The sequence below is a fragment of the Mesorhizobium newzealandense genome (assembly GCF_042682145.1).
GTDB classification, from domain to species: Bacteria; Pseudomonadota; Alphaproteobacteria; order Rhizobiales; family Rhizobiaceae; genus Mesorhizobium; species Mesorhizobium newzealandense.
Genome location: NZ_JBHUGZ010000001.1, coordinates 397,981 through 455,651, shown reverse-complemented (window position 1 = coordinate 455,651; position 57,671 = coordinate 397,981). Strand labels below are relative to the sequence as shown.

General features: G+C 61.8%; 47 protein-coding genes (2 of these 47 only partly in view). 21 read left to right on the top strand and 26 right to left on the bottom strand.

Annotated features, from left to right (window positions below):
• The 5 genes from ACFSOZ_RS01985 to ACFSOZ_RS01965 all read left to right on the top strand — a co-directional run.
• Positions 1–1,227, top strand: partial view of an ABC transporter ATP-binding protein gene (locus tag ACFSOZ_RS01985; protein ID WP_379092952.1) — the 3' portion only. It extends 669 nt beyond the left edge of the window; only the last 1,227 of its 1,896 coding nucleotides appear in the window; its start codon lies off the left edge, out of view; the stop codon is at positions 1,225–1,227.
• Positions 1,224–3,122, top strand: coding sequence for an ABC transporter substrate-binding protein (locus tag ACFSOZ_RS01980; RefSeq protein ID WP_379092949.1), 1,899 nt, complete (start codon positions 1,224–1,226; stop codon positions 3,120–3,122). Before ACFSOZ_RS01985 ends, ACFSOZ_RS01980 begins: the two co-directional genes overlap by 4 nt.
• Before the next feature lie 2 nt (positions 3,123–3,124).
• Entirely contained in the window at positions 3,125–4,123 is a 999-nt protein-coding gene (locus ACFSOZ_RS01975) for an ABC transporter permease (protein ID WP_379092946.1), read from the top strand.
• The gene (locus ACFSOZ_RS01970) at positions 4,120–5,301 is read left to right on the top strand and encodes an ABC transporter permease (RefSeq protein ID WP_379092943.1); all 1,182 of its coding nucleotides are present in this window, start codon (positions 4,120–4,122) and stop codon (positions 5,299–5,301) included. Before ACFSOZ_RS01975 ends, ACFSOZ_RS01970 begins: the two co-directional genes overlap by 4 nt.
• 128 nt (positions 5,302–5,429) lie before the next feature.
• A complete protein-coding gene (locus tag ACFSOZ_RS01965) occupies positions 5,430–5,909 on the top strand; it encodes a class I SAM-dependent methyltransferase (protein ID WP_379092940.1) in 480 nt (159 codons plus the stop codon).
• Between the two features lie 52 nt (positions 5,910–5,961).
• On the opposite strand, the gene ACFSOZ_RS01960 is transcribed toward ACFSOZ_RS01965, so the two are convergent.
• Positions 5,962–7,377 carry an adenylate/guanylate cyclase domain-containing protein gene (locus ACFSOZ_RS01960; protein WP_379092937.1) on the bottom strand — a complete coding sequence of 472 codons (1,416 nt, stop codon included), beginning with the start codon at positions 7,375–7,377 and terminating at the stop codon, positions 5,962–5,964.
• 189 nt (positions 7,378–7,566) lie between these two features.
• Between ACFSOZ_RS01960 and ACFSOZ_RS01955 the strand changes: the two genes are divergently transcribed.
• The 3 genes from ACFSOZ_RS01955 to ACFSOZ_RS01945 are packed head-to-tail and all read left to right on the top strand — an operon-like array spanning position 7,567 to position 10,419.
• Entirely contained in the window at positions 7,567–8,391 is an 825-nt protein-coding gene (locus ACFSOZ_RS01955) for a hypothetical protein (RefSeq protein WP_379092934.1), read from the top strand.
• Positions 8,392–8,426: 35 nt separating this feature from the next.
• The gene (locus ACFSOZ_RS01950; RefSeq protein WP_379092931.1) at positions 8,427–8,990 is read left to right on the top strand and encodes a GNAT family N-acetyltransferase; all 564 of its coding nucleotides are present in this window, start codon (positions 8,427–8,429) and stop codon (positions 8,988–8,990) included.
• 43 nt (positions 8,991–9,033) lie between these two features.
• Entirely contained in the window at positions 9,034–10,419 is a 1,386-nt protein-coding gene (locus ACFSOZ_RS01945) for a hypothetical protein (RefSeq protein ID WP_379092928.1), read from the top strand.
• 14 nt (positions 10,420–10,433) lie between these two features.
• On the opposite strand, the gene ACFSOZ_RS01940 is transcribed toward ACFSOZ_RS01945, so the two are convergent.
• Positions 10,434–12,203 carry an adenylate/guanylate cyclase domain-containing protein gene (locus tag ACFSOZ_RS01940; RefSeq protein WP_379092925.1) on the bottom strand — a complete coding sequence of 590 codons (1,770 nt, stop codon included), beginning with the start codon at positions 12,201–12,203 and terminating at the stop codon, positions 10,434–10,436.
• Between the two features lie 228 nt (positions 12,204–12,431).
• Between ACFSOZ_RS01940 and ACFSOZ_RS01935 the strand changes: the two genes are divergently transcribed.
• Positions 12,432–15,731 (top strand): ATP-binding protein, encoded by a 3,300-nt coding sequence (locus tag ACFSOZ_RS01935; protein ID WP_379092922.1) that lies wholly within the window; start codon positions 12,432–12,434, stop codon positions 15,729–15,731.
• Positions 15,732–15,750: 19 nt separating this feature from the next.
• On the top strand, positions 15,751–16,431 hold the full coding sequence (locus ACFSOZ_RS01930; RefSeq protein WP_379093831.1) for a peroxiredoxin-like family protein: 681 nt from the start codon (positions 15,751–15,753) through the stop codon (positions 16,429–16,431).
• Positions 16,432–16,580: 149 nt separating this feature from the next.
• Here ACFSOZ_RS01930 and ACFSOZ_RS01925 read toward each other — a convergent pair whose 3' ends face one another.
• Both ACFSOZ_RS01925 and ACFSOZ_RS01920 read right to left on the bottom strand, forming a co-directional pair.
• Positions 16,581–19,511: a glycosyltransferase gene (locus ACFSOZ_RS01925; RefSeq protein WP_379092919.1), complete on the bottom strand. Its 2,931-nt coding sequence runs from the start codon at positions 19,509–19,511 to the stop codon at positions 16,581–16,583.
• Between the two features lie 6 nt (positions 19,512–19,517).
• Complete coding sequence (locus ACFSOZ_RS01920) at positions 19,518–19,670, bottom strand: hypothetical protein (protein ID WP_379092916.1); 153 nt, start codon at positions 19,668–19,670, stop codon at positions 19,518–19,520.
• Between the two features lie 479 nt (positions 19,671–20,149).
• On the opposite strand from ACFSOZ_RS01920, the gene ACFSOZ_RS01915 reads away from it, so the two are divergent.
• Complete coding sequence (locus tag ACFSOZ_RS01915; protein ID WP_379092913.1) at positions 20,150–22,378, top strand: mechanosensitive ion channel family protein; 2,229 nt, start codon at positions 20,150–20,152, stop codon at positions 22,376–22,378.
• Positions 22,379–22,481: 103 nt separating this feature from the next.
• Here ACFSOZ_RS01915 and ACFSOZ_RS01910 read toward each other — a convergent pair whose 3' ends face one another.
• The 11 genes from ACFSOZ_RS01910 to ACFSOZ_RS01860 all read right to left on the bottom strand — a co-directional run bounded on the left by ACFSOZ_RS01910 (position 22,482) and on the right by ACFSOZ_RS01860 (position 36,586).
• The gene (locus ACFSOZ_RS01910) at positions 22,482–24,101 is read right to left on the bottom strand and encodes a GMC family oxidoreductase (RefSeq protein WP_379092910.1); all 1,620 of its coding nucleotides are present in this window, start codon (positions 24,099–24,101) and stop codon (positions 22,482–22,484) included.
• Positions 24,098–25,615, bottom strand: a complete 1,518-nt coding sequence (locus tag ACFSOZ_RS01905; protein WP_379092907.1) for an FGGY-family carbohydrate kinase — start codon at positions 25,613–25,615, stop codon at positions 24,098–24,100. The genes ACFSOZ_RS01910 and ACFSOZ_RS01905 overlap by 4 nt, the downstream gene beginning before the upstream one ends.
• Positions 25,616–25,637: 22 nt before the next feature.
• Positions 25,638–26,480 (bottom strand): class I fructose-bisphosphate aldolase, encoded by an 843-nt coding sequence (locus ACFSOZ_RS01900; RefSeq protein ID WP_465264448.1) that lies wholly within the window; start codon positions 26,478–26,480, stop codon positions 25,638–25,640.
• On the bottom strand, positions 26,471–28,183 hold the full coding sequence (locus ACFSOZ_RS01895) for a glycerol-3-phosphate dehydrogenase/oxidase (RefSeq protein ID WP_379092904.1): 1,713 nt from the start codon (positions 28,181–28,183) through the stop codon (positions 26,471–26,473). The genes ACFSOZ_RS01900 and ACFSOZ_RS01895 overlap by 10 nt, the downstream gene beginning before the upstream one ends.
• 20 nt (positions 28,184–28,203) lie before the next feature.
• Positions 28,204–29,187, bottom strand: a complete 984-nt coding sequence (locus ACFSOZ_RS01890) for an aldo/keto reductase (RefSeq protein ID WP_379092901.1) — start codon at positions 29,185–29,187, stop codon at positions 28,204–28,206.
• Entirely contained in the window at positions 29,184–30,164 is a 981-nt protein-coding gene (locus ACFSOZ_RS01885) for a sugar-binding transcriptional regulator (RefSeq protein ID WP_379092898.1), read from the bottom strand. The genes ACFSOZ_RS01890 and ACFSOZ_RS01885 overlap by 4 nt, the downstream gene beginning before the upstream one ends.
• Before the next feature lie 23 nt (positions 30,165–30,187).
• A complete protein-coding gene (locus ACFSOZ_RS01880) occupies positions 30,188–31,111 on the bottom strand; it encodes an ABC transporter permease (RefSeq protein WP_379093825.1) in 924 nt (307 codons plus the stop codon).
• 82 nt (positions 31,112–31,193) lie between these two features.
• On the bottom strand, positions 31,194–32,729 hold the full coding sequence (locus ACFSOZ_RS01875; protein ID WP_379092895.1) for a sugar ABC transporter ATP-binding protein: 1,536 nt from the start codon (positions 32,727–32,729) through the stop codon (positions 31,194–31,196).
• A 96-nt stretch (positions 32,730–32,825) separates the two neighbouring features.
• Positions 32,826–33,857, bottom strand: coding sequence for a substrate-binding domain-containing protein (locus tag ACFSOZ_RS01870; protein WP_379092892.1), 1,032 nt, complete (start codon positions 33,855–33,857; stop codon positions 32,826–32,828).
• A gap of 398 nt (positions 33,858–34,255) precedes the next feature.
• A complete protein-coding gene (locus ACFSOZ_RS01865; RefSeq protein ID WP_379092889.1) occupies positions 34,256–35,143 on the bottom strand; it encodes an ATP-dependent DNA ligase in 888 nt (295 codons plus the stop codon).
• A 300-nt stretch (positions 35,144–35,443) separates the two neighbouring features.
• The gene (locus ACFSOZ_RS01860) at positions 35,444–36,586 is read right to left on the bottom strand and encodes a helix-turn-helix domain-containing protein (RefSeq protein ID WP_379092886.1); all 1,143 of its coding nucleotides are present in this window, start codon (positions 36,584–36,586) and stop codon (positions 35,444–35,446) included.
• 305 nt (positions 36,587–36,891) lie between these two features.
• Here ACFSOZ_RS01860 and ACFSOZ_RS01855 point away from each other — a divergent pair, with 305 nt between their 5' ends.
• Positions 36,892–37,194 (top strand): hypothetical protein, encoded by a 303-nt coding sequence (locus ACFSOZ_RS01855; RefSeq protein ID WP_379092883.1) that lies wholly within the window; start codon positions 36,892–36,894, stop codon positions 37,192–37,194.
• Positions 37,195–37,637: 443 nt separating this feature from the next.
• On the opposite strand, the gene ACFSOZ_RS01850 is transcribed toward ACFSOZ_RS01855, so the two are convergent.
• From ACFSOZ_RS01850 to ACFSOZ_RS01820, 7 genes are all read right to left on the bottom strand, one after another.
• Positions 37,638–37,976 (bottom strand): slr1659 superfamily regulator, encoded by a 339-nt coding sequence (locus ACFSOZ_RS01850; RefSeq protein WP_379092880.1) that lies wholly within the window; start codon positions 37,974–37,976, stop codon positions 37,638–37,640.
• Positions 37,977–37,994: 18 nt separating this feature from the next.
• Complete coding sequence (locus ACFSOZ_RS01845; protein ID WP_379092877.1) at positions 37,995–38,555, bottom strand: slr1658 superfamily regulator; 561 nt, start codon at positions 38,553–38,555, stop codon at positions 37,995–37,997.
• A 3-nt stretch (positions 38,556–38,558) separates the two neighbouring features.
• Complete coding sequence (locus tag ACFSOZ_RS01840; RefSeq protein ID WP_379092874.1) at positions 38,559–40,925, bottom strand: SpoIIE family protein phosphatase; 2,367 nt, start codon at positions 40,923–40,925, stop codon at positions 38,559–38,561.
• On the bottom strand, positions 40,922–42,055 hold the full coding sequence (locus ACFSOZ_RS01835) for a methyltransferase domain-containing protein (RefSeq protein ID WP_379092871.1): 1,134 nt from the start codon (positions 42,053–42,055) through the stop codon (positions 40,922–40,924). Before ACFSOZ_RS01835 ends, ACFSOZ_RS01840 begins: the two co-directional genes overlap by 4 nt.
• Positions 42,056–42,096: 41 nt before the next feature.
• Positions 42,097–42,621, bottom strand: coding sequence for a ubiquinone biosynthesis methyltransferase UbiE (locus ACFSOZ_RS01830; RefSeq protein ID WP_379092868.1), 525 nt, complete (start codon positions 42,619–42,621; stop codon positions 42,097–42,099).
• A 57-nt stretch (positions 42,622–42,678) separates the two neighbouring features.
• On the bottom strand, positions 42,679–44,385 hold the full coding sequence (locus ACFSOZ_RS01825) for a putative bifunctional diguanylate cyclase/phosphodiesterase (protein ID WP_379093823.1): 1,707 nt from the start codon (positions 44,383–44,385) through the stop codon (positions 42,679–42,681).
• A 290-nt stretch (positions 44,386–44,675) separates the two neighbouring features.
• On the bottom strand, positions 44,676–45,476 hold the full coding sequence (locus ACFSOZ_RS01820; RefSeq protein WP_379092866.1) for an IclR family transcriptional regulator: 801 nt from the start codon (positions 45,474–45,476) through the stop codon (positions 44,676–44,678).
• Positions 45,477–45,718: 242 nt separating this feature from the next.
• Here ACFSOZ_RS01820 and ACFSOZ_RS01815 point away from each other — a divergent pair, with 242 nt between their 5' ends.
• Genes ACFSOZ_RS01815 through ACFSOZ_RS01800 form a run of 4 tightly spaced genes read left to right on the top strand, consistent with a single transcriptional unit; the run spans position 45,719 to position 50,228 of the window.
• Positions 45,719–46,771 carry an ABC transporter substrate-binding protein gene (locus ACFSOZ_RS01815; protein ID WP_379092863.1) on the top strand — a complete coding sequence of 351 codons (1,053 nt, stop codon included), beginning with the start codon at positions 45,719–45,721 and terminating at the stop codon, positions 46,769–46,771.
• Positions 46,772–46,798: 27 nt separating this feature from the next.
• Complete coding sequence (locus tag ACFSOZ_RS01810; RefSeq protein ID WP_379092860.1) at positions 46,799–48,298, top strand: sugar ABC transporter ATP-binding protein; 1,500 nt, start codon at positions 46,799–46,801, stop codon at positions 48,296–48,298.
• Positions 48,295–49,260, top strand: a complete 966-nt coding sequence (locus ACFSOZ_RS01805) for an ABC transporter permease (RefSeq protein ID WP_379092857.1) — start codon at positions 48,295–48,297, stop codon at positions 49,258–49,260. Before ACFSOZ_RS01810 ends, ACFSOZ_RS01805 begins: the two co-directional genes overlap by 4 nt.
• Entirely contained in the window at positions 49,257–50,228 is a 972-nt protein-coding gene (locus tag ACFSOZ_RS01800; RefSeq protein ID WP_379092854.1) for an ABC transporter permease, read from the top strand. Before ACFSOZ_RS01805 ends, ACFSOZ_RS01800 begins: the two co-directional genes overlap by 4 nt.
• Here the strand turns inward: ACFSOZ_RS01800 and ACFSOZ_RS01795 are convergent.
• Complete coding sequence (locus tag ACFSOZ_RS01795) at positions 50,202–51,143, bottom strand: amidohydrolase family protein (protein WP_379092851.1); 942 nt, start codon at positions 51,141–51,143, stop codon at positions 50,202–50,204. The two genes, ACFSOZ_RS01800 and ACFSOZ_RS01795, sit on opposite strands and share 27 nt — an antisense overlap.
• 77 nt (positions 51,144–51,220) lie before the next feature.
• Between ACFSOZ_RS01795 and ACFSOZ_RS01790 the strand changes: the two genes are divergently transcribed.
• Genes ACFSOZ_RS01790 through ACFSOZ_RS01775 form a run of 4 tightly spaced genes read left to right on the top strand, consistent with a single transcriptional unit; the run spans position 51,221 to position 55,186 of the window.
• Complete coding sequence (locus ACFSOZ_RS01790; RefSeq protein ID WP_379092848.1) at positions 51,221–52,546, top strand: alanine racemase; 1,326 nt, start codon at positions 51,221–51,223, stop codon at positions 52,544–52,546.
• A gap of 48 nt (positions 52,547–52,594) precedes the next feature.
• Complete coding sequence (locus ACFSOZ_RS01785; protein WP_379092845.1) at positions 52,595–52,939, top strand: RidA family protein; 345 nt, start codon at positions 52,595–52,597, stop codon at positions 52,937–52,939.
• Positions 52,940–52,942: 3 nt separating this feature from the next.
• Complete coding sequence (locus tag ACFSOZ_RS01780) at positions 52,943–53,953, top strand: succinylglutamate desuccinylase/aspartoacylase family protein (RefSeq protein WP_379092842.1); 1,011 nt, start codon at positions 52,943–52,945, stop codon at positions 53,951–53,953.
• A gap of 51 nt (positions 53,954–54,004) precedes the next feature.
• Positions 54,005–55,186 carry a hypothetical protein gene (locus ACFSOZ_RS01775; RefSeq protein WP_379092839.1) on the top strand — a complete coding sequence of 394 codons (1,182 nt, stop codon included), beginning with the start codon at positions 54,005–54,007 and terminating at the stop codon, positions 55,184–55,186.
• Positions 55,187–55,325: 139 nt separating this feature from the next.
• On the opposite strand, the gene ACFSOZ_RS01770 is transcribed toward ACFSOZ_RS01775, so the two are convergent.
• Together ACFSOZ_RS01770 and ACFSOZ_RS01765 are read right to left on the bottom strand one after the other, a co-directional pair.
• Positions 55,326–56,264 (bottom strand): hypothetical protein, encoded by a 939-nt coding sequence (locus ACFSOZ_RS01770; RefSeq protein WP_379092836.1) that lies wholly within the window; start codon positions 56,262–56,264, stop codon positions 55,326–55,328.
• A gap of 128 nt (positions 56,265–56,392) precedes the next feature.
• Positions 56,393–57,004 carry a class I SAM-dependent methyltransferase gene (locus ACFSOZ_RS01765; RefSeq protein ID WP_379092833.1) on the bottom strand — a complete coding sequence of 204 codons (612 nt, stop codon included), beginning with the start codon at positions 57,002–57,004 and terminating at the stop codon, positions 56,393–56,395.
• A gap of 3 nt (positions 57,005–57,007) precedes the next feature.
• Here ACFSOZ_RS01765 and ACFSOZ_RS01760 point away from each other — a divergent pair, with 3 nt between their 5' ends.
• On the top strand, positions 57,008–57,151 hold the full coding sequence (locus ACFSOZ_RS01760) for a hypothetical protein (protein ID WP_379092830.1): 144 nt from the start codon (positions 57,008–57,010) through the stop codon (positions 57,149–57,151).
• A gap of 218 nt (positions 57,152–57,369) precedes the next feature.
• Here the strand turns inward: ACFSOZ_RS01760 and ACFSOZ_RS01755 are convergent, their stop codons facing one another.
• Positions 57,370–57,671 carry the end of an FkbM family methyltransferase gene (locus tag ACFSOZ_RS01755; protein WP_379092827.1) on the bottom strand. Its footprint extends 1,648 nt past the window's final position, so only the last 302 of its 1,950 coding nucleotides appear in the window; its start codon lies off the right edge, out of view; it ends in the stop codon at positions 57,370–57,372.

Genomic DNA, 57,671 nt, shown 5'->3' with positions numbered 1-57,671 from the left:
CACGACCTCGGCGTGGTCGCCAATGTCGCCGACGAGGTGGTGGTCATCTACCATGGCGAGATCATGGAAGCGGGACCTGTCGAGGCGATATTCCGCCGGCCAGGTCACCCCTACCTGAAGGGCCTGATGGCAGCCGTTCCGCATTTCGACCTGAAACCTGGCGAAAGGCTAAAGGCGCTCCGCGAGGTGCCGGTGAATGTCGGGAACCTGCTCGGCAAGCAGACGGCGCCGGCATCGAAAGGGCCGGATGACATCCTGCTGTCGGTCAAGGATCTGGAAAAGACCTTCACCACCCGCAAGTCCGGATGGTTCGGCGGGGATCATCAAACCTCTGTTCGCGCCGTGGACGGCGTGAGCTTCGATATCAGGCGGGGTGAGTGCCTGGGTCTGGTCGGCGAAAGCGGCTCCGGCAAAACCACCGTCAGCAAGATCCTCATGCGGGCTGTCACCCCTAGCGGCGGCTCTGTGATCTTCAACGGCCGCGATGGACCGATCGACGTCTTGGGAGCCGAGGGACACGCCCTGCGCATGCTGCGTGCGAAAATCCAGATGGTCTTCCAGGATCCGGTTTCGTCGCTTTCACCTCGCATGACGGTGGAGAACATCTTGAGCGAGCCGCTGGAAATCCATCAACGTGGCAATGCCGCGTCCCGACTCGCCACGGTCAAGAGCCTGATGCAGGCGATCGGGCTCGATCCGCGCTTCATCAAGCGTTATCCGCACAGTTTCTCCGGCGGGCAGCGTCAGCGTATAGGCATCGCGCGCGCGTTGGCGCTGGGGCCTGAACTCCTGATCTGCGACGAGCCGGTTTCAGCGCTCGATGTCTCTGTCCAGGCGCAGATCCTGAACCTTCTGAAGGACCTGCAGAAGGAACTGGGCCTGACCTACCTGTTCATATCCCACAACCTGGCGGTGGTGGACTACATGGCAGACCGGATCGCGGTGATGTGCGGCGGGCGTATCGTCGAGCTTGCGCCGCGCGAAATTCTGCTTAGGAAACCGGTCCACCCCTACACGCGCTCACTGGTCGCCGCAGTACCTTTCCCCGATCTCGACAGGCCGATGGACTTCAAGACGCTGAACCTCAGCGGCGCTTCCGACACCAGCGCATGGGGACCGCAATTCCGCGACGAGGGCGACGAGGATATGCTGTCGCCGCTCGATCTTGGCGGCGGCCACCTCGTGCTGGCCCGACGTTCGGCAGATGTCAGCGAGCTACGCCATTGATCAGCCGGCGCACCGTCCTTGGCCTCATGGCTTCGGCATTTCTGCCGGGCACGTTGCACGCCGGCGATCTGGAGCCGGAATTTCTTCAACCGCAGCTGAAGGCCAGGGCGCTGCCGGCTCTCGCCGAACGCCTGCCCAAGAGCCCGCGCGCGGTGAATCTCGCTGCGATGGGCCGGCAGCCCGGCCAGTATGGCGGCACGCTGCGTACGATCATCGGCAGCCAGAAGGATATCCGGATGATGACGATCTATGGATATGCTCGCCTGGTCGGCTATGACGAAAAGCTCAACATGCAAGCCGACATTCTCGAAAGTTTCGATGTAGCGGATGATCGCGTCTTCACTTTCAAGATACGGGAAGGGCATAAATGGTCTGACGGTAGCCTGCTGACGCCGGAGGATTTTCGCTATTGCTGGGAAGATGTCTGGCTGAACGATGAACTTTCGCAAGGCGGGCTTGCCCCGACCCTGCTGGCGGACGGCAAGCCGCCGCGCTTCGAGATCGTCGATCCGTTGACGGTCCGCTATAGTTGGGATGCGCCCAATCCCGACTTCCTGCCCAAGCTCGCTGCTGCTTCGCCGCTATCGCTTGTTCTGCCAGCCGCCTATCTCAAGCAGTTCCACAAGAAATACCAGGATCCATTCCGGCTCGCCGGCCTAATGAAGGAGAACCGGGCCAAGAAATGGACGCTCCTGCATATCCGCATGTCGCGGCAGTATCGCCCGGAGAATCCTGAACTGCCGACGCTCGATCCCTGGCAGAACCGGACCAAGCCGCCGGCTGAGCAGTTCATCTTCGAGCGCAACCCGTTCTTTCATCGAATAGACGAGAATGGCCGGCAACTGCCCTATATTGACCGGATTGTCATGAATGTCAGCTCGTCGGCGATCATTTCCGCCAAGACCGGTGCAGGCGAGAGCGACCTGCAATGCATGGGAATTGACTTCACCGATTACTCCTTCCTGAAGGATGCGGAGAAGCGCTACCCGGTGAAGATGCATCTCTGGAAACGCACACAGGGTTCACGGCTGGCTCTGCTGCCCAATCTGAATTGTGCCGACCAGGTGTGGCGTGGCCTTTTTCGCGACGTGCGCGTGCGCCGCGCACTTTCGCTCGCTGTGGACAGGCGCGAGATCAATATGGCTGTGTTCTACGGATTGGCGCAGGAAAGTGCCGATACGGTCCTGCCGGAGAGCCCGCTCTACCGGCCGGAATTCGCGAAAGCCTGGGTCGCCCATGATCCCGACCAGGCCAATGCCCTGCTCGACGAGGTCGGGCTTCAGACGCGTGACGATGACGGCCTGCGGATACTTCCCGATGGACGCCCGGCGCAGATCATAGTGGAGACGGCCGGCGAGAGCACGCTGGAAACCGACGCGCTCGAACTCATCACCGATCACTGGCGCAAGATCGGCGTCGCCCTGTTCATCCGGACGTCGCAGCGCGACATCTTCCGCAGCCGTGCGGTTGGCGGCCAGATCATGATGTCGATGTGGTCGGGTATCGACAATGGCGTACCGACCGCCGACATGAACCCGAACCAGCTGGCCCCCACCATAGACGACCAGCTGCAATGGCCGCTCTGGGGTGCTCACTACTTGTCTCGTGGCAAGCTCGGTGAGGCGCCCGATCTCCCGCCTGTGGTCGAGTTGATGGCTTTGCTCAAGCGCTGGAACGCCTCGACCGAAGCCACGGAGCGCGCCGAAATCTGGAATTCGATGCTGTCGATCTACACCGATCAGGTGTTTTCGATCGGCACGGTGAACGGAACGCATCAGCCGGTTCTGGCGTCCTCGCGGCTGCGCAATCTGCCTGACAAGGCACTCTACGGCTACGACCCGACTGCCTATTTCGGCGTCTATATGCCGGATACATTCTGGCTTGGAGAGTCCTGAGCGTGCTTCGATATCTTGTCTGGCGCATCGCCGTGATGGTTCCAACGCTGCTGATCATTTCGGCGCTGGTGTTCACGATCATCGAACTTCCCCCAGGCGACTATTTCGACAGCTATGTTGCCGAGCTTCGGGCTCAGGGCGAAGCGGTGGATTCCGATCGCATCGAGATGATGCGCAAGGAATATGGTTTCGACAAGCCGCCGGTCGTTCGCTACTTCTACTGGGTCGGCGGGATGCTGCACGGCGATTTCGGCTATTCCTTCGAATATGAGCTGCCGGTTCGCGACGTCGTCGGGGACCGAATGTGGCTGACCGTTCTGGTTTCCTTCGTCACGATCATCTTCACCTGGCTCATCGCCTTTCCAATCGGCATGTACTCCGCAACGCATCAATACAGCTGGGGCGACTACGGCCTGACTTTCTTCGGCCTTCTCGGCCTTGCCATTCCGAACTTCATGCTGGCGCTGATCCTGATGTATTTCGCCAACATCTGGTTCGGCACGTCCATCGGCCATCTCATGGACCAGCAATATCTCGGCGAGGCGATGAGCTGGGCCAAGGCGAAGTCGATCCTCGCCCATCTCTGGATCCCGGTCTTGATCATCGGCACCGGGGGCACGGCAAGCATGATCCGGCGGCTGCGCGCCAATCTGCTCGATGAGCTACACAAGCAATATGTCGTGACCGCGCGCGCCAAGGGCCTTCATCCCTTCAAGGCGCTGGTCAAATATCCGATGCGCATGGCGCTCAATTTCTTCATTTCCGACATCGGCTCTATCCTGCCGGCCATCATCTCCGGCGCCGAAATCACGGCGATCGTGCTGTCTTTGGAAACGACCGGGCCGATGCTGATCAAGGCGCTGCAGAGCCAGGACATGTATCTGGCAGGGTCGTTCCTGATGTTCCTCGCCTTCCTGACGGTCATCGGCGTCCTGATTTCCGACCTGGCGCTGGCGCTGCTTGATCCACGAATTCGTTTGCAGGGCGGCAGCACCAAATGAACACGAATTCGCCGCTGCCCGCTCCGGGTGCTCCACTGCAACACTACGTTTCCAGCGCGCCCATTGACCTGCAGTCGGTCGAGGCGATGACGCCGGAGCAGTCGAAAGTCTATCAGGCGTCGCAATTGCGGCTGATGTGGTGGAAATTCCGGAAGCACCGGCTTGCCCTTGTATCCGGCATATTCCTGGCAGTGCTTTATTTCGGGATACTGATCTGCGAGTTCCTGGCGCCCTACAATCTGCACACGCGCAACATGGACTACATCTATTCGCCGCCGCAGCGGGTGCACCTGTTCCACAACGGCCAGTTCGTCGGGCCGTTCGTCTATGGCCGCCAGATGACGCTGGATATGGACACGCTCAAGCGGAACTACATCGAGAAACAGGATGATGTTCAGCGAATCCATTTCTTCTGCAAGGGCGACAGTTACCGGTTCTGGGGCCTGATCGAAGGTGACAGGCATTTTGTCTGCCCTGCCGAAAACGGCCAGCTCTTTCTGGCCGGCACTGACAGGTTGGGGCGCGATGTGCTCTCGCGCATCATCTATGGCGCACGCATTTCACTGACAATCGGCCTCGTCGGCATCAGTTTCAGCTTCTTGCTCGGCATTGTCATCGGCGGACTGGCCGGCTACCACGGCGGTATCTTCGACCTGATCGTTCAACGGATAATCGAAGTTCTGCAATCGATCCCCAGCATTCCGCTATGGCTGGCTCTGGCGGCTATCATGCCGATAACCTGGAGTCCGGCCCTGATCTATTTCGGCATCACCGTCATCCTCGGGCTGCTCGACTGGACCGGACTGGCGCGGGCCGTGCGTTCAAAGCTTCTGGCCTTGCGCGAGGAGGATTACGTTCTGGCCGCGCAATTGATGGGCGCCAGAAGCAGCCGCATCATCGGGCGGCACCTCATTCCCGGCTTCATGTCGCATCTGATCGCGACGGCGACGCTCTCCATACCCAGCATGATCCTGGGCGAGACGGCGCTGAGCTTCCTCGGGCTCGGCCTGAGGGCGCCGATAACCAGTTGGGGCATCCTGCTCACCGAGGCGCGCAGCGTCAACGTGATCGCGTTCTATCCATGGCTGCTCTTGCCGATGCTCCCCGTCATTCTCGTCATCATGGCGTTCAACTTCCTCGGCGACGGCTTGCGGGACGCCGCAGACCCCTACAAGTGAGATCGCTATTCCGCCACCCGCCGTGCCGCCGACTCCACCCGGTATGATTTGTCGGCAGCCTGTTCGGTTATTGCAATGTTCATTGTTCGCCTCTATCTGCGGGACTGGTTCAGGACGTCCAACCGCATATGACTCGCCTCGACAGTTTCATCCGCAGGATGACCGCACAGCGCGACATTCTCGATCATGTCTGCACCGAGGTGGCGAAGATGGAGGGGCCCGTGGTCGAACTCGGCCTCGGCAATGGCCGGACGTTCCACCATCTGCGCGAGCGCCTGCCCGGACGCCGGATCGTGGCCTTCGACCGCGCACTTGCCGCACACGCCAGCTCAATTCCCGAAGCTGAAAACCTCGTGCTCGGCGAAATACGCGAGACGGCGAGCAGGTTCATTGGCATCGATGCCGCTCTTGTTCATGCCGACATCGGCACCGGCTATGAAGATCGCGATGCAGTGACCTCTACCTGGCTTCCCGATCTGATTGCGCGCCTGCTTCGCGTCGGCGGCATCGCGGTCAGCGGCACGCCGCTCGACCACCCGCAGTTGCAACGCCTCCCGCCGCCGCCTTCGGTGCCCGCCGATCGTTATTTTATCTGTAGGCGCGTGTGAGGGGCCGAGACGACCCAAATCTTCAGGGGCCAAATCTTCAGGGGCCAAGTCTTCACGGGATCGTATAGACTGCTATCTCCCGCTCAATGCCGCGTAGCGAGACCTCGTGGGGCACGGGCGTCAGCGCGTTCCTGTGCAACAGATCGGCGGCGAGCTTGTCGTCGACCACCGCACGGGTGGCGAAGATCGCCTGTGCGGTGGCAAGGTTCTGGACCCGCGAAGCAATGTTGACCGTCTGGCCGAAATAGTCCTGTCGCTCGTTCATGGATACGGCGATGCAGGGGCCTGCGTGGACTCCGATCTTGAGCAGCAGATCCTCGCGCCCGCTCTTGTCGTTGAGCGCACGCATGGCATCGCGCATCCTGAGAGCCGCCGCAATCGCTCGATCAGGCGTCGCGAAGGTCGCCATCACCGCATCCCCGATCGTCTTCACCACCGCGCCTGCCTCCGCCGCGACGATCTCGTGCAGAACCTGGAAATGCTCGCGCACGAGATCGAAGGCCGAAAGGTCGCCCACCCGCTCGTAAAGCGCGGTCGATCCGCGCAGGTCGGTGAACAAGAAGGTCAGGCTGGTGATCTTCAGGCGCTGGTTGATGTCGAGCGTGTCCGTGCGATAGAGATTGCGGAACGTCTGGTTGGTGAGCAGGCGCTTGGCGGTCAGGAAGGGCCGGCGTTTGCCCAGCAAATCATGCAATGCCTGACCGGCGATGAAGACCGTCGGCAGCACGCGGGTATCGGTCCTGTTTTCCAGCGAAATGCGTATCGGGCCCGGTTGCATCTCCAGCGTCTGGCTCTGGACATGGTCGCGGTCGAAGACCAAAGAGAGGCTTCGGCGTTCCTTTGTTGGTTCGCCCTTCCCATCGATGAACTGTGCTGAATGGGTGACCGGCTCGAAGACGATGATGAATTCGGACGGAAGCTGTATGAGCAGAACCGCCTTTTCACCGGGCGCAAGCTCGATATCCTCCATCGAGAACGCTTCCATCTTTTTGGCGAAATCCTCTTCCGGCAGATCGACGCCGGACCCCCAGTAGATCTGGCGGAAATATTCCACCAACGGCAGTTCGTGTGGATTGTGGGCGGCAATCCTGCGCACGCGGGGACTGACGGTGAATGTCACCTCGACCATCTCGTCGAGGGTCGGCGAATAGCCCTCGGAGCACAGCGCGCAGGTGTATTCGTCCTTCTGCAGGGTTTTCAGCGTGGCGTTGGTGTCGAGCACGCCGCCACAGCCGGGGCACAGAACATTCCAGGAAATGTCGAAGATGCCCACCCGCGCCGCGTGGAGAAAGGCGCCTATGGTGCGTTCCTCGTCGAGGCCATGCTTGCTGGCGAAGGCTGGCGCATTGATGCGGCAAAGTTCGCGGTCCTGGCCTTCCGCGATGGTTCGCTTGATCGCGTCGATTGCCTGTGGATCGACATCGCTCGATTGCCGCAGAAGCGAGAACAGATCCTGAGCTTCGTTCATCGTGCAGGCTCCGGAAAATGCGCCCCCGGGGCGTTGACCGGACCGGTCTTTGGTCCGAGTGCTCGATCTTACTTCGAAACGGACCGTACGGCCATTCGAATAGATAAGCCTGGGGACAGTTCAATTTCCATTCGGCGGCAACCGGCACTATGATCGTCCATGGGGCATTCATCTTTGGGGCTTTCTCCCATGCCGGCATCCGACAACCCGCCATTTCCGGCGGTCCTGCGCCTTTTCTCTGTGGTGGTCATCATCGTCCTGATCGTAGGCGCCGGCCTGTTTTTCGCGCCTGTGCTGGTCAAGCCGGGCTGGCCTTGGGCCGTCACGCCGTTCAATGCCCGCTTCCTCGGCGGCTTCTACACCGCCGAAATGGTCGTGATGGCGGCGCTGCTGGTCTGGAATCGCTGGTCGCCCGGCAGGCTCGTGCTGGTCATGGCCTTCATCTTTACCGTCATCGTGTCGGTGGCTTCGTTCATCAATCTCGGCTATTTCAACTTCGGGCGCAAAGCGCCCTGGCTCTGGTTTTTGGTCTATCTTGCTTCGGTCGCGGTATCCGGGCTGTTCCTGTGGCGGGCCAGGGCCCGTCCTTCTGCAAAAGGCGTGACCTTAAACCCCGCATGGCGCGGCTACATGCCGGTGGAATCGGCGATCCTTGGGCTCTATGGCGTCGGCCTGCTGCTGTTTCCCCTGACATTCGGCAGCATCTGGCCATGGCCGGTCGACGCCTTCCACGCTCAGGTCTACAGCGCCATCTTCCTCGCCGGTGCGGGCGGCATATATCTCGTCTGGAGAAGCGCGCCGCGCGAGGAACTGCTGGTGCTCGGCTTGGCGCAGTTTCTGGTTGGCCTGCTTGCCATCCTTGGCCTCGTCATCACCGACGCTGCGGTGCACCGGATCGACTGGACGGCGACCGGGACATTGTGCTGGCTCGCCCTTTTCGGCTGGATCGGCATCAGCGGCGTCTTCAAACTCTACGCCGCCTCCCGGTATTTTAGCTCGCAATCGGCATCATAGGTTGCAGAGACGGCTGGATTTTCAGGAGACGTCCGGTGCATCGTGCCGGGCCGATTGCCTTCGCCGGGAACGCCATGACCAGCACGACCTCGCCATCCTCCGAGAAAATCCAGCCGCAGCTCCGGTCCGTCCGGCCAAGCGATGCGGAGGCGCTTTGCACCATCTTCAACATGCCGGGCTTCCGCTGGGGCACGCTCAGGATGCCCTTCGAGCGGGTAGAGCAGGTGGAGCGGCGCATCGCCAAGTCCGGCCAGGAAACCACCTGGATCGTTGCCGAGTTGGACGGCAGGGTCGTCGGCCATGGCAGCCTGGTCGTGCAGGGTTCGCCGCGCCGTTCGCATATCGGCGAGATCAATATCGGCCTTGACGATGCCTTTGTCGGCAAGGGCATCGGCTCTGCCATACTTGGCGCGCTGCTTGACGTGGCCGACAACTGGCGCGCCCTGAAGCGGGTCGAATTGACCGTCTATGCCGACAACGAACCGGCCGTCCGTCTCTACACAAGCCACGGTTTCGAGGTCGAAGGCCGGCATGTGAAGGCCGGCTTTACCGACGGGCAGTACCACGACCTCCTGAGCATGGCCCGGCTGCGGTTCTGAGGTCTCCCTTGGCGTTTACACCGCAAGCGGCTAGACGGGACCAATGACCGCCGTCTTTGATCCAACCCCTACGCCTCCGGCGGAAATTCTGGCTGTACTGTCACTGCTCTGCCCGGAAGTCGTGCGTGACATCGAGCGGAACTGGAATGCACCGGTTTCCGATTACGCCCGCCATCTGTGGCGGCCGGTGGCAAGGCCTGCATCGGACCCGGCGATCGCCAGCCGCTCGATCCTGCGCGAAGTCCTGCATCAGCGCCTTGCTGTGATCATGCAGCCCGAAGAGATCGGCAAGGCCCTCGAAGAGTTCGAGCACAGACCGGTGATTCAGTCGGGCCTGCACTGCCTGCTTCTTATGGACCGGATCACCTTCGATGCCGTCCTGCTTGCCTGGCTCGGCGCGGTCGAAAACGGGCTGTCGGCCTTCTTCGGCTTCATGGGAACGACGATGACCATGGAGACAATTGGCCGGGAGGGGCCGGGATGGCTCGATGTCGGCGACGACAAGGTCAACCTGTTTGGCATGGGGCGCCACAAACTGTGCCGCAAAAGCGCCTGCGTGGCCGGTCCCGTCTCCCTCAACAAGCGCGCGCTCGAAGCGGTGGGCGATGAAACGGATGCCAGCCGCTGGCTGGGCACCCTGCTTGCCAGCCAGGACAAGGTGTTTGGAACCGCCGCCGATGCGCTGACAGCCCTCAACCAGGATCTGGTCGCCGATTGGGATCGCTCCGGCATGGCCCTGCCGGTTTTCATCGATGATCGGCTCGCCGCGGCTGCCGTGGCGCGGCATCTAGAAGATGACGGCAGTCTTCTTTCCAGGCTGCTCATTGTGCCCGCAAGGCGCCAGCGTCTCGAACGTGCCTTGCAAGAGGCCGCATCGAGCCCGTTTGGCAGGTTCCTGCCCAATACCACGGCCTATTTCTGGGGCATCCGCGAGGAGCGCGTGCGCAAGCTCGTCCTCGAGAACGGGCACCTGATCGAGACTGACAGGCCGCATGGTCTTTCCATCCCGTTCGAGCGGCCGCATCTCAGGCAGGCGCTGCTGGACGGCGTGCTGCTGCCGAACCTGTTCCTGATGTTCCTCGTCCTTGCCATATTGCCACGCGTGCGGGTTGTGGGCGGCCTGAGACAGATTGGCTATGTAGCGCTTTTCCACTCGATCCTGCTGGCTGCGCTGGACGAAAACGCGCCGGAAGAGCGCGATCTGGCTGCCGAATTGCAGGTTCGGGAAAATGCCTGGGGCATGCGAGTCATCGATGAAAAGATCTCGGTCCGCGAGCAGCTTGCCGGCCTGCCGGAAGGGGCGCTCTTCCCGGACCTGCTCCGGCAATACCGATTGCGGACCTTTGCTGAGACGACCGACGACCTGAAACTGGTTCGCGAAAACGCCCGATGGCGCAAGATCGGCCAGGCAGGGATCAAGGCGCCCTGACATGGCCTCACCTGTCATTGCACGACACTGGCCTTGCGGAGCCCGTCCACCACGAGTTCGAAATCGGCTGGGTTCTTGTAGGGCAACACTTTGCGACGGTATTCTAGCGAATAGTCGGGATTGAGGCGAAGCACCTCCTGCCATGCCGCGCGGGCCTCGGCGAAACGGCCCAGATGGCCGTAGCAGGCGGCCAGAAGCGCGCGCGAGACATCGGTGACAGCGTTGCGAGCCAGCCGTTGCATCAAGAGGTCAACGGCCTCCTCGTACCTTCCCAGTTGGAACGCGGCCAAAGCCTGGAAGTGCAGAAGCACATCCGGAAAGTACGGATTCAAGGTCTTCCCCCGGGCGAAACTCTCGAGGGCCTCCTCGGGTCTGCCCGAATAGTACAGCGCCTCGCCGAGGATCACGTGCCCCTCGGCGAAGTTCGGATTGAGGGCAATCGCGTGCTCGGCCTCGCCGATGGCCCCATCGTGCCGTCGTGTGTACAGCTTGGCTATAGCCAGCGCCCAGTGCGCCCAGGGATCGCTGTCATCCAGCGCTACCGCGCGCGTTGCGACCTCTTCCGCTTGCGCCATCGATTCCGGCGGCGAGGCACTCCACCTGTTCAGGTAATCGAGTCCGTGCGTGAGGGCGATGAAAGCGTGGGCAGAGGCAAACTTCGGGTCCAGTTCGATGGCGCGTTGCAAGAGGTCGCGGGCTGCGACGTTAGTCTCCTTCGTCAGCCGATGCCACAGCTCCCGGCCCCGCAGGAAACAGTCATACGCCTCCGCGTTGCGCGGGTGCTCGGGCGCCAGCCGCTGACGGTCACCCTCGGTCAGATTGAGCGCCAGCGCAGCGACGATCTGCTGCGTCACGTCGTCCTGCACGGCGAATATGTCGGTCAGCTCGCGATCGAACCGCTCCGCCCAAAGATGGCCGCCCGAGGTTGCATCGATGAGCTGCGCGGTGATGCGCACCCTGTTCCCCGATTTGCGTACGCTGCCCTCAAGTACATGCCGCACGCCGAGCTTCGTGCCCACCTCCTGCACATGGACGTTCTGGCCCTTGAAGGTGAACGACGAATTGCGCGCGATGACGAAGAGCTGCGACAGTTTGGACAGCGCCGTGATGATGTCCTCAGAGATGCCGTCGGCGAAGTAGTCCTGTTCGACGTCACCGCTCATGTTGGCGAACGGCAGGACGGCGATCGACAGCTTCGGCGGCGCTGCCGTCGCCGGCCGGCTCGCGGTTTCCGAGGTTGCGGCAGCCTTGGTCCCGGCGCTGCCGACTTGCAGCGAATAGACCCGGATCGGCTCGGCGATGTTCTTGAGCTGTGTGCTGCCGAGATCGCTGACCGAGAGGTCGAGCCTCGCCTTGACCTGGCGATAGGCATCCTCGGACAGGCAGATGGCGCCGGGTGCCGCGACGCCCTCCAAACGCGAGGCGATGTTGACGCCGTCGCCCATCAGGTCGCCGTCGCTTTCTTCGACCACATCGCCCAGATGGATGCCGATCCTGAACTCGATGCGGCGGTCCTGCGGCACGCCGGCATTGCGCTCCACCATGCCATTCTGAACTTCAACGGCGCAGCGCACGGCATCCACCACGCTGCGGAACTCAACCAGCGCCCCATCCCCGGTGCGCTTGATCACCCGCCCGTTGTGTACGGCGATGATCGGATCGATCAGGTCGCTGCGCAGTGCCCGCAACCTCGCCAAAGTACGATCTTCGTCCGCGCTCGCGAGCCGGCTGTATCCGACCACATCTGCAGCCAGGATTGCGGCCAGCTTACGGTTCTCGCTCATCGGTCCGTCTCCTCGTCCCTACGATAGCAGGAAGGCGGAGGGTACGAGGGAACTTTCGCAAACGACGGCCACGCAGCCACCCGAACGACAGCACCCACACTGATCGCCCGATGCCCATTTGCGCTGCCGCTTGCTGGTCGACGGCTAACGGTTCATCCTTGTGAATACCCTGGTCGTGACGCGCGTAGGGAGATCACACGGTCACGGCCCCTAGTGAGGTCTTGTTCGATGGACTGCTCGGGCTGCGGTTTCGAGGTTGAGAGCGGATACGCTTTCTGTCCAAGGTGTGGCAGGCGCCAGCCCGTGCCATGCGCCAGTTGCGGCTACCCCTGCGCACCTGATTTCGAGTTCTGTCCGAAGTGTGGGGCAAGCGTCGGTGCGCCCGCAAAAGCCGTCGAACAGCCTGCTCCGACACCAAGCCGGACCATCGTGCCGCCTTCTCGAACTCCGTCGCTGCCTGCGAACAGCGAAAGCGAAGATGGGCTGCATCCCGTCTCCGACGCCGATCGCCGGACTGTGACGGTCCTGTTTGCCGACCTTTGCGGCTTCACGACACTCAGCGAGCAGCTCGACCCCGAGGTTATGCAAGCGCTGCAGAACGAACTGTTCAAGGAATTGACGGCGGCCGTGCGAAACTTTGGTGGTTTCGTCGACAAATTCATCGGCGATGCACTGCTCGCTTTGTTCGGTGCGCCGGTCGCGCATGAGGACGATCCGGAACGTGCCCTTCGCGCAGCTCTCGACATGATCGCCCGGACGGTGCGGCTCGGCGAAAGCGCCCCCCACTCCGGCTCGCCTCTGTTACTCCACATCGGCATAAACACTGGTCCGGTCGTCACTGGCGGATTGGGCATCGGCACCGCCAAATCCTATTCGGTGACCGGCGACACCGTGAATACGGCGCAACGCCTGCAATCGCTGGCCGCACCGGGTGAGGTGCTGGTGGGCGAGCTCACTCACAGGCTGACCCGGCATGCCTTCTCTTACGAGTCACTGGGTGATGTCGTGCTTCGCGGCAAGGCTGGCAGTGTGCTCGTCCATCGACTGGATGCACCGCTTGCGGCGCCGCGTGCAGCGCGTGGACTCGAGGCGCTCGGTCTCAGCGCGCCGATGATAGGTCGTGGTGCGGAGCTCCAAAGAATGCTGGCGAGCCTTGACCAGGCGTGCGGCGGCTCGGCCCAACTTGTCCGCCTCGTCGGAGAAGCCGGTATCGGGAAATCGCGGCTGGTGAAGGAGTTCGTCGCCCGCGTCGGCGACGAGGATCGTTTTCGCAACGTCGCCGTGCGGCAGGCCACGTGCTCACCGCTGGGCGAACAATCGTTTGGCACCTTGGGCGCAGTGGTGCGCAGCGCTGCCGGGATGATGCAAAACGACAATGGGGACGAAATGCGGGGGAAGCTCGCAGGCTTGCTTACCGATCTCGGCCTGCAGGGCGAGGAGGCGAAGCGGCTGATGCCTTTGCTCTACCATGTGCTTGGCCTTGGCGACCCCGATGCCACCTTGCAGCATGTCGAGCCCGAGCAGCTGCGGCGGCAAATTCTCTACGCAGTCCGCACAATCATCGAACGGCGGCTTGCGTTGTCGCCGCTGTTGATTGTCGTCGAAGACCTGCACTGGGCCGACGCCGTGTCACTCGAGGCACTACGTTTCGTGATGGACAGGTTGGAACGCACGCGGTTGATGTTGCTGGTCACGCATCGTCCGGCGCCGGACAACGACCAGCTCGACTCAAGTCGGGTCAGTCACACAGCGCTCAGGCTTTCGCCGCTCAACAGTGACGACGGACGCAGCCTGCTGGCGGCGCTTTTCGGCGAGAGTTGGGTAAACTCCGCAGGAAGGCTTCCCGACCAGATCCTCGAGCGCGCGGGCGGCAACCCCCTTTTTGTAGAGGAGATCGTTCGCGGCCTTATCGATCGCGGTGTACTGATGCGCGAGGGCCAGCGATGGCGGACTGTGGCAGGCGAAGTCGCAAACGGCATTCCCGCCACTATCCAGGCAATGTTGCTTGCTCGCGTCGACCGGCTGCCCCCAGAGGTGCGCCGGTTGGCCCAGGAAGCCGCGGTAATCGGCCCGCGCTTCGATGCGACACTTCTGAAAACCGTGACAGCCGACCCCGGCCGGCTAGAAGCCGGCTGCGAACTGCTTTGCGATGCGGAAATCATCGAGGAAGTTGCCGGATCAGGCTCGGTCTCGTCGCAAAGCTACCGCTTTACGCAAACATTGCTGCAGGACGTGATCTACCAGAATCTGCTCCTGCAACGCCGGACCGACATCCATGGGCGGGTCGGTGCTGCCTTGGAGCAACTGTGCGGCGACAAGCCGGAACGGCTCGAGGATTTGACCGTGCTCGGTCATCATTTCGCACAGAGCGCCGAGCGGGAGAGGGGCGCGCAGTACCTGCAGGCGGCGGGCGATCGCGCTCGCATGATATACGCCAACGACGACGCCCTTCGTTTCTACGAGCGAGCACTGACTGCGTTGGACGCAATCGGGCAGACACCGCTCAAACTGGCAATTGCAGAGCGCATTGCCGATTTGAGCGGCCCGGTAGGCCGCCGCGAGATCGCGCACCGCCACTACGAGACGGTGTTGCAGGCATACCGCGAGTCAGCCGATCGCGTCGCTTCGGCGCGGGTTTTGCGTAAGATCGGTCGGCTGCTCTGGGACGTCGGCAAGCGGGACAACGCAGAATCCCGCTATGCTGAAGCGGCAGCGCTCCTCGATGGAGCGGATGCCCCAATCGAGCAGGCGCATCTCTGGCAAGAACGTGGCCGACAGGCGTTCCGTAGCGGAGACCACGCCCTCGCGGCAAAATGGGCAGACGCGGCGCTGGATTGCGTAGGCACTCTGACAGCGGAGCATGTCTCCGAGGTAGGGCGTGATGCCACTCTTGTGACCGCCGAGGCACTGAATACCAAGGCTGTTGCGCTGGCTCGCCTTGGGCGAAACCGTGAAGCCGTGCGTGAGGTCGAGCGTAGCATTGAATTGGCCGAAGCCGCCGGTCTACTGGGCGCCGCCTGCCGCGGCTACACCAATCTCGGCGTGCTTTACACGACCATCGATCCGGCACGGGCGATGGAGGTCTGTCGGCGCGGTCTTGAAGTGGCGCGCCATATTGGTGATTTGGGTTTCCAGGCGCGCCTTCTCGCCAATCTGGCGGTCGCTTGTTGTACTTTCACGGATCGCTGTCCAACGGAGGGCGTGCCTGCTGCCGAGAAGGCCATCGAGATCGACCGGGCGCTCGACCAGCGCGAGCACCTGCCGGTGCCGTTGATCGTGCTTGGGCAGATCCATCAGTGCAACGGCCGTCCGGAACTGGCGGTCGGCTTGTTCCACGAAGCACTGGACGTGGCCCGCGAAACAGGCGAACCCCAACTGCTGTTTCCGTGCTATGATGGTCTTGCAACGCTTAATCTCGACCTCGACAATCTGGCCGAGGCCGAACGCTACTTTTCCCTGGCGCAGGGTATATGCGCCCAGCACGGGCTCGACCCGGAAGCGCTTGTGGTGCTGCCTTTTCTCGACTAGCCGGGGTGGGAGGTTGGCAATGTCCGCGCATAGTGACTTGGTACCGCTTCAACCGGGCGACCGTGCGCCGAACTTGGTACTCGACGCAATTACCCAGGAAGGCAAGATCGCGCTTGACGACTTTCGCGGACAAAAACCGGTGCTGGTCGGCCTGTTTCGAGGTCTGCATTGTGCTTTTTGCCGGCGCCATATCGCCGCCCAGGCGCGGCTTGATCCGGAGCTGCGCGAAAAGGGCGTGGAGAGCCTGACGGTAGTCAACACGCCGATCGAACGGGCGCGTCTCTATTTCCGCTACCACCCGATGCCGAATCTGCTTGCGGCCTCCGACCCTGAACGCGCTTCACATCGTGCTTTCGGACTGCCCAATCTCGAATTCACCCAAGACGAGACGAACTGGCCGTACAAGGTCTCGATGGCAGCGGCAAAGAATATGCGGGTCGACATACCAGGCGAGTTGCCCGGTCCTATGGATCCTATTGCGGCCAGCGAAATCCTCGACAAGAGGGACCATTACGAACTGACCGAAGCCGACGAGCAGATGCTGGCAACGGGACATGGACAACTGGTCGGTCAGTTCCTACTGGACCGGCAGGGCATCGTCCGCTGGAGCTTCACCGAGGTTCCAGAGGGTGGGCGATACATGTTTGGGGCGCCAAACCCGCAGGAGCTGATGTCAGCCGTGTCCCAAGTCGCCCAATAGACTTGCGAACGAGGTAACGGGCGGGACACTGAACAAAAAGCGGAACCAATTTGTTACAAAACTAGACGTTAGCGCCCGCTGCGGAGCGTCTCGTCGAGAGTAACTTGCGCATTGTGAGCGGGAATAGTGACACTAACAAGTTTCACCGTTCATTCGAGCACGGCCTCGACAATGGCCACAAAGTGATCGAGCGAGCGATCCCCGCGAATCTCGATGCGCGGAAGGTCGATGGGATCGCTATCGAGGTCCGCTGGCCCGTGTTTGCGGCCGAAGCCGATTCGATAGCCGCACTCCTTGGCCAGCCGGCCAAGCCGTCGGTCGGTGACTGAGAAGGGTGCCGCGAACGCCTTGGTTGGCCGACCGGTCCACCGTTCGATGAACATACGAGAGCGCAGAAGCTCGGCGGCCAAGTCAGAGCTCGACAGACCATCGATCGCGCAATGCGTCGCCAGATGGCTTCCGAAGAACGCACCTTCGCCCGAGAGGCGTCGGACCGTCCCGGCGTCCATAAGCTGCGTCGGCGGACCGCTGTCGGCGTCCCACCGTGCACTTTCACCGACCAGGTCCGTCACCAGGAACACTTCCGCGGTCAGGTCGTTCGCGCGCAAGGTCGGCCAGGCATGGTCGGCAAAGTTCTGGAAGCCGTCATCGAAGGTGATGAGCACTGGGCGGCCAACGAAAGGGCGACGATTGGCGATGAACCATTCCAGCTGCTCTGAATTAATCGCGTGAAAGCCATTGGCGCGCAGCCATGCCATCTGGCTGCCAAACGCGGCCGGGGTGAGCCGAAAACGGGCGAGCGCGGCCGGACCATCATCGGAGACGCTGTGATACATGAGGACAGGGATACGCTGTCGCCGCTCGCTACGTGCGACGTCGCGGCGTAAGGCCCGCGCCCCGCCCCAGACGATATTTCGCGCGACCCCGATTTCGACGGGCGCGCGGATTGGCACATGATCTATCATCGGTTCCGTCGCCACGTCGTCTGGTGACAGGCGGCGGAAGCGGTCTATGCGATAGAGCTCGGTCTGGATCGATTGCTCGAGGACGAGGCCTTCGGTCCCTGCCAGCGTCTCCGAGATCACTTGTGCACCGAATGTGTTCCAGTCGAAGCCCGTCCTTTCAACATTGTCACCCAGCACGAATGCGTGTGCGCTGATGAAACTGCCGCCAGGCGCCAACGCCTCAACGAATTTTTTGGCGATGCGCCGCAACTCGGCGAGATCATCCAGATAGTAGAGCACTTCCGAACAGACGATCAGATCCATCTCACCGGGCAACGTGTCCGCAGAGAAATCCAGTACGCCGAACTCAACATTCGGCTGATCGCTGCATCGCGCGCGCGCCCGCCCGACGGCTACGGCGGAGATGTCAGTTGCGGTCAAATGGCCCACACGCGGCGCCAGCTGCCGCGTGAAGTGGCCCTCCGCGCAGGCCAGCTCAAGCGCCCGTCCGATGGGACCGGGAGGCAGAATTTCGAGCTGCCGCTCATATTTTTCCTGCTCATAGGGCGCACCGTATTTCCAGGGATCCTCAGTCGCGAAATGGCGATTCCAGAACGACGTGCGATCATTATCGTGCCCACCCGCGGCCCGTGCACGGCGCGGCGCTGCAAGAGGCTCTGCAGGTTCGGCGCTCGACCGAACCAGCCCCCGCGCTTCCGCGGCCAATCTTGCGAGTTTGCCGAAGTGGCTGTCCCGATCAGACCGGCGTCCCGCTATGGACAACAATGCCTCGGCTGCAAACATGTTTGACTTGTCGGCACCGGCGGCCTTTCGCGGTGCAAGCCGCTCAGGGGGTACGAAATCCAGGGTCAATTCAATCCAATGACGCCTTGTGACTTTCCCGAGTACGCCGAACTGCACGCGAGCTTCGATCTGGCCATCCATCATCAGATAGGCATAAATTTGATCGATTCCTTCCGGAACTTCGATCGCGGTCGGATTTCGAGCGTCGGCGCGAATTCCAAGGGTCCGAGCCAGCCTGCGCGGCGCGGCAAGATCGTCGACGTCGAGAAGCATTTGCTCAAGGTGATACTGGACGCGGCGACCCGCGGCGGGATTGTCCCAGATCTTGCCGAGTTCGATGATCAACTCGGTGAGGGAGCCGCCGAACCTGTCCCACCTGGCAGCCAGTTGCGCCGGCACCGATAGGCTTCCTACCATAAGGCCATCGAAGGCCACCTTGGCGATCTCACGCGCCCACTTACGTCCTGCCGGGAGCGCGCGCAGGGACTGCGGGTTGATCGAGCGCGAGCCGCGGCCGCAATCCGACGCGGCGTTCCACAACGCAAACCACGCGAATGCTTCGGAAGCGGTGCGGCCGTTCGCCTCGGTCGCTCCATTGGCGTGTGCCGATGCTGGGTGTTTGACCCTGGGATCAGGAGAAAAGCCGCGGGCGATCACGATTTCCGCATCAACCAGCATCTGCGCCGAATTGCGGGAGAGCGCGTTCGGGCTGGCCCGATAGAAAGCGAGCGGCTCGTCGACCATCACCCAACGTTTGCCTAGACGTGCGAGGCGCTGCCACAGATCCCAGGCCTCGCAGGTGCGCAGCGACACATCGAAACCGCCCAACTCGACAATTGTCTCTCGGTCGACTAGCAGCGCGTGAGTGCGAACAGCACACTGGCGGGCGAATGTTTCGAAGGGCTGGATCGCAACCTCCGTTGAGATGCTCGACGGGGTGAGTGCACCATCGGGCATCACGCGCCGAGAACCGCAATAGGCGGCCACTGCATCGGGAGCGGTTTTCAGTGCGGCCAGCATTTTCGTAATGAAGCTGGCATCCACCCAATCGTCCGCATCCAGAAACATGAGCCAGTGGCCGCGGGCTGTCGAAATCCCGCTATTGCGCGCGCCGGCAGCGCCATACGCGCAAGATCTCAACATTCGAAATCGGGCATCGTGCTCCACATAACTGGCGATGATCGCGGGGGTGCGGTCCGTGGAGGCGTCGTCGACGATGATCGCCTCCCAATCCACTATTTCCTGATCGAGAAGGCAATCGAGTGCGCGCGCCAGCGTCGCCTCTGCGTTGTGCGCAGGAACCACGATTGAAACCAAGGGATTGTGCGCCACGCCGTCTTACCCGCGCATGGTTCGAAGGTAGAACAAGCCGGCGATTTCCTGCCAAAGGAGACGGTCCTGCCGGCGGATGCTGGCAAGCGTTGCGCCGATGGTTTGCTCGGCATCGAACATCGGTACCACACCGCCTACGGTAGCATCGTCCTGGACCATCGAGCTTTCGCTTTCTTCGGCAAGAGTTGGCGAATGTCAAAGATGGATGACGGCATCGGATGGCAGCGCCGCTCTGTCAAGATCGGGGTGAATTAGAGGCAGGCAAAAAGACTTGAAGACAGGCTGAATGGCGCAAGCGCTCATGCCCTCGTAGTATGGGCCTGGGATCCTGGTGCCGGGCGTTCTACGCCCAGCATCACGGATGCCCAGTTCATAGAACGGCCGGAGGCCTGGACCGAAGTCGGAATGCCCTGCCCCCGGCGGCTAAATACCGCCAAGTACCGGCGCAACGCTCTGGTTTGGAACGATGACGTCTTGCACCGCAACATCGGTTTCTTCAAGGTGGGGCAACGACGGACATAGATGTCGTTGCTTGCCGATTTGACCTGAAAGTTAACAGCACGATGCCACTCATGATTCGACGATTGGGAGCCAGGAACCTGGCGCGCCCGGCACGACGTCTCGGAGATCTGACGGCGATGTTTGTCCTGATTGCCAGGTCGTTCGTCTTTGGGATCGCTCTCCTGTTGGCCGGTCAGGCACAGGCGCAGGCGCCGGCGACCGTCCCGCCTGAAAGGGTGAAACAGTTGTTCGAGCTTCTCGACGATCCGTCCGTGAAGGCCTGGGTGGCCGAACAACGAAATCAGGACGCCGGATCAACGGGTGCGCCTGCCGAGGCAGGAGCTTCGCCGACCGACGCATCGTCCGGCGCCGTGGCCGCGCCAGGCCAGATGAACACGATGGCATCCTCCACGCTCGATCGGATCAGGCATCATATCGAAAGAATCGTGCGAACTTTGCCCCTGCTGCCTGGCCAGTTTGCGCGCGTTCGGGCAGAGACCATGGACGATATGTCCAGCAAGGGGGCTGCCGGCGTATTTATCCTGATTGCGATGTTCATCGCTGCCGGCCTGGCGCTCACTTGGGCAACGTACAGGCTCACCCGTTCATTTCGCCTTTGGATTATCGCGCAATCGAAGGATACGCCAATCGGGCGAGCCAAGAAGATTGGTGGTCGTGCGCTTTATTCCAGCATGCTGATCGTCTCATTCGCACTGGGCAGCGCCGGCGCGTTCATGTTGTTCGACTGGCCAATGCTTATCCGCGAGATTGTACTGACATTTCTGATGGCGGCAGTCGTCACACGGGGTGTGCGCATGTACGTCATGGCCATGCTCGTCCCTTCTTTCATGAAGGTCGAGAACGCCGTCGAGGTTCGTGCTTTGCCGATCACCAACGAAACGGCTGACCATTGGTCTTATTGGCTACCCTGGATCGTCGGCGTCTTCGCCTTCTTCGCAGCCGCTTTTATCCTCTTGCCCGGTCTCGGCATCGATCAGGACGGAATGATGGTCCTGTCACTGGGCGCCGATTTCGTGCTGCTGTTGCTCTTGCTGCTTGCCATTTGGCGTCGGCCAGGAACGCAGCGAGACGGTGCGCGCCAAAGCGGTCACACGGAAGCGACATGGCTATTGACGGCTTATTTCGTGGTCCTGTTCCTGCAGCGCATCGCCGGCCTCTATACCTACTTCTGGTTTACCTTCGCCGCATTCTTCCTGCCTTTGGCAATCGTGCTGACGCGGCGCGGGGTTAATTTCGTCCTGCGGCCTGGTTCGGAAGATGTCGGTCGGCCTACGATCCCGGCAGTGACGATCGCTGTCGTCGATCGCGGAATCCGGATGATTTTGATCCTGGCGGCGGCTTACTTTCTCGCGCGTGTCTGGGGTCTGAACATGCAATCCATGCGGGACAGCGATACGACGACGGCGTTCATATTGCGCGGCTTGATCAATGTCGTGGTCATTGCCCTCGCAGCCGATTTCGGCTGGTCGATCATCAAGGCTTTGATCGAACGAAAGCTGGGCATCGAAATGCCGCACCCTGTGACCAGCGACGAGGACGTCCCGATCCTCGATTCGCAGCAGGCGCGGCTGCACACGCTCTTGCCGATCCTCCAGAACATGCTGCTCGCATTGATCGTCGTGATGGCGGTGCTGATGATGCTCGCCTCTATGGGTATCCAAATCGGCCCACTGATCGCCGGCGCTGGCGTCGTCGGCGTCGCGGTGGGCTTTGGCGCACAAACCGTCGTCAAGGATGTCATTTCAGGCGTGTTTTTTCTGCTCGATGATGCGTTTCGTGTCGGCGAATATATTTCCTCGGGCAATTACAAGGGTACCGTGGAAAGCTTTTCGCTGCGCTCTGTGAAGTTGCGCCACCATCGTGGCCCGCTGTTCACAATACCTTTCGGTGAACTCGGGGCCGTCCAGAACCAGAGCCGTGACTGGGTTATCGACAAATTCAACATCACCGTTGGCTATGACACCGATATCGACTTCGCGCGCAAGCTGATCAAGCGGATCGGCCTCGAACTGGCGGAAGATCCCGAGTTCAAAAACTGGGTGCTCGACCCGATCAAGATGCAGGGCGTACAGGAGTTCGGTGAGTACGGCATCGTATTGAGGGTCAAGGCGACAACCAGACCGGGAGGCGCCTTCGGCATGAAACGCAAATTCTATGTACGCCTGCGCCAAGTCTTCAAGGAGCAGGGCATCGAACTCCCATTCCCGACCGTCCACGTTCAGGGGCTACAGAACCCACATGGGGCAGAGAATGCGCCATTGGAGGAGATCACACCCGAGTTGAAAATGGCCGTCGCGCAGTCGCACACCAATCGGCGCAGAAAAAAAGCGAGCACAACGGAGTAGACACCTGCCGGGTACAGCGCGGCTTTCAGGCTCGCAGTGATTTCCGAGCGCCACCGGGGGCGGGATGACACGACGTGCTCTGGACGCGGCACGTCCCCGAGCATCATTGGCGTGGGTCCAGCAGGATCATCTCCGCCGCCTTCTCGGCGATCATGATGACCGGCGAGTTGGTGTTGCCCGAGACGATAGTTGGCATGACCGAAGCATCGACCACACGCAAGCCGTCAAGGCCATGCACGCGCAGGCGATCGTCGACAACGGCCATGGTGTCGGAGCCCATCTTGCAGGTGCCGACGGGATGGAAGATCGTCGTGCCGATGTCGCCGGCCTTGCGGATAAGGTCTTCGTCGCTGTCATATTGCGTGCCGGGCAGCATCTCTTCCGGCGCAAAATGCGCCACCGCCCGAGCCTTCATCAAGCTGCGGACATGGCGCAGTGAAGCGACGGCGACGCTGCGATCCCCCTCGGTGGAGAGATAGTTCGGCCGGATCTTCGTTGCCTCACGCGGATCCGACGATCCCACATGCACCGTACCGCGGCTTTCCGGACGCAGATTGCAGACCGACACGGTGACCGCCGGAAAGCGATGCAGCGGCTCTCCCAGCCGGTCGGTACTCAACGGCTGCACATGGTACTCAAGATCCGGTGTTGCCAGACGCGGGTCGCTCCTGGCAAAGATGCCGAGTTGGCTCGGCGCCATCGACAACGGCCCGCTGCGCCTGAGTGCGTATTCAAGCCCCATCGATGCGCGGCTGAGCAGATTGTGGTAGCGCTGGTTGAGCGTGGCGGCGTTTGAGACCTTGAAGACTGTGCGGATCTGCAGATGGTCCTGCAGGTTTTCGCCAACGCCCGGCAAGGCATGGCGGATATCCACGCCAATGCCCGAGAGCAGGTCCGGCCGGCCAACCCCGGAGAGTTCGAGGATCTTCGGCGAGTTTATGGCCCCGGCTGCAAGGATCGTTTGTCCGGCGCGGACACGATGCAGGTGGCCGTCGTGGCGGAACAAAAGCCCGGTGACGCTCCGGCCTTCGAACTCAAGGCGTTCCGTCTCCGCGCCGAGTACGATGCGCAGGTTCTTGCGCGGCGCAATGCCGCGCAAGAACGCTTTCGATGTGTTCCAGCGCACGCCCTTCCTCTGGTTGACCTCGAAATAGCCCGAGCCTTCATTGGTACCGGTGTTGAAATCGTCGGTGCGGGGAATGCCGAGTTCCTCGGCCGCGTCCCGGAATGCATCAAGGATCGGCCATGACAGGCGTTGCCGTTCGACCCGCCATTCCCCGCCGCTGCCGTGCATGGCGCCCTTGCCGCCGTGATAGTCTTCCGATTTCAGGAAGTAGGGCAGAACGTCGTCCCACGCCCAGCCGACATTGCCTGCTTGGCGCCAGCCATCGTAGTCGGCGGCCTGGCCGCGCATGTAGATCATGCCGTTGATCGACGAACAGCCGCCAAGCACCTTGCCGCGCGGATAGTTGAGGCTGCGGCCGTTGAGACCGGCATCCGGCTCGGTCTTCATCATCCAGTCGGTGCGTGGGTTGCCCATGCAGAAGAGGTAGCCGATCGGGATATCGACCCAGTGATAGCGGTCGCTGCCGCCGGCCTCGAGCAGCAGCACCTTGTTGCGCGGGTCGGTCGAAAGCCGGTTGGCGAGCACGCAGCCGGCCGAGCCGGCACCGACGATGACATAGTCGTAGTCGCCGAACGAAGACGGTGAAGCTTCGGTCACGTGCGTGCCTGCTGCTGTCCGGCGATGCGCTCCCACATCGGGGTCATCGCCTGGTTGATCTCGCCATACAGGCAATACCGCCGCCCGTATGCGCCGGCAACCGCCGCGTTCGGCACAAAGTGCCGTGCAGCCGCCGTCATGGCCGCGGCGCCGGCGCTGTAGTCAGCGAAGATGCCGATCCCGGTGCCCGCCGCGATCGCCGCTCCCAGGGCTCCGGTCTCGCGGCTGCGCGCGACGGTGACCGGCATGCCGAGCACATCGGCGAAGATCTGCGGCCAGACGCTGCTGCGCGAACCGCCGCCCGAAAGCACCACATGGTCGAAATCGGCGCCCGCTTTGTGCAATGTCTCGACATGGCGCCTGTGCTCGAAGGCGACGCCCTCGAACAGCGCACGCAACAGATGCGCCCGGCCATGCCAGCCGGCGATGCCGTAGAAGCCGGCGCGCGCGTGGCCATTCTGCTGCGAGCCGTAGAGGAAAGGATGGTAGATCGGGACGTCGCCTTCGGGATCGACGGACTCGACGAGCTCACTGCACAATTCGAACGGCGACTTGTCGGCGTCGCCGCCGTGCTCGAGGAATTCGCGCACGATCCACTCGAGATTGGCGGTCGAGGTCGCGCTGGATTCGATGGCCAGATATCGCTTGCGATCGAAAGTCGACAGCATGAAGATCGAAGGGTCTCGGATCGGCTCGTCGGTGATGACTTGGTTGATGCTCCAGGTTCCGGCAATGACTGAGGCAGCACCCGTTTTGGTAACGCCAGAGCCGACCGCGCTGGCGACGACATCGAACAGCCCGGCCACCACGGGCGTGCCGGCGCTCAATCCTGTCAGGGCCGCCACCTTGTCGCTGACATGCCCGGCGATATCGGCCGATTCCAACACCGGTGGCAGCAGGTCCATGCAGTCGTCGAGCCCGTAGGCGGCAAGCAGGTCCGGCTCGTAGCGCCGGTCACGCATCTGCAGCAGCCCGCAGCCCGACATGTCCGAGGTGTCGCTGCTGCGCGCATCCGTCAGGCGGTTGACGATGAAATCCTTGCACAGGAAAACCGTGCCGATCCGGGCGAACAGCGCCGGCGAAAAGCGCTTGAGCCAGGCAAGCAGCGTCGGTGTCTGCGCCGCCCATGGCCGTTGCAGGCAGTGAGTGTAGGTGCGGTCGCCGACATTCCGCTCGGCCCATTCGGCAACGATGCCGACCGCGCGCGTGTCGAGCGACTGGATGCCGATCAGCGGTGCGCCTTGGCGATCGAGCGCATAGAGCCCGTTGCCATGGCCAGCACAGCCGATGGCGACGATCTCGCCGGCGTCGATGCTCGCCTGGGCGATGCACTGGCCGATGACCGAAACCGCATTGAGCCACAGTTCGTCGAGGTCGCGCTCGACATGTCCGGGCTTTGGCATGCATGAATGGCCGTCGCGGACAGCAAGCGCCAGCTCGCGTCCCGACAGGTCGAAGAGAATGGCCTTGATGACGGTGTTGCCGGCATCGAGGCCGAGAATGTACTTACCCATTGGCTCCTCCCGATGCTGCGACCTATGCCTGCTTGTACAGGTCCCAGGCGACGGCACCATCGGCATCGTCGTGAATGATCGCCATCAGCCCGCGCACGACAGCGCTCGGATTGGCATGCTGATAGATGTTGCGGCCATAGACCATGCCGAGCGCGCCTTGCGCCATCAAGGCAGCTGACTTGTCGAACACCGCGCGCAGATCCTCCTTGCCGCCGCCACGCACCAGCACCGGGCAGCGCGCGGCCTCGACGACGCGGTGGAAGTCGTTGGGATCGGTTGTCGGATCAGCCTTGATGATATCGGCGCCCATCTCACGTGCCAGCCGGGTCAAGGTGACGATCTTTTCGGCGTCGCCGTCGACCATGTAGCCTCCATGTTCAGCGACCGGCAGCATGGCCAGCGGCTCGATCATCAGCGGCAGGCCATATTTCTCGCAATCGGCGCGGACCCGGGCGATGTTCTGCACGCATTGACGGAACAGGTCCGGTTCGTCAGGCAGCATGAACAGATTGACCACGACGCAGGCCGCGTCCATTTCTATGGCGCCGAGCAAGGGCTCGGCTTCGTTCTGCAGCACCGCCCACATCGCCCGGTGACGTGTCCTGTTGTAGGGGTTACCCATGTCGATGCGCATGACCAGTGCCGGCTTGTCCTTGCCAGGCACGGATTGCAGCAGGTCGGCCTGGCCGTAGTTCATCTGGATGGCGTCGGGGCCGGCCTTGACCAGTTGGGCGACGACGCCAGCCATGTCTTCGAGCCCGGCAAGAAAGCTCGGTTCGTTGCAGACGCCGTGATCGATGGCGACGTCGAGGCAGCGGCCACCGCCGAACAGCCGGTTCATGCGGACTTTCTTGTTCACGCGCATAGGGCGCTCCTTTTGTCGTTCGAATGGGAGAGGGTTGAAAGGTCGATGCCGTGCTTGTGGGCGAGCAAGGCGAGGAAGGCCGAACGCTCGATGGCGGCTTGTGCTGCGTCCCAGCCCTTGCTGGCGGCGAGGATGTCGAGCACAGCGTTGATGAGATCGAGGTTGAGGCCGCCCGAGATGGCAATGGTGGTGCGGCGCAGGAATAAATCGGCCAGGCACTCGACCTGTTCGCGCTCGACAATCAGGTGGATTTCGTCAGCGGAGTAATCCGACTGCGCCAGCATCGGGTCAGAGGCGAGGTTCGTTGCGAAATCTTCGGCCGATGTGCCGTACCGCTCGAGCAAAGCATGCGCGCGTTCGATGGTAAGACCATGCTTCGCCGCCAGCTCGGCGCACCATTTTTCCGGATCGGCGGGGAAGTCGCGACCGCCGCCAATGGCAAGGTTTTCCGTGCCTAAGCTGCGCGTGAGGTCAAGGCGTTCCAGCGCCATGTCGGCCGCCATTTCGCCGAAGGAGCGGAAAGTCGTCCACTTGCCGCCGATCATGCACAGCGTCGCTGGCAGATGGCCGCCCGCTTCGACGAATTCGCAGAAATGATCACGTGGGATGCGCCCGGTGAAGCTGTCGTCGCTGGCGGGCAGGGGGCGTACACCGGCAAAGCGGAAGACGATCTCGTTGTCGGCAATGGCGATCGAGGGGAAGACGAAGGCGAGCGACTGGAGGATGTAACTCCGCTCGTCGTCCTCGCAGCGCACCTGGTCGGGATCGTCGATGCGGATGTCGGTCGAGCCGATCAGCACCTTGCCGAGATAAGGAAACAGGATGCAGATGCGTCCATCCTCGTTTTCGTAATAGACCATGTGTCCGCCAATCGCGTCGTAAAGCTCGGCGTTGTCAACGATTAGGTGCGAACCCTTGGTGCCGCCCATCATGCGTGGCGCGACCGCACCGATGGCCTTGTTGGTCAGGTCGATCCAGCCGCCGGTGGCGTTGATGATCAGCCTGGGGCGGATCGGCAACGTCTCGCCTGTCGAGATGTCGGTGAGGATGAGGCCTGCCTCTGTCGAATTGACTGCTGCATAGTTCAGCGCACATGCAGACGATCCTGCTGATATGGCGTCGAACAGCATCTCCAGGCCAAGGCGCTCGGGTCGGCTGACCCATGCGTCATAGTAGGTGGCGGAGTTGCGGATCGATGGATTGATCGCCGGCCATGCCTTCAGGGTCTCGGCTCGTCCCCTGAACCGGTGCGTTGGCATCAGGCGCCTGGCCTTGGCGAACAGGTCGTACATGGTGAGCCCGGCCTTGATCACCAGCGCGCCTCGCCGGCTTGGCCGCCGTGTCAGCCCAAGGAAGCGGACGGCACCATTGGCGATGCCCGAGAAGGTGTCGAATATCGGCACCGTCGTTGGTAGCGGCGCGACATAATGCGGTGCATTCTTCAGCAGCCGGTCGCGCTCGATGAGCGACTCGCGCACCAGTTTGAACTCGCCGTTTTCGAGGTAGCGCAGGCCGCCATGCACCATGCGCGACAATGCGGCACTCGCACCGCTGCAATAATCGCCCTTTTCCGCCAGCACGACATCGACGCCCTGCAAGGCCAGTTCGCGAAAGACGCTGATGCCGTTGATGCCGCCACCGATGACGAGCACGGCAATGTCCGGCCGGTCGCGCAGACCGGCGATTGTATGGCTACGGTTCATCGGGGCTGTTGCCTTTTTGCTCAGGCATCCATTGCGGTGAGATGCGCGGCAGCCGCGGCATCGATTGCCGCACGCTCACTCGCCTCGAGCGTGATCGCGCCGGCTCGCGCATTGTCGAGCGCCTGTTCAGGGGTGCGCGCGCCACACAGGGCAAAAGTGATGCCGGGCTGCGCAAGCGTCCAGGCGATGACGATCTGCGCCATTGATGCCTGGTGGCGTTCGGCAATCGGGGCGATGGCCTGCTTGAGCCGCGCCACCTTCTGCCGGTTGGCCATCGAGAAGCGCGGATTGTCCTTGCGCTGGTCGTCGCCACCGAATGTGCGTTCAGGGTCGATCATGCCGGTGAGCAGGCCCAGAGCCAGCGACGAGTAGCTAAGGGTGGCGATATCATGCCGGCGGGTGACCGGCAGCAGGCTGCCTTCGATCTCGCGATCGATCATCGAATAGCGTTCCTGGGTCGCATCGAGCTGGCCGGCGTCGATATAGTGGCCGAGGTCGTCGGCACTGACATTGCTGGCGCCAATAGCCCGGATCTTGCCTGCTGCCTTGAGCTTCTCCAGTACCGCCACCGTCTCGGCGATGGGGGTGGTCGGATCCTGCCAATGGGTGATGTAGAGATCGATATGATCGGTGCCGAGACGGCGCAGGCTCTGCTCGACCTCATAGGCGATGCCGTCGGCGCCGAGATAACGATGCACCGGCTTGCCGTCCTGGTCGAAGAAATAGCCACCCTTGCCGGAATGCCAGTTCAGTCCGCATTTGGTTGCGATCACGACTTTGTCGCGTTTGCCCTTGATGGCGGCGCCGACGATCGCCTCGCTGCGGCCAAGGCCGTAGGCCGGCGCGGTGTCGATCAGGCTGAGGCCGGCGTCGATCGAGGCTTCGATCGCCCGCACCGACTCGTGCTCGTCGGTGCCGCCCCACATCCATCCGCCAATCGCCCAGGTGCCCAGGCCCACGGCCGACGCCGATATGCCGGACTTGCCGATCTGTCGAGAATTCATGCTGCCTCCTGTTGGGCCAACTCGAGTATCTGGAGCCCGGTGGCCTCGTCCGTGACGATGGTGTCGAGATGGTTTCCGCGCATGGCGCTCAGGATCGGCGCAACCTTGCTGGCCCCGCTTGCTATGCCGATCGAGCGCGGGATCGTCGCGAACTCGTCAAGCGTCAACGAAACCAGCGAACGGTTGAGCGAGTAGTTGCAGAGCTTGCCCTGGCGATCGATGAGATGAGCCAGCAATTCACCTGTCGCTCCGGACTTTTCGATCGCCTGGCGGTCGGCATTCGAGGACGGATGGAGATCGTAGTAGCTCGAATCGTCGGTCAGGATGGAGCCGACACCCACCACCGCGACATCGGCCTCGCGCGCCTTGCGAAACACGTCGGCGACGGAGCTGATGCCCATCAGCATCTCGCGCTGCTGGGCGGTATCGGCAAACAGCGGCGCATGGATCTGATAGGCGCGGCCGCCGAGCTTGTCGGCCATCAGCGACGCGACATGATTGACGTCGGTGTAGTGCTTGCCTTGCACCAGGCCGGTCGCGGGGATGATTTCGACATCGTAGCGGCGACCCGGTTTGAGACCGGCGACCAGTGCGCTGACGCCCTTGCCCCCAGTGATCGAGATGGTGTCGCCATCCTTGATGGTGTCGAGCAACAACCGCGCCGCCGCCTCGCCGACCCGCTGCAGGGCAGTGTGAGGATTGTCGGAGACCGACGGCACGACGACCGCCCGCTCGATACCGCCGAGCGCCACGAGCCGCGCCTCCAGGTCGACCAGATGGTCGATCGGCGATTTGATCTTGATCTCGACGAGACCGAGCTGGTGGCCGCGCTTGATCAGCCGGTTGACGGTGGCATGCGAGATGCCGAGCTCCCTGGCAATCTCGGCCTGGGTCTTGCCTTCGACATAATGCAGGACAAGCGCCTGGTGCATCTGGCGGACAGCGGCAATGTCGTCGCGGGTGTTGGGAGGGGCCATGGTCTTGCTCGGTGCCTTGGAGTTCAGGACTTCTTGCGGTGGAGGAAATGATCGATCGATACGGCTGCGAGCAGGATGCATCCCTTGATCATGTCCTGCCAATAGACGGAGATATCGAGCAGGATGAGCGAGCTCGTCACCACCGAGAGCAGTGCCATGCCGAGGATCGCCCCGAAGATGGTGCCCGAGCCGCCATTGAGCGAGGCGCCGCCGATGACGGCCGCGGCGATGATGTTGAGTTCCATGCCGGCGCCGAAGGTCGGCGTCGCCGCGCCAAAGCGCGCCATGTAGATGACGCCAGCCAGCCCGGCGAGGGTTGAGCACAGCACCGTGACCCAGAATTTTACCTGCTTGGTCCGGATGCCGGAAAACTGCGCGGCCTTCTCGTTGGAGCCGGTGTAGAACACCTTGCGAAAAGCCGTGGCGCGGCGCAGCAGGAAGTCGAAGATCGCCACCACGACGACGAAGATCAGGATCACATAGGGGATGTTGTTGAAACTGCCCTGGCCGATGGCCTTGAAGGCCGGCGGCAGGGTGAACAGCGACAGCGGCGTGCCTTTGGTGACCACCAGGCACATGCCGCGCACGATGACCATGGCCGCAAGCGACGTGATGAAGTGATTGAGCCCTATCACCGTGACGAAGAAGCCCATCGCCGCGCCGATCAGCGCGCTGACGCCGATGCCGATCAGGCTTGCCGTCCACGGGTCGAACCCGGCGAGGAACAGCGCACCGGAGACCACCATGGAGAAACACACGACCGAGCCGACCGAAAGGTCGATGCCGCCGACGATGAGGAGGATGGTCATGCCGACGACGACGATACCCTCGATGGAAAAGCTCATCAGCATGGCGCGGAAATTGCCCCATGTCAGGAAGTGCGGCGAGGCAAAGCTCATGGCAATGCACAGCGCCAGGATGATGACGATCAGCCCGGCCTCGCGCATCGACGCGAGCTGAGCAAAATTGATACGCCGCACGTCGCCGGCGGCCCCGATCTCGGCATTCACGAGCACTTCTCCTGATTCCCTAGACGACATTCTCGGCCTGCCTTTGGTTTGAACTGTCCTGGACGCCCGAGGCGAGCATGATGATGGCCTCCTCGCCGAGCTCGCTGGCAGCGAGTTCTCCGGCGATCCTGCCTTCGTGCACCACCATGACGCGGTCGCAGAGGCCGATCAGTTCCGGCAATTCCGACGAGATGACGACGACGCCGACGCCGCTGCCGGCAAGCTGGCGCAGCAAGCGGTGTATCTCGACCTTGGCGCCGACATCGATGCCACGCGTCGGCTCATCCATGATGATGACCTTGGGATCGACGGACAGCTGCTTGGCGATGGCGACCTTCTGCTGGTTGCCGCCGCTCAGCGTCGAGACGGCAGCCTCGATGCCGGCCATGCGCACGCCGAGCCTGCCGGTCAGTTCCCGCGCCTGACGATCCTCGGCCTTGCGGTCGAGCAGGCCGAGCGGTCCGGTCACCCTGCCGAGGTCGAGCGCGGAGATGTTTGCTGCGATCGGCAGATCGAGGAAGACACCGGAGCCTTTGCGGTCCTCCGAGAGGTAGACCAATCCTGCCTTGACCGCATCGCCATAGCCGCGCAGCCGCAGCCGCTTTCCGTCAAGCGCGACGGTTCCGGATGCCATCGGCCTCAGGCCGCAGATCGTTTGCGCGATCTCGCTGCGGCCGGCGCCGATCAATCCGCCTATGCCGAGAATTTCACCGGCGCGAAGCTGCAGATCGACATCGGCGAAACGGCGGCCGTCGGAAAGTCCCTCGACCGACAGGATCAGGTGCCCCGGCTCTTTCGGCGCCAGCTTGTCGGGGTAGAGTTGGGTGATTTCGCGGCCCACCATCTTGCGCACGATGTCGTCCGGCGAGACGGCGGCGATCGGATCGGTCGCCACGTAGCGGCCGTCGCGGAAGACCGTGACGCGATCGCACAGCGAGAAGATTTCGGCCATGCGGTGGCTGATATAGGCAACCGAAATGCCGCGCTCTCTGAGCCCGCGCACGATCGAGAACAGGCGCTTCGCCTCGCCTTCGGTCAGCGCCGCGGTCGGCTCATCGAGCATGAGCACCTTGCAGTCGAGCGTCAGCGCCTTGGCGATCTCGACGAGCTGCTGATTGGAAATGGAGAGATCTGCGACCCTGGTGCGCACCGGAATCGGCGCGAGCAGGTTCATGACCTTCTGGGCATCGGCGTAGAGCTTCTGGAAATTCATCAACGGCGCGCGCCGGCTGTTTATCGCGGCCATGTAGATGTTTTCGGCGACGGTCGCGTCCTGACAGAGCGCGATCTCCTGATGGACAAGCGCAACGCCGAGACGTTGGGCGGTCGCGGGCGAGTGGATCGAGACTGCCTGGCCGTCGATCAGGATGTCGCCCTCGTCGGGCTGCAGCACGCCCGCGATCATGTTCATCAGCGTCGACTTGCCGGCGCCGTTCTCGCCACACAGCGCATGGATTTCGCCGCGCCTCAGCTCGAACTGTACGTCGCTCAACGCCTTGACCGGGCCAAACGCCTTGGAGAGGCCGCGGATTTCAAGAATGGGCGCCTGGATCACGCCATGCTCCTGCGATGGGCGCTTGCGGGGAGGAAGGAGGCCGAAGCCTCCTTCCAGTTTGGTGCGACCTGCGGAGGCCGCGAAGAGAGATCGAGATTATTCCTCGATGCCCTTGGTGCCGCGACGCTTGAGATACTTGTCCCAGTAGAAGTCGTCGGCATTGTCCTTGGAGACGATGGAGAACCCATTGTCGACGAAGGGGACGCTCATCGGGTTGAAGCCCGAACGCTTGGCATCGTTCATCGGGTCGATCAGGTCGGGATGCTTGGCCATCCACAACAGCATGAAGCCCATATAGCCCTGCATGCCCTGGTCGGGATTGACCGATCCGAAGATCTCGCCGGCCTTGATCATGTCGAGGATCTTGGCGTTGACGTCGGCGAGCATCACTCGGATCTTGCCGCCGCCTTCCTTGGCAGCCTGGGCAGCACCGATGGCCGAGTTGGCTTCCGGCATGAACACGGCGCCGAGGTCGGGATGCGCCTGGGCCAGGCTGAGAACGGCCTGATACGCCTTGGTCGGATCCTGGTTCGAGGCTGCGCGGCCGACGAGTTTCATGTCGGGCCATTTGGCTTCCATGCGCGCGACGAAAGCGTTGACGCGCTTGTCGTGGTTGTCCTGGCCGGGATTCTCCAGCACGGCATATTCGCCCTTGCCGTCCATCGCCTTGGCAACGGCGTCGGCGGCATAGGTGCCTTCGGCATTGTTGTCGGAGGTGATGTAGGAGACACGCTTGGAATTGGGCGAGTCGGCGGCGAACGTCACCACCGCGGTGCCTTGTTCAATGGCGCGGTTGATAGGCTCGATGAACGGATCGGAGTTCATCGGATGCACCAGTATGCCGGCCGGCTTCTGCGCCAGCGCCTGGTCGAAGGTAGCGATCTGCTTGTTGACGTCGTATTCGGGCGTACCGGTATAGGCGGTCTCGCAACCGAACTGCTGGCCGGCCTGCTTGAACATTTCATAGACCGGGAACCAGTATTCGACGCCCGAGACCATGACGTTCATGACATATTTTTCACCCGGCTCGCATTTGAACGGGTTGGGGGTTTCGGCAAGCGCCTGAGCCGAACCCAAACAGGTCGACGCAGCCGCCGCGATTGCGAGCGTGCTCAGAAATTTGCGCAAGTTTCCTCCCTTGGCCGAAGCCATCCTCAATGACGTCGCGGGCGCCCACGGCGCGTCGCTATGTGGTTTGATTGACGTCGGACTTCCTCCCGAAAGCCGACGATCCAGAGATTACAGGCTCCTCGCCAAGAGTCAATAAAATTCAAATAGTGAAATATATTTCATGAAATTGATGTGAAAGATAACGGGGTCTGTGTCTGCCTCTCCGACACGAGCGACGGCGCTGCGAGCTCCACCTCCTGCGGGATTCTGGTGGGAACCTGTGAGCTTGCCGGCTTCCAATTGTGATTGGTTGCTGAAATCAAACGGGAAGTGGCAAGATCGCAATTTGACGCCAAGGCGGGCGTCAGCGTTTACCAGTCTCGTGGCGGGCAGTTGCTACTGCGACCGCCGCACGATTAGTCTTCCCGCACATCGTTCAGCGTCGCATGGCGAAGGGGGCCTTCGCCCTTGAGATAGCGGACACGGCCAACAAGTCCCGGCTCCACCCATTGCGCCCCAGGTTTCTTGACGCCCTTCGGCGGCGGGCCCGCCATCTTTTCGATCCGCTGCCACAGCCGGTCACGAATTGACGGGTTCAAGGCGATGACAGCGCTGCCGACATACCGTCTTTCGCCGTCAAGCGTGGCCATCAGGGCCATTGGAGAAGTACCAGGCTCGCGAACGACGCCCAGCAAATCGAAATCGGCTTCCTCGAAATATTTGGCCTTCAGCCATGTTGTCGACGGTCCGCTCCTGTAGCGGCTGTCGGCGCGCTTCGAGATAATGCCCTCAAGCCCCATCTTCTCTATGGCGCGGAAGATCGCTAGCGCATCGCCCTCGAAATGCTCGCTGTACTGGATCTTGCCGACGCCAGGCTCAACCAGCTGCCACAGCGCCTGCTTGCGCTGCAGCAGGGGCAAAGGGGCAAGATTGCGCCCGTCGAGATGGAGGATGTCGAACGCGACGAACACCAGCCGGCTCGGCTCGTTCCAGATCGCGGCTTCCAGCGCAGGGAAATCGGCAGCGCCCCGCTCGTCGGTTACAATGACCTCGCCGTCGAGGATGGCAGCTCTGCATGGCAGTTCGACTGCCAGCGCGATGGGCCAGTATTTTGTGGTCCAGTCATGGCCGTTCTTGCTGTAAAGACGCACGCCGCCTTGATCGATGATGATCTGCGTCCGGTAGCCGTCGAGCTTGACCTCGTGAACCCATCCCTCATCTTCGGGCGGTTGCTCGACCAGAGTCGGGATCTGCGGCGGAATGAACTCCAGCCGGCCGCCGCTGACCTTGGCACGCTTACCCAATGACGAACACCTTTGACCGCATAGCGGGAGGCGTGATCGGCACAGGCAGCCTGACACCCAGCTATTTGGACGCCTGCCGCCTGTGCCGAGCCCCCGCCAGACCAGTGTCAACATCTACGCACGAGGCCGGAATGTCGTTACCTTCGCATCCAGATACTTCTCCTGGCGTACATTTCTCGCTGTCGGTGCGGCGCTCTCGTGTCCCCGACCGGCCTAAGCCATTTCAGGTTGCCGCTGGCCCATGCAGTCCCCACGCGCCAGTGGCGGGATTGCCGCCCGACTCAACCGCCGATCCCTTACTCAGCTTCCGAGCGCTTTGAGCCAACCTTCAAAGGAAGGGGCCTTCTCGTGTTCAGCATGCGAAACGGAGTGGGCGGGGCGCGGAAACACCACCGTGCTGCGGCCTTCGCGGGGGCTGTAACCGAATTCCTTGCTGAATGCTCGGCTAAAGTTGGCCGCTGAACTAAACCCGAAGGCCTCAGCAATTTCAACAATTCGCCGGCTGTCCGCCGGATCGCTAAGCGCAATATGGGCTGCCAGAAGTCGGCGACTTTGTATGTAATGGAGGACACCACCGCTTGGTTCGAACAGCTGATAGAGACGAGAGCGCGAGACGCCAAGCGCCCGGCACATTGAATCCGGTGTCAGACGAGCCGCATCCAGATTTTGGTGGACGTATCGACGTGCTCGCTCCATCAGTGCGACACTCGCCAATTGGTCGGCTGCGGCAGCATGTTCCGCCGGAGGCCCGAGGCAGGCGATGATCATGCTGCGTGTTGCGTGCACGATGCGGGGCAGATCGTCGGCGGTCAGGCTGCGCAGCCTTGCTTCTATGCTGTTGACGTAGCCCACCATGAGGTTGGCAAAGTTGCCGGACAGAATTGAATTGTTCTTTGCGTCGAGGGTTGCCGCCGCGTCAGCGAACAAATCACGCGGCAAATAGAGAAGGAGACTTTCAGATTCCGTTGCCCTCCCGCGAAACGGGTAGCCAAGCGATCTGATCTCCAACTTGCCCGGCTGGCTTTCCGAAACGCGGCGATCGACCTCCGTCCATGACCGGCCAGTATGTGGCAAGACGATATTCCAGTGGTCGATCGAGCTGGACCGAAGCTTCGCGGCAGAACGCACATAACTATGTGCCGCTGCGCGCTGTTGAGCGATCAGCATGCCACCGAGGTTCCAAGCCGTGTGGTCGGCGGGAAAGCCATCGCCTAGCGATTTGTCATCTGGCAACTTGACCTCGACAAGCGGGGCCATATGCGCTTGCCAGGCGGCGAATTGATCCTCTGGTGCCAGCTCGAGCGTTGAAAAGGACAAAGGTTCGAGCGCCGGCACGAGCGGCGGAGCAGCCTCATTGTGAGGTTGACCTTCGCGCGGCCAACGACGTCGATCACGGTCGGGCGACTGCCTCGCAGGGGCCTTGTGTTGCCTTTTAGCGTCCATCGCGTGGTGCCATATCCGATTCCGGTATGCCCATGCCCCTCGCAATCATGTGGTGTATCTCAGGCGTCTGGCAAGGCTTCGAGGCTGTTATCTACTGCCCAGTTGGATCAAGCCGTTCGGTGAACAGGCAGCCGCAACCCTTGTTGACGGTAGCGGAACTCGAGCCGACAGAGCCGGCGATCACGCTGAATTACAGCAAGAAATGCATTCCGCGATAAGTTTCTGGATGCGAAGATAACGACACTCTTCAGCTTGGTGCTTATAGAATCGCGCATTGTGAAAGCGTAGTTGAGGAGACCTCCGAAATGAACGCAAAGCTCAACAGCGAATCTCGTCGCAAGATAATTCTTGATGGATACGTTAACAACGAACCATTGAAGGATATTGCGGCCAAGATCGGATGCTCACTGGCGAGTCTAAAGGTCAGCGCCAGTAAAATCGGCTGCACTCGGACCCCGAAGGAAGCGGCCGAATTTCGACGCGGCTTCCGTATCCCGGAACATAAACGGCAAGATTACTACCAGCTAATGATCGCTGGGCAGTATAAGGCCCGCGAGTGTGCGCAAATTTTGGGACTATTAGAAGTGCAATCATCAGGAACAGAGTAAGCGGACTACAATACACTCAGCGCGATATTATCACTTAGCATTCCATCGCCTCGGTGGTTCCTCAGTAAAAAGCCCGCCGCAAAGCACGGGCGGCGGGCCCTGAAAGGTTCGCGCAGATGCTACGTCGGCGCCTCAATCGCACCTGCCTCAGTCCTCACGATCTGGATATCTGCGAACGCGTGTTCGATCAGGTCTGCGCGGATGAACAGCTCGACCCTTTAGACCCGGACACCGAAATTTTGGCAGTGATGGTTGTGGCCATTTTTCGAAATGCTCACACCAGCGAGTGCAAACTGCTAGAGGCGGTCAGGTCTCGTCGGCAAAAGCTCGCGGGAACCGCGCATTGACGCGCTTGTCTTATCCCGGTCTTGCAATCATGCCGGCGTTGTCTGAGCCATGCCGTGACTTCGGCGACCTGCTTTTGTCGCCTGCGCAACCAGCTGTCAGGTCAAAAAAAGCTCCACGGCGGGATGCAATTTCTTGAGATTTGGCAGAGATTTCGACTGCCAGGGTATTTCGGAAGTTCCGCGCACAATGAGTTGGACATTGGAATGCTTGCGGGCTTCTATGGTGAATTTCGCCAGGAGGTTGATGCCTGACGAGTTGAGAAACTCAAGATCTGTTAAATTGAGCGTGACGGAGGCAGGTGTCGATGAAAGAACGTCGATCATCAAAGATAAAATGGGTGCATAGGCCTCGACGCTGGCCAACCGCATGACGCCATCGAAATAAATATCGCTCTCCTCAGTCCACACGCGATAGTGTTCTGTTGCTATTTCCATGTTGAGACTTCATCTCACTTAGCTATGAGTTTGCGGGACCGGAATTGAAGCATATGTTTCCAGCCAAATACGATCACTTTCTTCGGTCGGGCTGAAGGTCCAGGCCAGCCGTGCACCATAATCGCTCATCAACGTCAGCAACCCAAGACCGGAGCGGGTCGTCTCAGGGTCTGCCGCATTCTCTTCGATCCACCGGATCAAGTGCTCGCCCGGGTCGCCGACGGTGATCTCCGAAAGGAGATTCTGAAACTCCACGGCGGTCTCGCTGTCGACGACGTTCGAAACCTTTACCTTGAAATTCCCCGAATCAATCGACGATTCGATCATGATCTCGCCCGGCACACGAAACTTGACAGCGTTCTCAATGAGTTCGTTGACCAAATAACCGATGCAGTGTCGTACTTCCCTGTAATCGTTGCGAGACGACTGAAAGCGCAACGCAAAAAGGTCAGCGATGAAGTCCGAGGTGGTAGCACAATGATGCCAACTCAGGTCGAGCGGACCGTCGAACAAACGCACCCGACTGATACTCTCTCTCATGCCGATTGCAAGGTCGGCTGGTCCGAAAAGCGTAGCCATTTCCTACCGATGCCTCATGACGATAAGGGTGATATCGTCATGGATCTTCTGGGTTCCAATATGGACCATGAGATCTTCGACAATTCCGGCTTTCAGCTTCTCGGCGCAGCCGCCGTAATGTTGGCGCACGCTTTCGCAAAGGCGATCAAGACCGAACAGCCTTCCTTCCAGGTCTTCCGCCTCGGTGACGCCGTCGGTGTGGAGCACGATCACGTCGCCGCTGCTGAAAGGAATGTCGTGCGTCTCGATAAACGGCAGGATGTCGAGTTCGAGGCCGACCGGTAAGCCCAGATCGAGCGTATCGATGCGCTCGACTTGCCCGTCCGCGCGAATGACGAGGACCTCCTCATGCTGGCCTGACAGAGTCACATGTCCATCTTCATAGTCAAGGAAGGCCAGCGAGAGATGCTTGTCAGTGTTCGTCCGTTCTATGTTCTTGTAAATCGCACGGTTTAACCGATCCAGGAACTGGCGTGGATTGTCCTCACCGGTCTCTTGCAGCGCGCGTGCAACGGATTGGACCATCAGCATCAGGACGCCGCTCTCGAGGCCGTGGCCGGTTACGTCACCGATGCCGATTTTGACACGCGGCCCGTCTTGCAGGACATCGTAGTAGTCGCCGCCGACCTCGTCGGCCGGCCGCATATAGGCTGCGATCTCAAGGCCAGGGATTGCTTCGAGCTCGCGAGCCCTCGGCAAAACCATCAACTGGATCTGGCGCGCAACCGCGAGTTCGGCGCCGAGGCGAACGTTTTCGCTTTGAAGTTTGTCATTGAGTGCGGAGATCTCCTGGCTCGCGTCTTCAAGCTCCCTGGTGCGTTCGTCGACGAGTTGCTCAAGGTTTTCCGTGTGAAAGCTGATTTGTTCGGCCATCCCGTTGAACGCGGCGCCCGCCTCTCCGACTTCATCGCGCGTCGGAATGTTCACCCGTACCGAATAGTCTTTCGCCTGAAGGCGCCTGGCGGCGCCGGCAAGCGCACTGAGGCCGGCGGTGATCCGCTTTGAAATCCGGAAGACGACAGCCAAGACGATTAGAAGCGAAACGATGATCGCGCCTATCTGGTACAGCAGGATACGGTTGGTTGCGCGAGAGATGCTCTTCTGGGCCGCGAACAGTGACGCATAGATCTCTCGTTCCGGAACAACGATTCCGACCGACATTGCTTCGCGTTCTATCGGTCCCGAACTCCACAGATTCGTCGGATGCAGTGTCTTGAGAACAACGATGTAAGGAACGCTCTCGCCGTGTTGGTCGATCGCAATATGCTGAATGACGCCGTCATTGTCCTGTCCGAGAGGCAGCGAGGCGATTGCCGGTTGCGTACTTTTGCGCAGGGATCGTTCGAGGCCGGTGACGCCTTGGGCAACCTTGTCGTTCGATGAAATCAGGCCAATAATCGTCTCGCCGGCCGGTTTGATCGCCACCACGTTGCCGTTCGACATCGTCAGGAAGCCGAAGCCGGTTTGCGCTATCTTCACGCTCTCGACGATCTCGGCGAGTTGATCAAGGGTAATGTCGGCTCCCGCAATACCGGCGATGTCGGTCCGATCCCGCGTCCACAGCGGGTGGAAGAAGCTGACGATGAGCTTGCCGGTGATCGCATCGGTGTAGGGCGCAGTCTGCGTGATATCGTCGGCAATCGGACGCGAGGCCGGATCCCTGGTCCATTGCCGCCAGGACGCGTAGATCCCGGGAAAGAAAAACTCCCAGAAGTCTGCCTTGTTGTGGCCAGGATAGAGCCGATCGAAGGTCTGGGCCTGATCACTATAGGGTGCCGTCCTGAAGATTGGTCGCTCCTTTGGGCCGATATAGTACATCTGCAGCTTGGACGACCCGCTGGCCAGGAGGCTCGGCGCAACGAGATCCAGTACAGCGCTGTTGTCAATTTCCTGCTCGACGGCGGGAAGAGGACGGTGGTCAGCGCCGAGCAGGTAGCCCCATACGCTCACAACGGACGGCCCACCCGGAAGGTTCTGCGCCCATCCGCCTTTGGCGTCGTAAATCGTCGTCACGGAGCCGGGCGCCTCATGCGCCAAGGTCTCTCCGACTTGCTTCTGTCTCGTTGGATCGTCGATCTGTGCCTGCAGGACGCCGGCCAGCACCTTGACGTCTGCATGCACGCGGTCCAGCAGAAGGTCCACCCGTGACGCTGTCGAATCGGCATAGGAGCGAATGTATTCCTGGTTCGCGTTTGTCAGGCCTTCGCCGACCTCTGACGTGGCATCCCGCGACAACCTTTGAACGTTCCAAAGTGCCAGGCCGCCGCTTACCAGCAGGTCAAACAGAACTGCGCCACCCACGACCAGCATGAATTTCGCGCGAAAGGAGCGTAGGCCGAAGCGTGGTGTCCGCTCATCACCGGTGCTCATGGTTGCTTTCGTCCAGATGCGACCCAGATCGGCCAACCTGCATAGCCCTTCGGGTGGAGTGCCGCGAAAACATGATCCCTGAAGCCCTGACGGAACCGCCTGATGAACTCTGGAGTGTCGCCGCGTTTTGCCGCCATCTGCCCCGCGTAGACGTTCTCCCAAGCCGCAATGACATCAGCGAAATCTTGCGGATCGCCGTCGAGGTTGGTCACCGTGAAGGACTCTACACGAACGTCTGCGAATCCCGCTTCCGTCAGATACCGCCGGCTCTTGGGTCCAAGCTCAACGTCCATATCGAAATACTTGAACAGTTTTGCTACCTCGTTGTAGGTCCACTGAATACTTTCACCGCGCGGCTCCCCTAGGCAGTGCGAGTTCTTCTCGTTGGTGATGTAGACGCGCCCGCCCGGTTTGCATATCCGATAGAGTTCCTTGAGAATGAGCTCCGGCCGATTGAAGATCTGGAGCGAGTGTCGGCACGTGACGAGGTCGAACTGATCGTCCTCGAGCAGCATTTCTGAGGCATCGCCATAGATGTATTCAATCCCACGAATATCGAAATCCGCGGCCACGCTTCGCGCATAGGCGAGACTTGATCTGGAGTGGTCCAGGGCGACGATCCGCGACGGCTGGAACTCCTTTTGCACGAGTGCGGCGAAATCGCCGATTCCGCAACAGATGTCGGCCATCGTGATGCCGGGCTGCATACCGTGCCGCGGCAGGATTGTACGTTCGTGGCGCCAAGTTATCCTCGTCTGCGTGCGGAGGATCGGAATGAATTCGCCTTCTTCCAGAAAGCTCTGCCCCGGATAGAACTCGCTGTCATATTCCTCGACCGAAATGTTCGCTCCAATTCCGCACAAGCGACCGAACTTGCGAGTCGTCCATCCGACGACACTTGATGTGATGATCACGAATTTGAGGTCAGGTCGAGCGCGACAGGAGTCGATGATCACCCGCGCGAAGGCGTGGAACGCAGTGTTGTTCATTTGCGTGAGGCGCCTGATGTTTATGTAGAGAACGCCGCGCACTCGGCCGATGGACTCCTTCAGCAGGGCGATGCTGGGCGCAAGCTCGTCGATCGCCTGAGGCCGAACCACCCCCGAGATGGAGAACTCCTGATTGTTCATGTCGTATTGCGCTTTGAAACGCGGGAACAAGCCGTACGGGGTCAATTTGCCTGGCCCTCGAGCGGGAGGTCCACCACAAGCGTAATAGCACCAGCGTCGGCTTCTTTGCCGAGCCGCAGTGTGGCGTTGTAGTCTATAGCCAGTTCAAAGAGCACCACTTCACGGCTCGGCACGAGGTCCTCGGAAAGCGAGTTGCGGTATCGCTCCCGAGCCTCGGGGGCTCCGACATGCAACAGTGCGTCCTTGTAAAATTGTCGCTCTTCGGGTGTGCAGGGGAATATCAATTCAACCCTATCCGTCTTGCCATGACGAGACACCCTGCACACGAAGCCGCCCGCCGGATGTCGCGTACGGAAGGTAACCTCCAGCAATTCATTGAGCGCCGAAGAGAAGAGATTTGAATGCAGCACCGAGTCAGTTCGGTTGTGGCTGATCACGCGCGCCAGGTAGGTCGATATGTGATCGCAATGGAACCAAGCCGAGAGGAAAGCTTTGATTTCCATATCGATCTGGATCATGGGCTCGAAAGCCGCTTCGGCAACGACACTCTGCGAAGCAACATTCATGGCTTTTCCTCGCTTACTTCCATTTTGCACGGACCATGTACCACGAACGCGTCCGCCTTAGTCGCTGCTCCCCAGTCTCGCGCCAACGCCGCGGCCCGGGTTCTGGAGGCTGGACCGTCCGATCTCGTCCTCCCACGCCAGGACCGGTTCCAGCGGCGTCCGCTTGATGAAATCAAGCGTCGCCTCCCCCCCCATCGGCCGCCCAAGAAAATGGCCTTGGAGACGATCGCAGTCGTGCTCGATCAGCCACTGTGCCTGTCCCCGCGTCTCGACTCCCTCGGCGGTGACGCTTATTCCCAGACCGTGTGCCAAGCCGATGATGGATCGCACGATCGTCTGGCTTTTCCAATCTGTCTCCAGCTCATCAACGAAGTACTGGTCTATCTTCAAACTATCGAAGGGGAAGTTCTTCAGATAACCCAATGACGAGTAGTGGGTACCGAAGTCGTCGAGTGAGATCCTTATCCCCAAGACATTCAGAGTATTGAGCGTATCGAGGTTGTCGGTCGTCTGCTCGAGCAGGACGGTCTCAGTTATCTCGAGCTCGAGGCGCTCGGCTCGGATTCCCACGCTATCGACGATCTGAGCAACCGTGTCCGTGAGCGAACCGCTCAGGAACTGCACCGGTGACAGATTCACCGCGACGGTTAGGGCGGAAGGCCACGTCGTGGCCTGGCGGCAGGCTTCCTCGAGTACCCACCGTCCGATCTCATCCATGAGGCCGTCAGCTTCAGCGATCGGGATGAACACGCTCGGAGGAATGATTCCGATTTCGGGGTGACGCCACCGCAGAAGTGCTTCGAAGCCCACCACTGACGAGTGTGGGCGAACGAGCGGCTGATATTCGAGATAGAGTTCGCCCCGTTCCAGCGCCGTTCGCAAGCTGCGCCTTAGATTCTCGCGCTGTTCCAGCAGGAGCGCCATCGAACGGTTAAAAATCCGGGCGCAGCCGCGCCCATCTCTCTTGGCCGCGTAGAGAGCGATGTCCGCGGCCTTCATCAGCTGCTCGCTCTCTGTCCCGTGCTCCGGTCCGAATGCGACACCAATGCTCGCGCCGACGAAGACGGGGATACCATTGATGATGAACGGCGCCTTGAGTGCGTCGATCAACGACCCGGCGAGGAGCGCGGCATCAGCAGGCTGTTGCTTTCCCGACTGGATGACGGCGAACTCGTCTCCGGCATACCGGTACGCGGATTCACCGTCTTGCAGCGCGTCCCGGATCCGGTTTGCCGCGAGTTGGAGCAAGCTATCGCCGGCCCCATGGCCGAGGGTGTCATTGACAGCTTTGAAGTCATCGAGGTCGATCTGCAGTAGGGCGGCCTTTTCCTTTGATCCGTCGACCTTTGACAAAACCTGTTGCAGATCCTCGCTAAACCGCCGCCGGTTCTGCAGACCGGTCAACACGTCGTGCGTCGCCCGATGCAGAAGTGTCACACGCTCTGCCTCCTCCGCGGCGGACCGTCCAGCGTAATCCGCTGCTATGGATTCGCTGATTCCGATCCCATCCGCCGCGCGGAATACGAATGCGGACCTGGGCGCCTCGCCACCCGACCCGGGCAGGTCGACGCTTGTCTGAGCGCCGCCGCTGAGCACACGATCAAGCTCGTGGCGAAGCTTGGAATCAAGAAAGCCAGGATAGACGTCCCAGACCATGGCGCCGGCTTTTACCGCGCGGCCGTGGACACTTTTCAACTTTGCCGCGTAGTGTGTCAGGCGAAAGTTGCTGTCGTAGAAAGACACTAAGTCAGTCGTGCTCGCCAAAAAATCAGCGAGACGTAATTCGCTCGCAGAAGAAAGATAGTTCGAGGAAAGCTGTTCCCCGTTCTCTTCCAGCACTTTGGAACGTGAGAACCAACTCCATAGGCGCGACAAGCCCGCATCTCCTTGGCGCTATCGTGCGATAAGATAGCACAAACTTGGGAGCGGTTGCAAACCTCATGGTCTATCCTAATCGGATTGCGGCCCTTTCCGACGCCGCGCATCCAACCTGGCGCGCTCGCTCGCTTAACGTCTGCCGGCTCTGGCGGAATCAGACGCGTGACGATCGAGCTTCAGCCTCCTGCCAGCGACAACCCTCGGGCGCGTTCGCGCAGAAGCGCAAGCAGTTCGTTACGCCGCGGCTCCGGCGTGTCGACAGGCAGCACGAAGCACAAGGTCCTGTTGATGGCGCCGTGGCCATCTTGGATGGGCGCTGCCATGCACCAAGTGAAGCGGTCGGCCAGGGCGGCTGTCTCGCTGAAACCCTGCCGATGCGCCAGGGCGACATCGGCAAAGAACTCGGCGGGCGCAATGATGCGGCCGTCGGGAAGCTTGTAGTCGCCGGGCGGAATGAAGTTCTTCAGTTCCTGCTCGCTCATATGGCCGAGCAGCAGCCGCCCGGACGCCGTCCACGGGATCGGAACCTCGACCCCGACATCGCTTGAAATCCGGAACGGGCCGGGCGAGTCGCGGCAATCGAGGACGACGTATTTGTTGCCGCGCAGACCGCATAGCTGGACGGTTTCGCCGGTCTCCGCCGCCAGTCTGTCCAGGGTTTCGATGATGCGCCGGTAGTGGGCGTTGTGATGCGAGTAGGCCCAGCCGAACAGATGCATCGCCCGCCCGAAATAGACGTAGCCTTCTGTGCCGACGTTCTCGAGCATTTCGGCTTCGAGCAGGCTGCTGACGATTTCGTAGGTGGTCGAACGCGGCGCGCCAATCATTTTGGCCATGTCGCCGACGCGCATCGGCGCACGGTGCCGCAATAGGGCTTCAAGCAGCGTGATGACGCGATCGATGCCGCGGCGGCGTTCGCCATTGCGCGGTTCTGCGCCGGCTTCCTTTTCGATCACATCAGTAGCGCCGTCGCTCATGTCAGCCGCATCCATCCAAGAATCAGTTCGGTCCTCGTCTCAAGACGCTTGAAAGATGTCAAGGCTCAGTCTAGCATCGATTTTGTCCGATATACAGACATATTGTCTGAAATACCAGACAAACTAACGAGCCTGACGCAGAAAGTCCCGACGAGAACAGACGGTTTCCGAGGCTCGGCAACCGGCGGGTTTCTTCGTCCCGATGCCGCACGTCGAGGCCACAACCTCAGAAGGGAACAGTCATGATGAAATCGTCGTTCTTTACATCCGCCAGCGCCCTTTGCCTCGGTCTCATGCTGAGCCTGAGCGCCGGTTCGCAGGCCAACGCCGCCGCAAACTGCATCAAGGGCGACCGCAAGGCGCCGTACACGATCGGCTGGGCCAACATCTATTCCGTGCCGACCTGGATGAAGCAGACGCAAGGTACGATCGAAGCCGAAGTCGAAACCCTGAAGAAGCAAGGACTGGTCGACAAGCTCGTCGTGACCGACGCTCAGGGCGACGCCAACGTTCAGATCCAGCAGATCCAGTCGATGATCGACTCCAACGTCGACGCCATCATCCTGATTGCCGGTTCATCGACCGCGCCGGCACGCGTGCTGGCCGACGCCTGCGCCAAGGGCATAGCCATCATCAACTTCGACAGCCTCGTCGATACCGACAAGGTCACCGCCAAGGTCAACACCGATTCCTCCCAGTGGGGCGACCAGGCGGCCAAGTTCCTGATCGACGCCATCGGCGGCAAGGGCAAGATCCTCATCCTCAACGGCCCTGCCGGCGTTTCGGTCAGCGATGACAGGCGCAAAGGCGCCGATGCCGAGCTCAAGTCCCATCCCGAGGTGACGGTCCTTGCCGAGACCAACACGCCCTACAATGTCGCGCCGGCCCAGGAAGCCGTCACCAGCCTGCTCTTCGCCAACCCCGAGATCGACGGCATCCTGTCGCTTGGCGGCGCTCTGTCGGCCGGTGCCGTACTCGCCCTCGACAAGCAGGGCCGCGACCAGGTGCCGATCACCGGCGAGAACGCCCGTCAGTTCCTCGAACTGTGGAAGGAAAAGGGCCTGAAGAGCTGGGCTACCATGCAGCCGAACTGGCTCGGCGCCTTCGCCACCTACACCGCCGTCCAGGCGCTGGAAGGAAAGCACGTGCCGGCTTTCGTCAAGATCCCGCTGCCGGTGATCGACAATTCCAACATCGACGACTACCTCGCCCGGGCCAAGGATTTCCCGGCTGACGGTTACATCTATTCGCCTTACGATGAAGAGCTGTTCAAGAAGCTGCTGGCTCAGAAATAAGCCTGAAGGGTTGTAGCATTGACAACCATGGCTCCGCTCCTCGCGGCGCGGGGGGTGTCGAAGTCTTTCTTCGGCAACCCCGTCCTGCGCGACGTTTCCATCGCTCTCCAGCCGGGCCGCGTGCATGCGCTGCTCGGCGAGAACGGCGCGGGAAAGTCGACGCTGATCAACCTCTTGTCTGGCGCCTTGCGCCCGGACGGCGGCACCATCGAGGTCGATGGACGCGCGGTCTCGCGCATGACCCCTGCCCATGCGCGGCAGGCCGGGATTGCCGTCGTCCAGCAGGAACTCAGCCTGACGGCCAGTCTCTCCATCGCCGAAAACATCGGCCTCGGCGCCTATCCCAAGCGGTTCGGCCTGATCGACTACAACGAGCTTGCCGCGCGGGCGCGGGCGGCGTGCGATCTTGTCGGGCTGCACGAGCCGCTGTCAACGCCGGTCGGACATCTGTCGCTCGGCCGCCGGCAGATGGTGGAGATCGCCAAGGCGCTCTACCGCAACCCGCGCGTGCTCATTCTCGACGAGCCGACATCGTCGTTGTCGGCAACTGAAACAAAAATCCTGACCGATCTGCTGGAGCGGCTGCGGGGCGAGGGCATCGCCATTCTCTACATCTCGCACCGGCTGAACGAAGTCATGACGCTGTGCCAGCATGTCACCGTTCTGAAGGATGGCACCTGCACGGCCGACCGCAGCCTGGTAGGAACCGATGCCGCCGGGCTGGTTCGGCTGATGGTCGGCCGCGACCCCGGTGACCTCTTTCCCCAATGGCAGCCTTCGGCATCACCCACCAACGCCATCTCTGTCCGAAATTTTTCGGCCGGCCTGATGCGCGGCGTCGATCTGGATATCAAAACGGGCGAGGTGCTCGGCATAGGCGGCCTGGTCGGGCAGGGGCAGGAAGATCTGCTGCTCGGCCTCTACGGCGCCATTCCGGCACGGACGGCATCGGCGACCGTCAATGGCGCCGCCGGCCTGCCGGGCGGCGTGCCGAAAGCCAACGCGGCCGGCCTCGCCTATGTGCCGGCCGACCGCAAGCGTGAAGGTCTGCACCTGATCCATCCCATCATCACCAACATGATGCTGCCCGCCTTCGCCAGGCCGCCGGCGCTGAAGCTGCGCAGCCGCCGCGCCGAGCGCGAGACGGCAAGAGGCCTTGCCGCCCAGCTCGGTATCAAGGGCGATCTCGCCCGGGTGGCGCAGGCCCTCTCGGGAGGCAACCAGCAGAAAGTGGCGCTGGCGAAATGGATGCCGCACGACCCGCTCGTGCTTCTCCTCAACGATCCGACACGCGGCGTCGATGTCGAAACCAAGCGTGAAATCTACATGATGCTTCGTAACTTTGCCGCCGCCGGAAAGGCGGTCGTGCTGCTGAGTTCCGACACGCCCGAACTGGTGCATCTCTGCGACCGCGTCGCCGTGGTCCGCGAAGGCCGCATCGTCGCCATGCTCGAGCGCGGGGTACTGAGCGAAGAAGCCATCGTTTCGGCCGCGATGGGCGCCGAACAGCGGAAGGTCGCGGCATGAACACACCGCCGTTCACAACACCGACCGCCGCGCTCTACTGGCCGGTTCAGCTGCGCCGCAATATCGGCGTTCGCGGCCTGTTCGCAGTCGTCTTGGTATTTCTCGTCGCCTATGGCGTCCTCTTCCCAGGCCTCTTCACGGCCTCCGGTTTCGCCAAATTCACCCAGAGCTGGTTTCCGCTGGCGCTGGTCGCCATGGCGCAGGCGATCCTGATGCTCACCGGCGGCATCAGCCTGGCCATCGGCGCCACCGTCAGCCTGGGCGCGGTCATCGCTGCGACAACGATGGCCGGGCCGCTCGGCGTCGCCGGCGGTACCGCCGCAGTGGCGCTGACCGGCCTCGGCATTGGTGCCGCGACCGGCTTCATCGTGGTGAGGCTTCGCCTGCCGGCGATCGTGGTGACGCTCGCCGGGTCCTTCATCATCGGCGGCGCGGCACTGCTCATCCTGCCGAGGCCTGGCGGCGCCATTCCCGCGTGGCTGTCCGACCTGCTTGCCGGCAACACGCCTGCGGCATTCGTGCTCCTGGTGCTCATCGTTGCCCTGTGGAAGCTCTACCTTGCCACGCCGCTTGGCTTGAGCCTCTATGCCGCCGGCGAGAATCCGGTCGGCGCCTATCGCTCCGGCGTGCCGGTCGACGGCGCGCGCATCGCCGCCTACGCAATCAGCGGTCTGCTTTCCACCGGTGCCGGCCTGTTCGTCGCCGCGCAGACCGGTTCGGGCGATCCGGTGATCGGCACGGCCTTCACGCTGAACTCGATTGCCGCCGCGGTGCTCGGCGGCATCGGCTTCCTCGGTGGCCAAGGCACGATGCGCGGCGCGCTTGCCGGCAGCCTGCTGCTCAGCCTGATGATCAGCGTCATGTTCTTCCTCGGCTTCACACCGGTCGCCCAGTATGTCGCCCAGGGCCTCATCATCATCGGGGCGGTCGCCATCCCGCAATTCCGCAAGGTGCAGCAATGACAGCATGGAAAGAAAGCGCGGGCGGCAAACGCACCTTGACGATCCTGCGCAGCCGGCCATTCCTCACCGTTGCCATCGTTGCCGCAGTCTGGATCGTGGCGAGCTTCGCGTCACGCGGCTTCGGCGCCTACGGCCATCTGCGCTACCTGATCGAGCTTGGCGCCGTCATCGGCCTGGTTGCCGCGGGCCAGACCTTCGTGGTGATCGCTGGCGGCATCGACCTTTCGGTCGCGGCAATCGTTACGGTCAGCGCCGTCAGCCTGCCGCTGCTGTCATGGCAGGCGGATCCAACCGGCCTCACCGCCATCCTCGCCGTTCTCTTGTTGACGACGGCAATCGGTCTGGTCAACGGACTGGGGGTGGCCCTGCTGCGCGTCCACCCGATGATCATGACTTTGGCCATGGCGACCTTCTTGCAGGGTCTGCTGATCATCATCGCCGGCGGCAGCGCGGTGACCGCCGAGAACCCGCTGGTCCACTGGCTCGGCAATGCGCGGCCGGCAGGTATTCCGGCCGGCGTGCTTTTGTGGGTGGCTGTATCCGTGATCGTGCTGACCACGATGCATGCCACGTCGCTCGGCGCCCGGATCTTCGCCATGGGCGCCAATCCGCTTGCCGCGGCCCTATCCGGGGTCCCGGTCACGTCCACGACGCTCGCCGTCTACGGCATCAGCGGTTTCTGTTCGGGGCTTGCGGGCGTGCTGGTCCTCGGCATGAACGGACAGGGTTATGTCGGGATCGGCGATCCGTACCTGCTCGCCTCGATTGCCGCCGTGGTGCTTGGCGGCACCTCGATCCTGGGCGGGCTCGGCACCTATGCCGGCACCATTCCAGGCGCCGTCCTTCTGGTCACCATCACCGCGCTGATCACCGTCGTCAACGCGTCGCCCGGCTGGCGCAGCATCCTGTTCGGCTCGCTGATCCTGGGTCTGCTGCTTCTCTCAGGCCGGGAGCAGGCGCGCCGATGATACATCGTCCAGCCGGTAGATGCGCCTTGCGTTGCCGAAGAACAGCGCCGTCTGCTCGTCCGTGGAAAAGTCCCCCGCAATGGTTTTGAAGCTGTCATATATGTCATCGAACGACGCATGCAGGCCGGCGACCGGGAAGTCGCTGCCAAACATGGCGCGGTCGCTGCCGAAGCAGTCGATGCAATGCAGGACGACCGGCCGCAGGCTGTCGAGCGTCCAGTGATGATCATAGGCAACCAGGTCCGAAATCTTGATGGCGACGTTTTGGTGTTGCGCCAGGGCGCGCAGCCCCTCGCGCCAGAGCCGCATTCCGTCCGCATCGCGGTGGATCGGGCTGCCGCAATGGTTGAGGACGAATTGCTGGCTGGGAAAGGCCGCCGCAAGGCGGGTGGCATCGCCGAACTGGCGCGGGAACACCATCATGTCGAAGGCGAGCCGGTGATGGCGAAGCAAGGCAAGGCCGGCGCGCCATGCCGGCTCGTCCATGATGCCGTCGCGGGCGGCGAAACGCCTGGCGGGATCAGGGTCCCAGCTCAATATGTCGCGCACGCCAACGGTGCGATCGAAGGCGGCTTGCGCCTCGATCAGCGCAGCCGCCTCGGGGCTTGCCAGTGGCACGTGGACGACATAGCGGGCCGCCACGCCTTGCGACTTGTCGAGTGTCTCCAACCATCGCGTCTCGCCGACGCTGTCATTGCCCGCCCAGCCGGCTTCGACATGCACGGTGGCGACGACATTGTGCCTGACGGCGTCGCGCGCATAATCCTCGGGCAGATAATTGCGCCGCAGCGGACCAAGCTCGCCCAGTCCGCCGCGCTCGCCGGCCGTGGCGGCGAGCCAGGGATGCCGGCCGAGGCCGAGATCCCAAAGATGATGGTGGGCGTCGATGATCGGTCCGGAGTAGGGTTCTGGCACGCGTGTCTCTCATGCTGTGACCGGCCATCGGCATCAATCCCGGCCTGGTTCTGCGACGGTGAAAGGGTTAGCATCGGATGACCGAAAACTCACCAGTCCCGCCGCTTGGCGTGCGCGAAAATTTTCGGCTCGACGACCGCATCCGCGGCGTGCCTCCCGGCACAATCGGGCTGGACAGCAGCCTTGTCGCAGCCGAGCGCTGGCATCCAGCCGGTGGACGCATGTCGTTGCCGGTGTTGACCCTTGACGAGGCGGCCTTCGCCGCCAACCGTGACCTGTTCCTGCGCTACGCACGCGAACAGGGCGTTGCCGTCGCGCCGCATGCCAAGACGCCGATGGCGCCCGACCTTGCCCGCTCGCTGGTCGAGGCCGGAGCCTGGGGCACGACGGTCGCCGATGTCCGGCAGGCCACGGTGATGCTCAAGGCCGGTCTTTCCCGGTTGATCATCGCCAACGAGGTTGGCGGCAGCGGCGGTGCAAGCCGCCTGGCAACGCTCGCCGGCGCCTGGCCGAATGCCGAGCTTTTCGTGTTTGCCGACTCGGTCGATGCCGTCAATGCGCTCGCCGGGGCCTGGCGTGCCAATGCGGCGCTCGCTCCCTTGCGCGTACTGGTAGAACTGGGCGCGGGCAGGGCGGGCGCCCGCACCACCGCGCAAGCCGAGGCCATCGCCGATGCGATCGCGGCTGCCGATGGGCGGCTGCTGATCGCCGGCGTCGCGACTTATGAAGGTGCTGCCGCACAACCCGATCCCGGCCGCACCGACGCGGTGATATCAGACCTGCTGGCGATGATGTCGGACATGTTCCTGCGGTTGCGCGCGCGCCTCGGCGGCGAGGCGCCGCTGGTCGTCACGGCCGGCGGTTCGGTCTTCTTCGACAAGGTTGTCGCCGCGCTGTCACCCGACATTTCGCGCGACGGCAACGCGATGCTGGTGCTGCGCAGCGGCGCCATCTTCTTCCATGATCATGGCACCTACGACCGTTCGCTCGGCGCGCTCGATGCCCGCAAGGGTTTTGCCATAGCCGGTGTCGAAGCGTCCGCCCGTCATTCGTTTCAGCCTGCGCTGCGCCTTTGGGCCGAAGTGCTGTCGCGGCCGGAGCCCGGCCTCGTCATCTGTGGCATGGGCATGCGCGACGTGTCGTTCGATCAGGGCTATCCAACGCCGCAGACGACCTTCCGCGCCGGCAAGCCGCTGCCCGCGCCGACCGTACGCGCCGAGGTGGTCAAACTCAACGACCAGCACGCCTTCCTGTCTGTTGCAGAGAGCGACGATATCGCTGTCGGCGACGTCGTCGAGTTCGGCATTTCGCACCCCTGCACCTGCCTCGATCGCTACCGCGTGATCTTTGGCGTCGATGTGGCGGGGTACGTCCGCCACGCCTTTCCCACCTATTTTGGCTGACCAGATGTTGCTTCGGCCACCAGGAAGAGAAACTCGAAAGGATCCGATATGATCAAGTACTTCCAGTCCGGCTCGCGTATGTCGCAGGCAGTCGTCTATGGCGGCCTCGTCCATATAGCGGGCCAGGTGGCCAACGACCGCAAGGCCGGCATCGAGAGCCAGACCAGCGACGTGCTGGCCAAGGTCGAGGCGCTGCTGGTCGAGGCCGGCAGCAGCAAGTCCAAGCTTGTGGCGGTCAACATCTTCCTGCCGCAGATCGGCGATTTCGAGGCCATGAACAGCGTCTACGATGCCTGGGTGGATCCGCAGCGCCTGCCGGCGCGCGCCTGCGTCGAGGCACGCCTTGCCGACCCGGACCTGCGCATCGAGATCACCGCGGTCGCGGCGGTCTGAGCCATGCACACCGGCCTTAGTCATACGCTCGATTTCGACCGCGACGGCAAGATGCTCAGCCATCTCAGCATTCCGTTCTCGATCGACCGCTCTCCCTATTTCCAGGTCAAGGTGCCGATCTGCCTCATCCACAACGGCGAGGGCCCATCGCTGCTGCTGATGGCCGGGAACCACGGCGACGAATATGAGGGCGAACTGTCGCTGGCCAAGCTGATGCGCCGGCTCGACCCCAGGCAGATCAAAGGCCGCATCACCATCCTGCCAATGGCCAATGTACCGGCGGTGATGGCCGCCAAACGCTGCTCGCCGCTCGATGGCGGCAATCTCAACCGAGCTTTCCCGGGCGACCCCACGGGTACGCCGACAAGCCGGCTGGCGGATTTCCTGGAGAGGGAGCTGTTCCCTCGCCATGACGTCGTCTTCGACATCCATTCGGGCGGCACCTCGATGGAACATCTGCCGACCGCACTTGTCGAGCGCAACATCGATCCCGATCGCCACGGTCGCGGGGTGGAGTTGATGCGGACGCTCGGCATGCCGTACGGGTTCGTGGCCGACAATGGTCAGGCCTCGCCGACTTCCATGGGCGCGGCGCGGCGTGCCGGCGCCATCGGCGTCAGCGGCGAGTTCGGTGGCGGCGGCACCGCCACGGTCGATACGATGGCGATCACGGCTCGTGCGCTCGACAGTCTGATGACAGCACTTGGCGTGGTCGACGCGCCGGTTCTCGGGCCGGCGTCAAAATCTCCGGCGTCGACACAGCTGCTTTCGCTGTCGCGGCACAGCCAGGGTCTGTATGCCACAAGGCGCGGCTGGTTCGAGCCTGCCGTCAGGCTGGGCGACAGAGTCAGCGCCGGACAATTGGCCGGCTGGTATCATGACCTCGAACGGCTTGATGCTACGGAAGAAGCGCTGCATTTCGCCGAAAGCGGCATCGTGCTGTCGCGCCGGTTGCACACGATGTGCGAGGCGGGCGACTGCCTCATGCAGGTCGCCGAGCCGATCGAGGGCTGACAATAACGCCATCTCCGGCCATGCGTCGGTATCAAAGACTGAGGATGTTCCATGCAACAACTGTCCATGTGGACCTACCCCTGGGATGTCCAGGATTTGGGCCTGGAGGCGGTCGAGCACGATCTTGTCGAGCGCGCCGGGCTCAACATGATCAGTCTCGCGACCTCATACCACGCCGGCCGCTTCCTCCAGCCGCGCAGCCCGCGCCGCAAAGCCTATTTTCCCGAGGACGGCACGATCTATTTCAAACCGGCGCCGTCGCGGTGGGCCGGGCTCACCATCCAGCCCAAGGTCGCGGACGTGATCATGCTGGGCGGTGATGTGCTTGGCGATCTCGTCCGCAGGCGCGAGGCTGGCGGGCTCGGCGTTTCCTGCTGGACCGTCTGCCTGCACAACACCCGCCTCGGCATGCTTCATCCGCAGGCCGTAACCCGCAACGCCTTCGGCGATGCCAACTACTACAACCTCTGTCCGTCGCATCCCGATGCGCGTGCCTATGTCCGCGCGCTGGTTGCGGATATCTCGTACAGCTACAGGCCGGACAGGATCGAACTCGAAAGCCCCTCCTTCATGGGCTTCGCCCATGAATACCATCACGAGAAGGATGGTGTCGGGCTGACGCCCGAAGACGATTTTCTGCTGTCGCTGTGCTTCTGCCCGTCCTGCCTGGCTCGCGCGGCCAGCTCGGGAGTTGATGGCGAGCCCGCGCGCAAGCTCGTCAGACAATGGATTGCAGAAACTTGCGAGCGCGCCGTGCCCGAGCGACGCTTTCCCGATTTCCCGGCCAGCGGCCTTGACGCCTTTGCACCCTGGCCGGAGCTCCATGCCTATCTCAAGTGGCGGTTCGAGCCGGTGACCAGCCTGGTCGCCGAGCTTCGCGAGGTGGCCGACCCGAGGACATCTGTCGTCATCATCGATCTGAAAGACGGTTGGCTTGGCGGCTGTGATCTTGCAGCGCTTGGCAAGGTCTGCGACGGGGCGATCTTGTGTGCCTACGACATGCAGGCCAGCGACGTCGCCAGCCTGATGGCGGCCGGCCGCGACGCGCTCGGGGCTGAGAAATTCCTCGGTGCCGGCTACCGGCTGTTCTATCCGGAAATGGCCGGTCCCGACATCCTTGCGGCCAAGGTGACACCGGCGCTGGCGCCCGGTGTCGATGGCATAAATTTCTACAATTACGGCCTCATACCCGCCGCGCGACTCGACTGGATCGGCGCGGCCCAGAGGCCTTGAGCCCAGCACCAATTCCAAGGAAAAGTGTGAAACGGTTTTCCGTTCGGAATTGCGTCAAAACAAAGAGAGATAGAGCGGTTCGGCGTTTCCGTGAAACGATGAACCGCTTTAGCCAGCCTCGATCCGCCTGTTGCACTCTTCATTTGGCCCGTTGCGGAACGTGTAACAGGTCGCGCAAGCGCTGCGGCAGTTGCGGTGAGGCTTGCAATTCGGCACAGCTCTTTTCCCATCGCCAGAGATATTTGCCGATCGGCATACCGGTGCGGCCGGGCCAGCGATTGAGTGCGCCCAGCGCCTCGACGCAGTCCGGCGCGCGGTCGTATTCGGCGAGGATGGTCAGCGACATCGCCTGGGCGAATGGATTGATCGCGGGGATCTCGATCTCGCCGCGATGGTCGGCGAACCACGCCGCGGCGTCGCGCGTGAGGCCCTGACTGTCGGCGAGCGCGGTATAGCCTCGGATGATATTCTCGCGATACTTGGCAATGGCATCGCCGAAAGCGTTGTCGCCGGCGAACGGCGGGTTCGCCTTCCAGTCCTTCGCCAGGCGTCCGAGGCCACGCAGCGAGAATGCTTCGACCATCGCTTCCTCGAGCCACTGGCAGGGCGGCGCCGGTTTGGCATCCGGCTGCCAGCTGTTGGCACACACGTGGCCGAGCTCATGGCCGAACTGGTAGGCGAGCTTCGACCAGTCACGGTCACCGATATCGACGATGATCCAGGCCATGCTGCTGCCGTCCGGATGCAGCCAGACGGCCGGCGTGCCGGAAGTGTGCTGGTCGACACGCAGCTGCGTCGGCTGGCGGTCGGAGAGCAGGCGGACGCCGTCAAGGCATGCATGCCGCATCCGCTCGACGACCTGATCAGCCGCGCCCTCGAGCATGCCGCCCCAGTCGCCGGCAAGCTCGATGGGCGCGGTGAAGAGGGTTTGCGATGGGCGGGCCGTGGTAGATTTGGGAGACATGGCTGCGTAGCCTTTCCGCGAGTGACTCAACAGCGTAGCCAAGCCAGTAGCCAACGAGACGGCAGCTAGTACGCCAAACTGTCGCCTGTTCGTCAGCTGATGCTCCTTGGTCATCGGGAACTTTCTCCTGGGGCGTAGTGCAACCCCACAACCGTCGAACAACGCTTAAGGTGGTGTGTGAGTTGCCATGTTGCCTTCGCAGCGGCGACGAGCATGTGAATTGGTAATGGCACTGGGTTTTCTCATGCGCCGATTTGCGTCATGTCCCACAGGCACATCGCCTTCGATGCGTAGTGTTCCTCCGGCATGACCAGGAGTGGCAGCGGCAACGAGAATGGCGGTTGCTGTAAGTTGAGAAATCCGAATCCGCCTGTTTCCGACGCAATGTCCTGTGCCGAGGTCGAATGGCTTGAGGTGAACAGCCAGCGCGCGCCGGCCTTCTTGAAGTTGCGCAGCGCGCGCCAGATATCGGGCTCGGTCAGATGCTGCAGGCAGTCGCGTGAAAAAATGAGGTCGACGTTCGGCAGTGGTTCGGCAGCCAGATCGAGCACCCGAAATTCGCGATCCGCGTATCGCATGCGATTCGTTTCGATGACTTCCGCAACGATATCGCAGCCGATGTAGTGCGTTTTGCCCACGTCGACGAAGCGCATCCAGTTGAAGTCGCCGCACGGCGCATCGAGCATGGACTTCACATCCAGCGCGCGCAAAAGCATCGGCAATATGGTGCGCACGCGATGCGTCGTTGCGTACGCTGAACCGAGTCCGGAGCGCGATTCAGCGGAGCCCCACTCGTTGCTTTGGTAAATGCGCGCGAAGGCTTCACGGGAATCATCGGGCGTGTTTTGCGTCATCTAATGCACCTCATCGAGGCCGGCGACGTGCTCAATCCCGATGCCAGCCACATTGATTGGAAGACGGAAAAGTCGTCAAGCGCGCTTGCTGCTGCAATAGGGCAGTATGCGACAAATTTCAACGAATTCGACGTCGGCGCGCGTTGATGCGAGCCAGCGTCATCGGCGTGGAACTCGTTTTCCAACCGCCTGCACAGGCCAATCCGCCGACGTCAAATAACAGGCGGATGAACCCGCAAGCCATGTTACAAAATCTCGTCGCCTCACCGTCTGTTCCTATTGCTTCGCGAAAGATATCAGATCGGTTTTCATTTATGGCGCTGCTGGTGGAACTGGCACAAGGGCAGCGGCGGCCAACTATCTTGCTAAGTGTGACCGCCGGCCGGAAACATCCGGTTCGATGTCGCTATCGACTTCTCAAGGGCTTCAGCAGACTCCTCAAGCATAGGTAGGAATGGATAGAACCAAAGTGTGTGGTCAGGCCTGGGCGTCCAGTTCGGAAAGTCGAATTCAGTCGGATATACGGTCGTCGACGGCGCGCGCTTGATCAGGTCAGATCTCACATACGACAGCTCCATCACGGGCGCGACTACGTGCCCATCGACAATTCCCAGAGGCTCATTATTGTTTGAATGCACGTGAAATAATGTGAACTCACTGTTGATTT

What these genes read in the sequence shown, in the direction of transcription:
- ACFSOZ_RS01970 (WP_379092943.1), top strand. Translation starts at nt 4,120, where the DNA reads ATGAACACGAATTCGCCGCTGCCCGCTCCGGGTGCTCCACTGCAACAC.
- ACFSOZ_RS01965 (WP_379092940.1), top strand. Translation starts at nt 5,430, where the DNA reads ATGACTCGCCTCGACAGTTTCATCCGCAGGATGACCGCACAGCGCGAC.
- ACFSOZ_RS01960 (WP_379092937.1), bottom strand. Translation starts at nt 7,377, where the DNA reads ATGAACGAAGCTCAGGATCTGTTCTCGCTTCTGCGGCAATCGAGCGAT.
- ACFSOZ_RS01955 (WP_379092934.1), top strand. Translation starts at nt 7,567, where the DNA reads ATGCCGGCATCCGACAACCCGCCATTTCCGGCGGTCCTGCGCCTTTTC.
- ACFSOZ_RS01945 (WP_379092928.1), top strand. Translation starts at nt 9,034, where the DNA reads ATGACCGCCGTCTTTGATCCAACCCCTACGCCTCCGGCGGAAATTCTG.
- ACFSOZ_RS01940 (WP_379092925.1), bottom strand. Translation starts at nt 12,203, where the DNA reads ATGAGCGAGAACCGTAAGCTGGCCGCAATCCTGGCTGCAGATGTGGTC.
- ACFSOZ_RS01935 (WP_379092922.1), top strand. Translation starts at nt 12,432, where the DNA reads ATGGACTGCTCGGGCTGCGGTTTCGAGGTTGAGAGCGGATACGCTTTC.
- ACFSOZ_RS01930 (WP_379093831.1), top strand. Translation starts at nt 15,751, where the DNA reads ATGTCCGCGCATAGTGACTTGGTACCGCTTCAACCGGGCGACCGTGCG.
- ACFSOZ_RS01920 (WP_379092916.1), bottom strand. Translation starts at nt 19,670, where the DNA reads ATGGTCCAGGACGATGCTACCGTAGGCGGTGTGGTACCGATGTTCGAT.
- ACFSOZ_RS01915 (WP_379092913.1), top strand. Translation starts at nt 20,150, where the DNA reads ATGTTTGTCCTGATTGCCAGGTCGTTCGTCTTTGGGATCGCTCTCCTG.
- ACFSOZ_RS01905 (WP_379092907.1), bottom strand. Translation starts at nt 25,615, where the DNA reads ATGGGTAAGTACATTCTCGGCCTCGATGCCGGCAACACCGTCATCAAG.
- ACFSOZ_RS01900 (WP_465264448.1), bottom strand. Translation starts at nt 26,480, where the DNA reads ATGCGCGTGAACAAGAAAGTCCGCATGAACCGGCTGTTCGGCGGTGGC.
- ACFSOZ_RS01895 (WP_379092904.1), bottom strand. Translation starts at nt 28,183, where the DNA reads ATGAACCGTAGCCATACAATCGCCGGTCTGCGCGACCGGCCGGACATT.
- ACFSOZ_RS01890 (WP_379092901.1), bottom strand. Translation starts at nt 29,187, where the DNA reads ATGAATTCTCGACAGATCGGCAAGTCCGGCATATCGGCGTCGGCCGTG.
- ACFSOZ_RS01885 (WP_379092898.1), bottom strand. Translation starts at nt 30,164, where the DNA reads ATGGCCCCTCCCAACACCCGCGACGACATTGCCGCTGTCCGCCAGATG.
- ACFSOZ_RS01880 (WP_379093825.1), bottom strand. Translation starts at nt 31,111, where the DNA reads ATGCGCGAGGCCGGGCTGATCGTCATCATCCTGGCGCTGTGCATTGCC.
- ACFSOZ_RS01860 (WP_379092886.1), bottom strand. Translation starts at nt 36,586, where the DNA reads ATGGACGCTAAAAGGCAACACAAGGCCCCTGCGAGGCAGTCGCCCGAC.
- ACFSOZ_RS01855 (WP_379092883.1), top strand. Translation starts at nt 36,892, where the DNA reads ATGAACGCAAAGCTCAACAGCGAATCTCGTCGCAAGATAATTCTTGAT.
- ACFSOZ_RS01850 (WP_379092880.1), bottom strand. Translation starts at nt 37,976, where the DNA reads ATGGAAATAGCAACAGAACACTATCGCGTGTGGACTGAGGAGAGCGAT.
- ACFSOZ_RS01845 (WP_379092877.1), bottom strand. Translation starts at nt 38,555, where the DNA reads ATGGCTACGCTTTTCGGACCAGCCGACCTTGCAATCGGCATGAGAGAG.
- ACFSOZ_RS01840 (WP_379092874.1), bottom strand. Translation starts at nt 40,925, where the DNA reads ATGAGCACCGGTGATGAGCGGACACCACGCTTCGGCCTACGCTCCTTT.
- ACFSOZ_RS01835 (WP_379092871.1), bottom strand. Translation starts at nt 42,055, where the DNA reads ATGAACAATCAGGAGTTCTCCATCTCGGGGGTGGTTCGGCCTCAGGCG.
- ACFSOZ_RS01830 (WP_379092868.1), bottom strand. Translation starts at nt 42,621, where the DNA reads ATGAATGTTGCTTCGCAGAGTGTCGTTGCCGAAGCGGCTTTCGAGCCC.
- ACFSOZ_RS01820 (WP_379092866.1), bottom strand. Translation starts at nt 45,476, where the DNA reads ATGAGCGACGGCGCTACTGATGTGATCGAAAAGGAAGCCGGCGCAGAA.
- ACFSOZ_RS01815 (WP_379092863.1), top strand. Translation starts at nt 45,719, where the DNA reads ATGATGAAATCGTCGTTCTTTACATCCGCCAGCGCCCTTTGCCTCGGT.
- ACFSOZ_RS01810 (WP_379092860.1), top strand. Translation starts at nt 46,799, where the DNA reads ATGGCTCCGCTCCTCGCGGCGCGGGGGGTGTCGAAGTCTTTCTTCGGC.
- ACFSOZ_RS01805 (WP_379092857.1), top strand. Translation starts at nt 48,295, where the DNA reads ATGAACACACCGCCGTTCACAACACCGACCGCCGCGCTCTACTGGCCG.
- ACFSOZ_RS01800 (WP_379092854.1), top strand. Translation starts at nt 49,257, where the DNA reads ATGACAGCATGGAAAGAAAGCGCGGGCGGCAAACGCACCTTGACGATC.
- ACFSOZ_RS01790 (WP_379092848.1), top strand. Translation starts at nt 51,221, where the DNA reads ATGACCGAAAACTCACCAGTCCCGCCGCTTGGCGTGCGCGAAAATTTT.
- ACFSOZ_RS01785 (WP_379092845.1), top strand. Translation starts at nt 52,595, where the DNA reads ATGATCAAGTACTTCCAGTCCGGCTCGCGTATGTCGCAGGCAGTCGTC.
- ACFSOZ_RS01780 (WP_379092842.1), top strand. Translation starts at nt 52,943, where the DNA reads ATGCACACCGGCCTTAGTCATACGCTCGATTTCGACCGCGACGGCAAG.
- ACFSOZ_RS01775 (WP_379092839.1), top strand. Translation starts at nt 54,005, where the DNA reads ATGCAACAACTGTCCATGTGGACCTACCCCTGGGATGTCCAGGATTTG.
- ACFSOZ_RS01770 (WP_379092836.1), bottom strand. Translation starts at nt 56,264, where the DNA reads ATGACCAAGGAGCATCAGCTGACGAACAGGCGACAGTTTGGCGTACTA.
- ACFSOZ_RS01765 (WP_379092833.1), bottom strand. Translation starts at nt 57,004, where the DNA reads ATGACGCAAAACACGCCCGATGATTCCCGTGAAGCCTTCGCGCGCATT.
- ACFSOZ_RS01760 (WP_379092830.1), top strand. Translation starts at nt 57,008, where the DNA reads ATGCACCTCATCGAGGCCGGCGACGTGCTCAATCCCGATGCCAGCCAC.